This window comes from Comamonas kerstersii, assembly GCF_008801935.1.
GTDB lineage: Bacteria > Pseudomonadota > Gammaproteobacteria > Burkholderiales > Burkholderiaceae_C > Comamonas > Comamonas kerstersii.
The window spans coordinates 1-48,276 of record NZ_VZOT01000017.1 but is presented as its reverse complement, the minus strand read 5'-3'; the positions used below and the strand labels follow the sequence as shown (position 1 = coordinate 48,276).

Sequence of the window (48,276 nt, the reverse complement as noted above, 5' to 3'; positions counted from 1 at the left end):
GTCTGGTGCATCTCTGGATCACGAGATTTGGTGCTGTTTTTGGTTGAGCTGGGCGCTGCAATCAGCGTGGCATCCACGATGGTTCCCGTGCGAAGCAGCAGCTTTTTACGCTCCAGCAAGTCCGTGACGGTCTTCAGGATTTGCTCGGCCAGCTTGTGTGTTTCCAATAGATGACGAAACCGCAGGATAGTGCTCTCATCAGGCGTGGCACTGCCCCATGACAGGCCAACGAATTCCCGAAACAAGGGCATGTCATGCAGCGCTTCTTCCATAGCTGGATCACTGAGGTTGAACCACTGCTGCATAAAGTGAATGCGCAGCAGCATCTCCACAGGAAATGGAGGCCGTCCTTTGCGACCTTCAGGTGCATATGGCGCAATCAAGTCCACCAACTCTTGCCATGGAACGACTTGCTGCATCTGCTCCAGGAATTCGCGTTTACGTGTTTTTTTTGGTGGAAAGGTTCAGGCCAAGATCAAATTGCTGCATAGGCCGGGATGCTGCCGCACCCGGCACGCATGTGCAAGCACATGCGTTGGGGACTTATGCAGAGGCTCCTTAGTGCAGGGATCAGCGTTGCCATGTCTCTCTTTACCCAGCAGTGGTGAACGGCGCTGTGCGTTGAAACGCTGCTGGTTCTCGCCTGTTATGTATCTGTTTGTTGCGAGCTTATAGAGGCTTTTGCTGAGTCTTGGCTGACAGTTGCAAGCTCAATGTAAGCAGCAGGCTGGGGCTGGTTTTGAGTGTTTTTGGCCTCCAGGGCAGATGCATCAAGCGCTGGCAGCTTTTTTTTGATAATCGAAGCACTGCCTGATAAAAGCGACGAACGGTTGCTGCAGGCCTGCATCAGGGCTGTGGGCGGCTATAGTTTTTGTATCTGCATTGCCAGCCACGCAGCATGGGTTGTGTACTGACTTGCCAAGCGCGGAGGCTGGATGCAGGATGCACTGCAGTGTGCGGGGTTGTTTGCCGCTCTTATTGATGAGCAGAAAGGTGCTGAGCCATGTCCGAAACGTCCAAGAATCTGTCCATTCCGATTGCGCATGCGCTGGACCCCCGTCTGTCGCAGGTGCTGGAGTACTGGCTGGGCGCGGAGTTTCCAGACAACGCCTCAGCCCTGACGCGCAAGCGGCTGTGGTTTACCAAGTCGGAAACCACAGATGAGGAAATCCGCAAGCTGTTTGGTGGCCTGCTGCAGGAGGCGCTGATGGGCAAGCTTGACGGTGAGGCCCTGGAGCAGCCGCTGGGCATGCTGGCTGTGCTGATTGTGCTGGACCAGTTCACCCGCAATGCCTACCGTGGCACGGCCAAGAGCTTTGCAGGCGACGAGCGCGCACTGGCGCTGGCGCTCAAGGCGATTGATCTGGGTTGGGACACGGACGAAAGCATTCCCACCGTGGCGCGCATTTTTATGTACCTGCCGCTGGAGCATTCGGAAGACCTGCTGATGCAGGAGCACAGCGTGGTGGCCTTCGAGCAGTTGCACCAGGAAGCTGCCACGCCCGAGCTGCGCGAGTTCTTTGCCACGACACTGGATTACGCCATTCGCCACCGTGAGGTGATTACACAGTTTGGGCGCTTTCCGCACCGCAATGCCATCCTGGAGCGAGAGAGCACGGCGTCAGAGCGGGAGTATCTGAGCCAGCCGGGCGCTGGGTTCTGAGCGCTTCATAGGGGGGACGGAAAAAAGGCTGCTTGATGTTTCAAGCAGCCTTTGTTTTTTTATAGTGTTTTTTGGCTCTAGCGCCCGTGGATCAAGCGCTGATAGCTATAGAAATTATGGATGTTGATCAGTCTGCTGTAATGCCTGCGGCCTGAATCACTTCGCTCCAGCGCTGTACCTCGGCATTCCAGAACTGGGTAAATTCCGCCGGGCCTTTAGGGTCTACGCGAAAGCCGAGTTCGGTGCTTCTGGCCACCACTTCTGGAATCTGCATGATCTGCACTAGCTCTTGGGACAGGGTGTTGACCACAGCATCGGGTGTGGCGGCAGGCACCATTACCGCGGTCCACTGTTCCACATTGAGCTTGGGCATGCCTGCTTCAGCGGTGGTGGGCACTTCTGGCACCTGGGCGTTGCGCTGGTCGGTCGCAATGGCGATGGCGCGCAGTTTGCCAGCCTTGACAAAGGGGATGGACTCAGGGAAGTTGCTGAAGATCACATCCAGCTGACCGGCCATCAGGTCCGACAGCGAGGGTGAGCCACCCTTGTAGGGAATGTGCTGGATGCTGGTGCCATTGAGCTGGTTGAACAGCGCCAGTGACAGGTGTGAGGGCGTACCCAGTCCGCTGGAGCCAGCGTTCAGCGGCTTTTGCTTGGCGCCTTTGACCAGATCCTCCAGGCTGTGAATAGGGCTGTTGGCAGGCACGACCACCAGCACGGGGGAGCCCGCGAGGAAGGCCACGGGCTTGAGGTCTTTGTTCAGATCAAACTTGACGCGGCCCTGAAACAGCGTGGCGTTGACGGAGTGCGTCATGTTCACAGCCAGGATGTTGTAGCCATCGGCAGCTGAACGCACGGCAGCTTCAGCCCCCAGCATGGCTCCTGCGCCGGGCTTGTTGTCGATAAGTGTCGGGTCCCGGACGCTTGTTTTTAAGTAACCAATCGTCCGGGACCCGACAGCTATCAAAAATGCATATCAGGAACGGCGACCTGTGACTGACCAGCCGGCGTGCATATTGTTCTTGTCGTTCTCGTATTCCCAGTTGGTGCCGCAGCGCTCGCACACATAGCGGGTGACGGTGACAGTGCCGGTTTCGCGTTCGCGCTTGTAGTTGCTGCCCTGGGTCAGCTCAACGTGACCGGGTGCTTTGCGCCAGTTGCGCTGAATGCCTGCGCAGGCGTCGCACAGTTCGATTTTCTTGAGTTCGGAGAGACGTTCGTTCAGATCTGGATTCATGGTGTGTGCCGGGCTGTAAGGGGCCAGACTGTACAGAAATTGCCGCGTTCAGGTGTGCATAGGGGTGCTTGCTGCCAGAAGTTACAGACCTGTCGCAGGCGCTGTGCCAGTATGTGAGCAAGCACCAATTCCCCATGGGCGTAAGGCGGCATACAGGCTGCACCGGGAATGACTTGGTAACACCTGTTCCAATCTCCGGTTTGCACAGGCTTGTGCAGGCTCACTGGATGGCGCACGACGGCATGAGGGAGCGGCAAAAAAGCCGGGTGTGCAGGGCATGTGAGCGCTCTTGCTGGGATTTCTTCTGTCCGTGGTGATGGTGGCAAATTGTTTGCGGGTACTGCCTGAGGCAGTGGCTGCAGAGCGGGTGTGAGCAAGGCCCTTTGCCATGACAACACTGGAGGACAGAGAACAATGACTGCAAATACACCCACGCTGGTGACGTTTGCCATTTACCTGATTGGCATGCTGCTGATTGGCTGGATGGGCTACCGCGCGACCAGCAATCTCTCGGACTACATCCTGGGCGGTCGCAGCCTGGGCAGTGTGGTGACAGCGCTGTCAGCCGGTGCTTCGGACATGAGTGGCTGGCTGCTGATGGGCTTGCCGGGGGCGGTGTTTCTGTCCGGACTGTCAGAGGCATGGATTGCCATTGGCCTGTGCATGGGTGCATGGCTGAACTGGCGTTTTGTGGCGGCACGCCTGCGTGTCTATACCGAGAAGGTGGGCAATGCGCTGACGCTGCCCGACTACTTCACCAACCGCTTTGAAGACCGCAGCAGCCTGCTGCGCATTGTGACGGCGGTGGTGATTCTGGTGTTCTTCACGATTTACTGCGCCTCGGGTGTGGTGGCGGGGGCGCGTCTGTTTGAGTCCATGTTCGGTATGGACTACCAGACCGCGCTGTGGGTGGGTGCGATTGCCACCATGGCCTATGTGTTCATCGGCGGCTTTCTGGCTGTGAGCTGGACAGACACCATTCAGGCGGCGCTGATGATTACGGCGCTGATTCTGGCACCGCTGATGGTGATCTACGCCGATGGTGGCGTGGGTGCTTCCATGGACGTAATTGCTACGGCACGTGAGGGTGCGTTTGACATGCTCAAGGGCCATGGCTGGATTGCCATCATCTCGCTGCTGGCCTGGGGTCTGGGTTACTTTGGCCAGCCTCACATTCTGGTGCGTTTCATGGCGGCGGAGTCGGTCAAGACCATTCCCAACGCCCGCCGTATTGGCATGACCTGGATGATTCTGTGCCTGGGTGGCGCGGTAGCCGTGGGCTTTTTTGGCATTGCCTACTTTGGCTCGCGCCCCGAGGTGGCTGGTGCGGTGAATGCGAATGCAGAGACCGTGTTCCTGGAAGTGGCCAAGCTGCTGTTCAACCCCTGGATTGCCGGCGTACTGCTGGCTGCCGTGCTGGCAGCGGTGATGTCTACCTTGTCGTGCCAGCTGCTGGTGTGCTCCAGCGCGTTGACGCAGGACATCTACAAGCAGTTCCTGCACAAGCGTGCCAGCGACAAGGAACTGGTGTGGTTTGGCCGTGCCATGGTGTTTGCGATTGCCGTGATTGCCATCCTGATTGCGCAGGACCCCAACTCCAAGGTGCTGGGCATGGTGAGCTATGCGTGGGCAGGCTTTGGTGCGGCCTTTGGCCCCATCGTGCTGTTCTCGCTGCTGTGGAAGCGCATGACCTGTAACGGCGCGCTGGCTGGCATGCTGGTGGGTGCGATAACGGTGCTGGTGTGGAAGCAGTACGGCTGGCTGAATCTGTATGAAATCGTGCCTGGCTTTGTGTTCTCGTCCATCGCCATTGTGGTGGTGAGCTGGCTGGGCAAGCCACCTTCCGAGCGCGTGCAGCAGGTGTATGCTGAAGTGGAGCAGGAAATCGCTCGCAGCGGCCAGTAAGCCAAAACTGCAGCATTGCCAGAAAAACCGCCGGGAGATCTACCCCGGCGGTTTTTTTATGTCTGCTTGCACTCACATGCCTTGCTACCTGGACGGCAAAAGCCTTGGCTGGCAGCAGCTGGTTCGGCAGCAGGGGCGGCAAAGGTGCAGACCCCAAGGGTGAGTTTCTGAGCGGATGTTTCTTGCGTTATAAGTGCTGTACCAGTGCAGCGGTTCGGCCAAGGCGGTGATCTCTGCATGGCCTGTCTGCATTGTCACGCTCACCAGGAAGCTCATGCCTCACCCCATACAGATCAAAGCCACGGAAAAACTTGCCATCAAAACGGTGCTGCTATCTCTGGTCATCGGCACGCTGGTGGGCTTTGTCGGTATTTTTTTTGAGATGGCCACCAGCTGGGTATTCGGCCAGCGTTCGGTCTGGGTGGACCAGTGGTTTTCCAACACCTATGCCGTGATTGCTGCCACGTTCACCGTGTCTGCGCTGCTGGCGGGTGCTTCCTACTACATCGTCAAGCGTTTTGCGCCAGAGACGGGGGGCTCGGGCATTCCGGAGATTGAAGCCTCCATGCAGGACCTGCGCCCTGTGCGCTGGTGGCGTGTGATTCCGGTGAAGTTTCTGGGTGGCGTGGGCAGCCTGGGCTCTGGCATGGTGCTGGGCCGTGAAGGCCCGACTGTGCAGCTGGGCGCCAATATCGGCCAGATGGTGGCAGATGTCGGGCGCGTCAAAGACAGGGAAACCCGCCACACCCTGCTGGCCGCCGGTTCCGCAGCGGGCTTGACCACGGCCTTTAACGCGCCGCTGGCAGGCATCCTTTTCGTGATCGAAGAGATGCGTTCGGAGTTCAACTACAACCTGATTTCGGTCAAGGCGGTGTTTGTGGGGGCCGTCATGGCGACGATTGCATGCCGTATGGTCAGTGGGCAGTCGCCTATTTTGCTGCTGGGCAGCTATGACATGCCTGCACAGAGCACGCTGTGGCTGTATCTGGTGCTGGGGCTGCTGTTTGGCGTCATCGGTATTGGCTTCAACAAGTTCCTGCTGTGGCTGCAGCAGAAGTTTCTGGACTTCTATCAGGGCAGCATGCTGCGCTTTGTGCTCACGGGGGCTTTTATTGGCGGGTGCTGCGGCCTGTTTGGTCTGTATCTGCCGCAGGCCGTGGGCGGCGGCTTTGATGTGGTGCACCAGGTATCTGCCGGGCAGATTGGTCTGGGCCTGCTGATGCTGGTGTTCGTGCTGCGGTTTCTGACATCCACCATCAGCTTCAGCTCCGGGGCTGCGGGCGGTATTTTCTCGCCCCTGCTGGCGCTGGGGGCCAGCTTTGGTGGCATCTTTGGCTATGTGGCCGACATGATGTTTCCGGAGAGTCAGCTACAGATGGGCTCGTTCGTGATCGCAGGCATGGGGGCGCTGTTCGCCGCCACGGTGCGCGCCCCATTGACCGGGGCAGTGCTGGTACTGGAGATGACGGCCAGCTACACACTGCTGCTGCCTATGATCATCACCTGCCTGGGAGCCACCATCGTGGCGCAGTGGCTGGGCGGCAGGCCGCTGTACACCGTGCTGATGGAAAAAATCCTGGAGCGCAACGGCATTCCTTACGAGCGCAAGGAATAGGCCGCTGCGAGGCGGCAGAGAGAGCTGAGAGGCCGTGTCAGCGCACGCGGCCTACGCTGGCATCAATCTCGCCATAGACGGTGATGCCGCTGGACGAGCCTGCAGAAGTCTCACCGGGCTGGTAGTTGCCAGAAGATGCGCAGCCGCTCAGGGCTGCGGAGATGGCGAGGGCCAGAATGGCCAGATAGCGTGTGTGCATGGAAAAACTCCTTGGCCTGCAGGCTAAACCATATCTGGCGCAGCAGTCGTAAGCAGCTGTCATGCACTCTGGTCCTGCTGCAGTGCTTCAGCCCTGAGGCAGATAGCGCAGCGCTGCTTCCACCAGTTTCATGGTGGCTAGTGGGTCATCGCAGGCAATGGTGTGGCGCTGGGGCATGCTGCGCAGCCAGGTGATCTGGCGCTTGGCCAGCTGGCGCGTGGCGGCAATGCCTTTCTCGCGCACCAGATGCAGGTTGATGTCAGCTGCGCCTTTGCGTTCCTGCCAGTCCAGCTCTTCCCAGACCTGGCGGTAGCCCACGCAGCGCATGCTGGGCAGATCGGGGTTGAGGTCGCCACGTGCGCGCAGGGCTTTGACTTCGTCAATAAAGCCCGCGTTCAGCATGCTCTCATAGCGCTGAGCAATGCGTGCATGCAGCCAGGCACGGTCATTGGGTTCCAAGGAAAAAAGCGTGCAATCGAAGGCTGGTCCTGCCTCAGCAGCTCTCTTTTTTGCCTGATGAAAGCTCGACAGTGGCTGGCCGGAGACATGCCAGACCTCCAGCGCACGCTGAATGCGCTGGCTATCGCCAGGTGCCAGGCGGGCTGCGGTTTCAGGGTCCACCTTGGCCAGTTCTGCATGCATGGCAGGCCAGCCTATTTCAGCCGCCTGTGCATCCAGCTTGGCACGCACTTCAGGATCGGCTGCGGGCATTTCATCAATGCCATCCAGCAGTGCCTTGAAGTACAGCATGGTGCCACCCACCAGCAGCGGGATAGCGCCGCGTGCACGAATCTCGGCGACCAGGCGCTGGGTGTCCTGCACAAACTCTGCTGCGCTGTAGGACTGAAGGGGGTCGATGATGTCAATCAGGTGGTGGGGAACGGCCGCCTGTTCTTCAGGGGTGGGCTTGGCCGTACCAATGTCCATGCCGCGATAGACCAGGGCAGAGTCCACGCTGATGATTTCGCTGGCCTGGCCGCGCTGAGCCAGTACGGCAGCCAGTGCCAGTGCGCCATTGGTTTTGCCGGAGGCAGTCGGGCCTGCAATCGCGATGCAGGGCAGGGGGGAAGTGGAGGCTGTCAAGGTCAAGCAGGAACAAACAAATCAAACCGGGCGACAGCCTGCGTCGAAGGCATCAGTGGCTGCCGGGTTCGCCATGGCGGCGCACCAGCGTCCATGATGCCAAGGCTGCGCACAGGCACCAGAAGCTCAATCCGAAAACCAAGGGGTATACAGTGCCATTGAAGCTGCGGCCCAGCACCTGTCCGGAGGCAAAGGCAAACAGCATCATGATGAAGCCATTGAGTGCAGAAGCCATGCCTGCGGCCTGTGGAAAGGGGCTGATGGCGCCACTTTGCCCGCAGGGCTGCTGAAGGCCGTGGGAGACGGAAAACAGCATGCAGGTGGCTGCATAGGGCAGGCCATGGCGCACATCGCTGAATGCCAGTGCCAGCAAAATGGCGGCACAGGCTACCGCCAGGCAGCCTGCGAAGGCCACGGTCTGGCGCAGGCCAATGCGTTGCAGCAGCTTGCGGCACAAAATGGTGCCACCGATGTAGAGCATGCCGTTGCACGAAAGCAGCCAGCCCACTTGCCCGGGCGTCCAGCCCAGTACCTGGATAAAGACAAAAGGGGATGCTGTGAGAAAGATCACCAGACTGCCATAGGAGCTGGTGGTGGTAGCTGTGTAGGCCAGAAAGGTGCGGTGGCGCAGAATCTGTGACCAGCTGCTCAGCAGCAGCCGTGGCTGCAGTGCCTGCTTGTTGGGCTGCTGCACGCTTTCACGAAAACGCAGCCAGACCATGAGCCAGCCGATGATGCCCACCACGCCCAGTGCGGCCATGGTGGCACGCCAGCCGTACTGGGTGGTCAGCCAGCTGCCAAGGATGGGGCTGGTGCAGGCAATCAGCCCCAGCCCGGTCAGTGCCTTGGACATGACATGTGCACCTTCTACGGGCTGGTACAGGTCGCGCACAATGGCGCGCCCGGCCATGACCACAGCGCCCAGTGCCATGCCCTGTGCACTGCGCATGGTGATCAGCATGTTCATGTCAGGAGCCAGCATGCAGCCAAAGCCAGACAGGGCATACAGCGCAATGCCGGTGAGCAGAATGGGGCGGCGACCAAAGCGGTCAGACAGCGGCCCCCACACCAGCTGTGAGCAGCCAAATGCCAGCACCATGGCGTAGAAGGTGGTCTGGGTCTGGGCCACGGTGGCTTGCAGCTGCTGTGAGATTTGCGGCAGGGCGGGCAGGTACAGGTCCGTGGTCAGTGGTTGAAAGCCCAGCAGCACGGCCAGCAGTACAACGATGAAGACGGGGGACATGACGGCTGGTGCCGCCGCCGCAGTGGCAGGGGTATGAGACACGAAGCAGGAATCCAGTACAAACAAAAGCCGCTGTTGCGCTGCGGCATGCGCAGGCTAGCAGAGTTGTCTGCTGTGTGGTGTCGCTTGGGTCAGACGTTTCAGGTGAAAAATGCCGATAACGCCCATGGAGTGAGCCGATGCAGCTATGGAATTTTCTGAGTATCTGACCTTGGCCTGCCAGAGGGCATCGATTGCATCTATGCTTGTGCGCCGCGGGCAGCAGCACGGCTGCCCCTGCTTGAAAAGGACAATGTGATGATGTTGTTGGGTATTGCTGCCAACCGGCTCCACCACCAAACCGAAGATGCCGCCCTGTTTGCACTGCTGCGCGCGTGCGAGTCCGGCATTCGTGAACTGCACCTGGGCCTGCATGCCGTGGGCCGTACCTATGACGCCATTGCGGCAGCCGACATGCTGCACCGTTACCCTGGTCTGGTGCGCTATCCCTATGGCCGTGAAGGTGGCCTGATGAAGCTGGTGGCCGAGGTGGTGGGCATGGGGGAAGGGCGTACGCTGGACGGTGCGATCTACCTCACGGACCCGGTGGATCCATCGTCTATCTTTCCCGAAGCGCTGGCGCTCAAGCGCCAGTGCGTGATTCACGGCAAGCCTTTTCTGTCTACGGTGGCCAGCGCCCGTGACTGGATAGAAATGGAGCGCATGCATGCAGGTCTGCAGCCCGACCGTAATGCCGACCGCTTTCACGACTACGAAAACCAGACTGTGGCGCTGATTGCCCACGATGCCATGAAGCCCGCCATGCTGGAATTTGCAGAGAAGAACTTTGCATTGCTCTCACGCTTCAAGCGCCGTGTGGGCACAGGCACCACGGGCCAGCGCCTGAATGAAATGGCCTGGAGCAAAGGCTGGCCCGCAGACAAACCCTGGGTGGATCGCTACAACAGCGGCCCGCTGGGTGGCGATGCACAGATTGCCGATCTGGTGCTGGAGCGCCGCTGCCAGCGCGCCATTTTCTTTGAAGACCCGCATGTGGCACGCCAGCATGAGGCCGACATCCAGTTGCTGGAGCGCGCCGTAACCACGGTGACGCACGAGGCTGTGTGCATCACCACACCCAAGGTGGCGCAGCGCTGGTGCGATGCAGCCACCTTGCGCGCAGGTTGACCGCGCAGGCCACAGTTGTCACAAAAACCATGGCTTGCTTGATCCGCATCAAGAAGCCTGTTCAGGCCTGTCAGGAGGTGAGGGCAGACGAGGCATTATGGAAAACCCTAGTACGAGTAATCAGAGATTTCCATGACTCCACGTTCTGTTTCTTCTCCCAAAAAGTTTTTGATTGGCGCTGGTCTTTTCAATCAGGTGGGCGAATACATCGCCGAGCATGGTGATTTCGTCTGCATCATTGCCGACCAGTTCTTCCAGCAGCGCATCGTTGAGCAGACCGTGCCCCAGCTGGCGGCTCAGGGCATTCGTGCCCATGTAGATGTGTTTGGCGGCGAGTGCACCACCGATGAAGTGGCACGCCTGGAAGCTGCCGTGAAAGCGGCGGGTTGCAATGTGCTGCTGGGTGTGGGTGGTGGCAAGGGCCTGGACGTGACCAAGGCCGTAGCCCACAACTGCAAGCTGCCCCAGATTCTGGTGCCCACGATTGCATCGACTGATGCCCCCTGCACGGCCCTGTCTGTGATCTACAAACCCAACGGCGAGTTTGACCACTACCTGTTCATGCCCCACAACCCCGATACCGTGCTGGCTGACACGCAGATCATTGCGCAGGCACCCGCACGCTTTTTCGCAGCGGGCGTGGGCGATGCACTGGCGACCTACTTTGAAGCCCGTGCGGCATGGCGCTGCAATGGCACCAACCTGATTCTCAAGCGTCCCTCGCGCACGGGGCTGGGGCTGGGTGAGATGTGCTATGAAATCCTGCGCAAGAACATTGATGCCGCCATGGACGCTGTGCGCAACAAGGCGGTGACGCCAGCCCTCGAAGAAACCATTGAAGCCACGATCTACCTGAGCGGTGTAGGTGCGGAAGCAGCCGGTGTGGCAGCGGCTCACGCTGTGAACAATGGCATGGCTGTGGTGCCTGCACTGCACAACGCCCAGCACGGTGAGAAAGTGGCCTTTGGCCTGCTGACCCAACTGGTGCTGGAAAACGCGCCTTTGGCAGAGGTGGAGGAAGTGATCCGCATCATCAAGGCTGCGGGCTTGCCCCTGTCGTTGCGCGACTTTGGCCTGACCGAATGGGTGGAGGCTGAGTGGCGTCAGGTAGCCAAGCTGGCCTGCGACAAGAACGACACCATGGGCAATATGGGCCGCGTGATCACCGAGGAAGAGGTGTATGACGCGATGCTGGCGGCCAATTCCCTGGCGGAGCGTTACCACGATTAAGCGCTGCGTACGGGCTGACTGGCTGCATGGCCTGCAGCCAGTGCGCTTCAGGTTTGGTCATGCTTTGCAGGCGCGCTAGGATGGTTGCATCTCCCACAGCAATGGTGGGATGTACGGCATTGAAAGGAAAAGCATGACTGACCATGATTTGCGACCACCCCTGCAGCAAAAACATCGCCCAACGGGCACTAGTAAGTGGCTGGTGGGGGGCGTCGTGATCGCTGTCGCCGCAGCTGTAGCCTGGTACACCAAGGATGACTGGCTGACGCAAGAGACCGTGCCTGTACCGACGCCGCCTGCCATTCCTGCAGCCCCACCAGAGCCAGAGGCGGCTGCGCCTGAACAGGCGGTGCCAGCAGCACCCCTGCAGGAGTTCGCACCGCCAACGGAGCCAGGCCCTCAGCACCCTGTGCCCGAGCAGACGGGGGATGTGCAGCCCGTGGCGGATGCGGCTTCGCTGGACCGCTGGGCTGTCGAATGGCTGGGCAAGCCTGCGCTGAAGTTCCTGATGCTGCCAGGTCTGGCCCACCATGTGGTGGCTACCATCGATAACCTGCCGCGCAGTCATGCAGCGCCGCGCCTGTGGCCGCTGTCGCCCGTGGGCGGCAAGATATTGCTGGAGGAAGGCGCTGAGGGGCAGCAGATCGCACCAGCCAACAGTGCCCGTTATGACGCCGTGGTGGACTTTGTGACTGGCATCGCCCCCACACAGGCGGCAAGCTGGTATCGACAGGCCTACCCCGTGCTGCAGACGACCTATAAAGAGCTGGGCTATCCCGGTAAATATTTCAATGACCGATTGGTGGAAGTCATTGACCATCTGCTGCTCACGCCCGAGCCAGCAGGGCCGCTGGCTGTAACGCTGGTGCAGGTACAGGGCCAGATCGCGCCGCAGCAGCCTTGGCTGCGCTACGAATATGCTGATCCTCAGCTGCAGTCACTGTCTGCAGGGCAGAAGATCTTGCTGCGCCTGGGGGCAGAGCACCGCCAGCGCCTCAAGACTTATTTGCAGGACGTGCGCGCGCAGGTTGCAGGTCACTGATCCAGGCAATGGATCCAGGCATCAGGCTATGCGCCGCGCATGGCCTGATGCAGTGCTTGCAAAGTCAGTGCTGGCCTAGCCAGCCAACGGCTCCAGGGTCACGGGCACAGACTTATAGCAGGGGATGCCGCTGTCTGGGTCGTGGTACTCCATGGGGCACAGGTCGTTGGCCTCAGGAAAGTAGGCAGCAACACTGCCTCTGGCAATGTCATGCGGGACGGCAGTCAGTACCAGTCGTCTGTGGGGCTGGCCGGGCAAGGCTGTCTGCACCACCAGCTGAGCACCTTTTTCGATGCCGCGCTCGGCCATGTCCTGTGCATGCATCAGCAGCACATCGCGCCGGCCAAATACACCGCGATAACGGTCGTCATAGCCGTAAATGGTGGTGTTGTACTGGTCGTGGCTGCGCACGGTGGTCAGCCGCAGCACGTCTGTGAACTCAGGGTCTTCATGCAGGCCGGGAAAGACATGGAATTCGGCTTTCCCGGAAGCTGTTTTCCAGATGCGCTCCGTGGCAGGCAACGGCAGACGGAAGCCGCCGGGGTGGCGAATGCGGGCGTTGTAGTCTTTGAAGTCTGGGTAAACCTGCTCGATCAGGTCTCGAATGCGGTCATAGTCTTCAACCAGATAGGCCCAGTTGACACGGCTTGCTGGCAGTGTGGCCTGGGCGATGCCCGCGATGATGGCTGGCTCTGATCTGAGTTCTGCTGAAGCAGGTGGCAGCGCACCGCGAGATGCATGCACCATGGACATGGAGTCTTCCACCGTTACCGCCTGCGGGCCGCTGGCTTGAACATCACGCTCGGTACGTCCGAGTACAGGCAGGATGATGGATGCCTTGCCAATCAGCAAGTGTGAGCGATTCAGCTTGGTGCTCAGGTGGACGGCCAGCTCCAGGTTGTGCATGGCTTGCTGGCAGCGTGCCTGGTCTGGCATGGCGGCAGCAAAATTGCCCCCCAGGCTGATGAGTACACGGCTGCTACCTTCGCTCATGGCCTGCAGGGCGCTAACCGCATTGTGTCCTGCCTTGTTCGGAGGGCGAAACCCGAAGGTTTGTTCAATGCGGTCAAAGAGCGCGGGATTGAGCAGCTCGGTAATGCCAACCGTGCGGTTGCCTTGTACGTTGGAGTGTCCCCGCAATGGGCAGATGCCAGCACCGGGCTTGCCCATATTGCCGCGCATGAGCAGCAGCGCGGTGATTTGCTGCACATTGTGGGTGCCAGTGATGTGCTGGGTAATACCCATGCCATAGGTGGCAATGACAGCATGCGATGCGGCGTAGATGCTGGCAATCTCATGCATGGCGGCACGGGGCAAGCCACTGGCTGCTTCTATGCTGTCCCAGCTGCTGTTTTGCAGATCAGCGCTGAAAGCCTCAAAGCCCGAGGTGTGCTGGGCAATAAAGGCATGGTCGATCACGCCAGGCTGCTGGGCATCCAGCTCCAGCAGGGCTTTCATGATGCCTTTGAGTGCTGCGGCATCACCGCCGACTTTGAGCTGGTAGTAGGAGGACGCAATACGGCTGGAGCCACCGGTTGCCATTTCCACAGGGCTTTGCGGGTTGGCAAAGCGCTCCAGCGAGCGCTCGCGCAAGGGGGTGAACACCAGAATCGGCACGCCACGCTGTGCGCAGTCATGCAGGTTGCTCATCATGCGTGGGTGGTTGGTGCCTGGGTTGTGCCCGAAGCTCAAGATGAGATCACAGCGGTCAAAGTCATCGAGGGAGACCGATCCCTTGCCCTGGCCAATGGTCTTGGGCAGGCCCACGCTGGTAGGCTCGTGGCACATGTTGGAGCAGTCGGGGAAGTTGTTGCTGCCGTACTCCCGTGCAAAGATGTTGAACAGAAAAGCCGCTTCATTGGAGGCCCGGCCTGAGGTGTAGAACTCCACGCTGCTGGGGTCTGACTGTTGCTGCAGCACTTGGGCAATACGTGCATAGGCCTCTTCCCAGCTGATGGCCTGGTAGGTGTCGCTGCCAGGCTCGTAGGCCATGGGGTGGGTCAGACGCCCTGTGTCTTCCAGATCGTGATCGCTCCAGCTCAGCAGCTCCTTGACCGTGTGCTGCGCAAAAAAATCGGGCGTTGCACGCTTTTTGGTGGCTTCCCATGTGACGGCTTTGGCGCCGTTTTCGCAGAACTGAAAGGTAGAAGTGTGTTCCTTGTCAGGCCATGCACAGCCCGGGCAGTCGAATCCGTCAGGCTTGTTGGTGTGCAGCAGTGTTTCAGCTGCCTGGCAGACATGCATTTCTTCTGCAATAGCCCAGGCAGTGGCCTTGAGTGCACCCCAGCCCCCAGCGGGTGCTGTGTAATTGTGAATACCTTTCAGGTCGTTTTTTTCCATCGTAGAAGCCTTTGTTAGCAAGTATGACAATGGGTAAGCGCTTGTCATGCTAAGCAGATACGGGCCAACGATGCTGTCATCCAATACCCTGTTTCGCCCAGTGGGCAGTGCAGCAGTACATAAAAAAAGCCTGCGTAACGCAGGCTTGAAAGAAGATAACCTTCAGACTCAGGCAGCTGGATTTTCATCCTTGCCCTTGGACTTTTCACCGCCCAGCAGGCGATCCTTGAAGTCCAGTACCCGGGTGACGGCAGCACCCATGCCCATGAGCTGCATGGCAGTTTCAGGCTTGAGGCGCTGGACATCGTCGAACCAAGTCATGAGTTTCTCAATCAGCTCATACATGTCCTGCATGCGCTGCTGGGCATAGCGTTCATCATCGCTGGAAGCTTCTTCCAGCAGTGCAGAGCGCAGCATGGACTGCGTGGGTTCGATCTCGCGGCGGCGACGCTCTTCGGCCAGGCGGCGGAAAATTTCCCAGACGTCTTGTGGTGCTTCAAAGTATTCACGGCGATCACCGGCGTGGTGGCGCAGGTTGACCAGACGCCACGACTGCAGCTCCTTCAGGCCCATGCTGACGTTGGACCGCGAGAACTCCAGGGTCTCGGCAATCTCTTCGGCATTGAGTGCACGTGGTGACAAATACAGCAATGCGTAGATCTGGCCTACGGTGCGGTTGATGCCCCAACGGCTACCCATTTCGCCAAAGTGCGAAACGAATTGCCGTGTCAGTGCAGGAAGTGGGGTGTTTTGTGTCATACCCAGATTGTGCCTAGGAATGGGGAAATTACTGCAATTGCTGAATTTACTGATGCTTACCGGTATGGACTCTCTGCGCAGGATGTGGCGTGCAAGGCACGCCGGTAGCTGCTGTATCAGCGATGCAGTTCGCCAGAGCGCTCTGGCTGGTAGGTGATGGCTTCCACTTTGACGGTGACGACTTTGCCCGTGGGGCTGGGCAGTTCAAAGGTGTCACCGATGCGCAGACCCAGCAGTGCTGTGCCTACGGTGGCAAAGACGGAAACCTTGTCCGGGCTGCCATCGACTTCCTTGGGGTAGACCAGTGTCAGCGTCTGGCTGTTTTCGGTACCTTGCAGGGAGAAGCGGACGGTGGAGTTCATCGTCACCACGTCAGCAGGCATGTCCTGAGGATCGAGTACGTCAGCTCGGTCCAGCTCGGCTTCCAGAGCGTCACGGCCTGGAAAATTCTGGGGCAGCTTGTCCAGCAAAGCTTCCAAACGATCCATGTCCAGCGACGACACGGTGATAGCAGGTTTTTGGGTTGCCATGAAATACTTCCTCGCGGAGGTGCGGTTAAACCGCTGTGAAAGAAGGTCCGGCCCAGTGCATGCAAAGCTGTGGCGACTAGGCTGGAGGATAAGGCGAAAAGGGTGTTACAGCATGACTTCCAGGTTGTAGGACTTGTTCTGCATCTGTGCTGTAACAGAGAAAAGCCCGGGCAACGGTGGTTGTCCGGGCTTGGGGCTTGCACCCTCAGGGTGCAAAACCAATTGTTGGCGGGCCGGCCGACAAATGCAAGCATTTCGCACGGCCACAGTGCGGCAATCAGCAGTAAGTGTTAACCCGCTTTGGCGGCGTCCGCCAGCTTTTGTGCGCAGTGGCTGGCCAGGTCTGCATCACGTGCTTCCACCATCACACGCAGCAATGGCTCTGTGCCGCTGGCACGAATCAGTACGCGGCCGGTATTGCCCAACTGCTGCTCCACTTCCTGCTGGGCCTGGGCCAGGAGCTGGTTCTGCTTCCAGTCCTGCTCAGGGGACAGGCGCACATTGATCAGCGTCTGCGGAAAGAGCGTCAGCGCTGACAGCTGCTCAGCCAGTGTCTTGCCACTGCGTACGCAGCTTTGCAGCACCTGCAGGGCGCTGACCAGACCGTCGCCTGTGGTCTGTTTATCCAGTGCCAGCAGGTGCCCCGAGCCTTCGCCCCCGATGAGCCAGCCCTTGTCGTTCAGGGCTTCCAGCACATAGCGGTCTCCCACCTTGGCGCGGACAAAACCAATGCCCTGCTGCTGCAAGGCAATCTCTACGGCCATATTGGTCATGAGCGTACCGACCACACCTGCGACTTGCTCGCCGCGCTGCAGGCGCTCCTGCACCATGAGGTACAGTAACTCATCGCCGTTATAGATGCGGCCGGAGGCATCCACCATGAGCAGCCGGTCTGCATCGCCATCGAGCGCCACGCCATAGTCGGCGTGGTTGGCACGCACTGCCAAAGCCAGTGCTTCAGGATGGGTTGCACCCACGCCATCGTTGATGTTCAGGCCATTGGGGTCGCAGCCGATGGTGATGACATCGGCACCCAGTTCGTGCAAGACCTTGGGGGCAATGTGATAGGCCGCGCCGTGGGCAGCATCGACCACGATCTTGAGACTGTGCAATGACAGCTGATTGTCAAAGGTGCTCTTGCAGAACTCGATATAGCGGCCTGCGGCATCATCCAGGCGGCGGGTCTTGCCCAATGCTGATGAATCCACCCACTGCGGCGCATCTTCCAGCGCAGCTTCTACGGCTTCTTCCCAGGCATCGTCGAGCTTGCTGCCCTGTGCGCTGAAGAACTTGATGCCGTTGTCGTAGTACGGGTTGTGACTGGCACTGATGACTACGCCCAGGCTGGCGCGCTGGGTGCGGGTGAGGTAGGCCACGCCAGGTGTTGGCAGAGGGCCGAGCAAGATGACATCCACTCCTGCGGCATTGAAGCCGGCCTCCATGGCTGCTTCCAGCATGTAGCCAGAAATACGGGTGTCCTTGCCAATCAGAACAGTGGGGCGCTCTTGCTGCTGTTTGAGCACGCGGCCTACGGCGTGCGCCAGACGCAGGGCGAAGTCGGGGTTGATGACCGATTGCCCCACTCTGCCGCGAATACCGTCAGTGCCAAAATACTTGCGAGCCATTGTCAATTCTCTTGTGATGCGTTGTTGTGTGTCTGGTCGTGCATGGCTTGCCAGACGGACAGTGCAGCCCTGGTTTCAGCCACATCATGTACGCGCACAATGCGTGCGCCGCGTTCTACGGCCAGCAGGGCCGCTGCGACGCTGGGAACCATGCGCTGCTGCACCGGCAGTCCACTGACCTGGCCCAGTGAGCCCTTGCGGGACCATCCGGCGAGCAGGGGAAAGTCTAAATCCAGCAGCTCCGCCTGTCGCGCCAGCAAGGCAAAATTTTGTGGCACGCTTTTTCCAAAGCCGATGCCATAGTCCCAGACGATGCGATTGCGTGCCACGCCACGATCCAGCAATGCCTGGGTTTCGCGCAGCAGAAAGTCGCATACCTGAGGGACAGCATCGCCCTGCATGTGCTGCAGGTGCATGTTCTGCGGCGTCTGGTGCATGTGCATGAGGCAGACACCACAGCTGTGGTGGGCTGCGACCACATCCTGTGCGCCGGGCTGGCGCAGTCCCCAGACGTCATTGATGATGTCCGCTCCCAGATCCAGCACAGCCTGCATGACCTGTGGTTTGTAGGTATCCACAGAAACAGCCACGCCCAGCCGGACTGCTTCCTGTACTACGGGCAGTACGCGTGCCAGTTCTTCCTCCAGGGGGACGGCGGGCGAGCCGGGGCGGGTGGACTCTCCGCCGATATCCAGAATATCCGCACCGTCCTTGATCAGCTGCTCGGCATGTTGCAGGGCACGCTGGCCCTGGTACTTGCCGCCATCCGAAAACGAGTCTGGGGTGTTGTTGACGATGCCCATGATCAGAGGGCGCTTGAGGTCCAGCAGGAAATGGGTGGTTTGCCATTGCGGCATACGTTGATCTCCAATGGGCAAAGAAAAACGGGGCACTATGGCCCCGTCTGATGTGTAGTGCTGTCTCAGGCAGCGCTAGGCGATGGATTGGTGTCTACGGATGTAGCGCCACCGCTGGAGTTGTTGTTGTCGTCCGATGGGTTGGGCGTGCGGGGAACGAAGTCCTTTGGAGGACGGGGCTCCTTGCCAGCAAAGATGTCGTCCAGCTGCTCGGAGTCAATGGTTTCCCACTCCAGCATGGCCTTGGCCATGGCGTGCATCTTGTCCTGGTTGTCTTCGATGAGCTTGCGTGCCAGATTGTACTGCTCATCGATGATGCGGCGCACTTCGTCATCCACCTTCTGCATGGTGGCTTCGGACAGGTTGGCACCACGGCTGAAGGTGCGACCCAGGAAGGGTTCGCCTTCCTGCTCGGAATACACCATGGGGCCAAGTGCATCACTCATGCCGTAGCGGGTCACCATGTCGCGGGCGATCTGGGTAGCGCGCTCAAAGTCGTTCGATGCACCAGTGGTCATCTGGTTCATGAACACTTCTTCTGCGATGCGGCCACCGAACAGCATGGCGATCTGGTTGAGCATGTACTCCTTGTCGTAGGAGTAGCGATCCTTCTCGGGCAGGCTCATGGTCACGCCCAGTGCTCGACCACGAGGGATGATGGTGACCTTGTGCACAGGATCGCACTTGGGCAGCAGGCGGCCGATCAGGGCGTGGCCCGCTTCGTGGTAGGCCGTGTTGCGGCGCTCTTCCTCGGGCATGACCATGGTCTTGCGCTCGGGGCCCATGATGATTTTGTCCTTGGCCTTTTCGAAGTCCTGCATCTCGACAGTGCGCGCGTTACGGCGTGCAGCCATCAGAGCAGCTTCGTTGCACAGGTTGGCCAGATCAGCGCCGGACATGCCGGGCGTGCCACGGGCGATCACGGAAGCGTTCACGTCCTGACCCACAGGGATCTTGCGCATGTGCACGTTCAGGATCTGTTCACGGCCACGGATATCAGGCAGCGTCACATAGACCTGACGGTCAAAACGGCCGGGGCGCAGCAGGGCAGCATCCAGAATGTCGGGGCGGTTGGTTGCAGCCACGACGATCACGCCGAGGTTGGTCTCAAAGCCGTCCATCTCGACCAGCATCTGGTTCAGTGTCTGCTCACGTTCATCGTTGCCACCACCCATGCCGGCACCACGCTGGCGGCCCACAGCATCAATTTCGTCAATGAAGATGATGCAGGGAGCGTTCTTCTTGGCGTTCTCGAACATGTCGCGCACACGGGCAGCGCCCACGCCGACGAACATTTCTACGAAGTCCGAACCGGAGATCGAGAAGAAAGGCACCTTGGCTTCGCCGGCAATCGACTTGGCCAGCAGGGTCTTACCTGTACCAGGAGGGCCGACCAGCAGCAGACCACGGGGAATGCGGCCGCCGAGCTTCTGGAACTTGTTGGGGTCTTTCAGGAAGTCCACGACTTCCTTGACTTCTTCCTTGGCCTCGTCGCAGCCAGCCACGTCAGCAAAGGTCACGCTGTTGCTGTTTTCATCCAGCATACGTGCCTTGGACTTGCCAAAGCTGAAAGCGCCGCCCTTGCCGCCACCTTGCATCTGGCGCATGAAGTAGATCCACACAGCAATCAAGAGGAGCATGGGGCCCCAGCTCACCAGCAGGCTCATGAGCAGAGAACCTTCTTCACGGGGCTTGACGTCGAACTTGACATCGTGGTCGATCAGATCTCCGACCAGGCCGCGATCCAGATAGGTCGCAGTGGTGCGAACACGGCGATCATCGTTTGTGAGTGCAACGATTTCGGTGCCACTGGGGCCTTCCTGGATGGTTGCACTTTTGATGCGGTTGCTACGCACATCTGCCAGGAATTCCGAATAGCCGATTTGGGCAGCACCTGCACTGCCACGGGTATCAAATTGCTTGAATACCGTGAACAGCACCATGGCAATGACCAGCCAGACGGCAATTTTTGAAAACCACTGATTGTTCAAGCGGGGCTCCAGAGGAAAAGAGGAGAAACATTCATATGGGAAAGGGGTGTTTCCCAGATGTGGCTCATTTTAGGTCTTTCAAGCGAGAGCGCCGAGACCCTATTCCCGCCAAGACAACGGGATTCAAGGTTTTTCTGCGCCAGCAAGGGGGCTGCCGTCTTATTTCAGACCGATTCCGATCAGGAAAGTTTCTGCGGACTTGTCACGCGAAGACTTGGGCTTCAGGGGCTTGACCACCTTGAAATGCTCACGGAACAGCTTGACCAGTTCGTCGTAGCCGGGGCCGTGGAACACCTTGGTGACCAGCGCGCCTTCTGGGCGCAGGTGGCGGGTGGCGAAGTCCACGGCCAGCTCGATCAGGTGGGCTACGCGTGCGCCATCGGTGGTGCTGTGGCCGGAGAGATTGGGGGCCATATCCGAAACCACCACATCCACCGGCCGACCCTGAACCACATCTTCCAGTTGAGTGAGTACAGACTCATCGCGGAAGTCGCCCTGGATGTAGTGCACGCCTTCAATCGGCTCCATGGGCAGCAGGTCCAGAGAGATGATAGTGCCGTTGAGTTCACCTGCGGCTGCGCCGGTGGGCGATAGTCTGCGGCGCAGGTACTGGCTCCAGGCGCCGGGGGCGCAGCCCAGGTCGACCACAATCTGGCCGGGCCTGATGAGCTTGAAGGTCTCGTCAATTTCCTTGAGTTTGTAGGCTGCGCGTGCGCGGTAGCCGTCCTTTTGTGCGGCTTGCACATAAGGGTCGTTGATGTGCGCATGCAGCCAATTCTTGTTGACCTTCTTGCTTTTCGTTTTGGTATTCATCGCAAATTTCTTCCTGCCTCGATAATACGGGCATGCCCCAAATTGAATTAACTCCCGCTGAGCGCCGGGAACACCGCGCCAATGCCCACCATCTGGACCCTGTGGTCATGATTGGTGCTGACGGCCTTACACCGGCCGTACAGAAGGAAGTTGACGCCGCTTTGAACGCCCACGGCCTGATCAAGGTTCGTGTGTTCGGTGACGATCGCGCCGCACGTGAGCAGGTTTATCTGCAATTGTGCGACGAACTGAACGCTGCCCCCATCCAGCACATCGGCAAGCTGCTGGTGCTGTGGCGTCCCATTCCTGAGAAGGACAAGGCCTTTGACGAAGACCGTATGCCCGGTCCTCGTGACGTCAAGCTGCTGAAGTTTGGCCGCGCAGGCACCAAGCCTACGGTCAAGCAGATCCGCGTGCTGGGTAACCAGCGCCTCACACAGGGTGGCCTGATCAAGCGTGCCAAGAAGGCCAAGCCCAAGTCGCTCAAAAAAGGTCGTCCTGATTAAAGGCGCACTGCTGCATGACAGTTACTGCTTCCACATCTTCCGAGCGTCACATTCTGTGCATGAAGTGGGGCACCAAGTACGGGCCTGAGTACGTCAACCGCCTGTATGCCATGGTGCGTCGCCATCTCAGTGGTGATTTTCGCTTTGTCTGCCTGACCGACAATTCCGAAGGGATTCGTCCCGAGGTGGAATGTCTGCCGATTCCTTCGCTGGACCTGCCGCCTGGCATTCCCGAGCGCGGCTGGACCAAGCTGACCACCTTCAGCAAGGATTTGCATGGCCTCAAGGGCACGGCGCTGTTTCTGGATGTGGATGTGGTGATTACCGGTCCGCTGGATGACTTTTTCACCTATCCCGGTGAATTCCTCATCATCCACGACCACAAGCGCCCATGGCGCATCACTGGCAATTCTTCCGTCTACCGCTTTGAGCTGGGTGCGCACCCTGATGTGCTCGAGTACTTCCGCGGTCACTTTGAAGCAATCCGCAAGCAGTTCCGTAACGAGCAGGCCTATCTGTCGGATGTGCTGCACAAGCAGGGCAAGCTCAAATACTGGCCTGCTGAATGGTGCCCCAGCTTCAAGTACCACTGCATTCCCTCCTGGCCCACGAATTACTGGAAGCCACCGTTTGTGCCGGATAACGCGCGCATCGTGATCTTCCATGGTGAGTGCAATCCGCCGGATGCACTGGCAGGACGTCGCAACCGGCGTTTCCGCTTTATCAAGCCTGCCACCTGGGTGGCCGAGCACTGGCGCGAATAATTCCGTTTCTTTTTTTATTGCTACATAGACCAAGCCCCTCTGGCCGTGCCTGAGGGGCTTTTTTGTATGCCTGTGCGTTGGCCGCCAGGCATTTTCCGCAGTGCTGAAAAGCGAAAAGGGGCCTTGCGGCCCCTTTCGGTACTTTCAGTGAAACGCCCAGGCGATCAGATCACGCCTTGAGCCAGCATGGCGTCAGCCACCTTCACAAAGCCGGCGATGTTGGCGCCGTCGATGTAGCTCACGGAGCCGTCGTTGCGCTTGCCATACTTCAGGCAGGCGGCGTGGATGCCTTGCATGATCTGCAGCAGGCGTGCGTCCACTTCTTCGGCGGTCCAGCTCAGGCGGCCAGCGTTCTGGGACATTTCCAGACCGGATGTGGCCACGCCGCCCGCGTTCGATGCCTTGCCGGGGGCGTACAGCACGCCAGCGGCTTCGAAGGCCTTGGCCGCTTCGATGGTGGAAGGCATGTTTGCGCCTTCAGCCACGCACAGCACGCCGTTGGCGATGAGCTGCTTGGCATCGGCTTCGTCCAGTTCGTTCTGGGTGGCGCAAGGCAGAGCCACGTCGACCTTGATGCTCCAGGGGCGCTGGCCTGCCAGGAATTCCACGCCGGGCACCTGGGCGGCGTAGTCGCTCACACGGCCGTACTTGTTGTTCTTGATGTCCATCAGGATGGCCAGCTTCTCGGGCGAGAAACCTGCAGGGTCGTACACGGTGCCCGAAGAGTCGGACACGGTCACTACCTTGGCGCCCAGCTGCATGGCCTTTTCCACGGCGTACTGGGCCACATTGCCAGAACCGGAGACGGAGACTGTCATGCCCTGGAAAGACTGGCTGCGGGTCTTGAGCATTTCTTCCGCGAAATACACCGTGCCGTAGCCGGTGGCTTCAGGGCGGATCAGCGAGCCGCCAAAGCTCAGGCCCTTGCCGGTGAATACGCAGGCAGCGCTGTTGGACAGCTTCTTGTACATGCCTGCCATGAAGCCCACTTCACGGCCGCCCACGCCGATGTCGCCCGCAGGTACGTCGGTATCAGGGCCTACGTGGCGGAACAGCTCCTGCACGAAGGCCTGGCAGAAACGCATGACTTCGGCAGGGCTCTTGCCCTTGGGGTCGAAGTCGGAGCCGCCCTTGCCGCCGCCCATGGGCAGGGTAGTCAGTGCGTTCTTGAAGGTCTGCTCGAACGCCAGGAACTTCAGCACGGACTGGTTGACCGAGGGGTGGAAGCGGATACCGCCCTTGTAAGGGCCAATGGCCATGCTGTGCTGGATGCGGTAGCCACGGTTGACTTGCACCTGGCCCTTGTCGTCGGTCCAGCAGACGCGGAACTGAATGATGCGCTCAGCTTCCACCAGACGCTCCAGCAGGGCCTGGTCAGCGTACTTGGGGTTTTGCTCGATGAAGGGCCACAGCGACTCCATCACTTCGGTGACGGCTTGCAGGAATTCAGGCTGGCCGGGGTTGCGATCAGCGACGTTTTGCAGAAATTGGTCGAGGTTGGCGTACTTCATGGAGAGCAGGTCTTTCAAGGCACAAAAATAAAAGCGCCACAGCGCATGCCCAAAATTATGCCAAAAATGTATGCCTTCATGCACCAAAACAGGCATGACATGTATAAGTTTGGTGCATAACTGAACAATGTCAGTGCGTGCATGCACAGTTTTTGGCGCTTGCTGCACAGAGGAAGTGCGGCGGTTGCAGCTGTCTGGCGCTTGATTTTTGATAGCACTCCGGGTGTGCTGTGATGATTGCTCTCTTTTGGATATGTAGGCCATGCCTGATGGCGCATGGTATGCAGCGCTGAGGCTGCTTCAGTTTTACAAGCAGCTAGCGCCCGATTTATGGGTACTTCAAATACAAAAGCGCCTGAAGTCCTTGAACTTCAGGCACTGCAAGCTATAAAAACAATGAATGACTGGCTGTGTGAGCCGTTTCAGATCAGCTCAAACGGAATCGCACCCCACTGGATGGTGTGGGCCGCCAGGCCGTAGGCCAGTGCCTGGGCTGCGCTGGTGTCGGTGAGGTGGCGCACCTCGGGTGCATGCGATGTGGTGTGGCAGCGCAGCAGCCAGTCCGAAGGGGGTGCATGGCTGGCAGTGTCGGTAATGCAGATCAGCTTGGCGCCGAGCTTGCGGGCGCGCTCGCACAGGTCGGCCATGTCGGCACGGATGCCGCCCAGCGCAAACAGCACCACCATGTCGCGCGGTGCAATGCGGGCCAGTACGTCTTCCACGGTTTCCCCCGCGGCCGGTGCGCCGTAGATAGGCTTGTCCAGCCCCGCCATCAGGTGGCCGCGCAGGGAACGCGCCAGCATGTGGTTGTGCTGCAGGCCCACGCAGAAGATGGCCGGAGCCTGGTGCAGGGCCGAGGCCATGGCATCCATGGTGCTGGCAGGAATCTGCGCCAGCGTGGCGGTCAGGTTGTCCTGCAGCTGCTGCCACAGCAAGGCGCAGTTGGGCGTGCTGGGCGAGATGCTGACGTCGGCCGCTGGCAGGGGCAGGCCGCCGGTGCTGGCTTCCAGGCGCGCGGTGCGGCGAGCTTCTTCATAGCTGTCATAGCCCAGGCGGCGGATAAAGCGCGTGACCGTGGCGTTGGATACGCCCGTCAGCTGAGCCAGTTCGCTGGCGCTGTAGCCTGCCAGGTTGATGGGGTAGTCCAGCACCACCTGGGCCAGCTTGCGCTCGGTGGGAGAGAAGGTGTCGAGCGCCGCGCGCACGCGTGCGAAAAAGGGAATGGACATGCGTTGGGAAGAAGAAGTGGTGGGCGTAGCCATGATCAACGGCCTCGCAGAAACAAGGCGTCAAGCTCTTTCATGCTCAGCTGCCGCCAAGTGGGGCGGCCGTGGTTGCATTGGTCAGAGCGCTCGGTGGTTTCCATCTGGCGCAGCAGGGCGTTCATTTCGTCAAGCGTGAGCCTGCGGTTGGCGCGCACCGCACCGTGGCAGGCCATGGTGGCCAGAATTTCATTGCGTGCGCGCTGAATGACGCCGGAGGCTTCATGCTGCTCCAGCTCCGCCAGCACGCTGCGCGCCAGTTCTACGGCATCGCCTTGCGCCAGCGTAGCAGGCACGGCGCGCACGGCCAGCGTCTTGGGCGAAAACGGCGCAATTTCCAGCCCCAGCACGCGCAGTGTCTCTGCATGGGCTTCGGCCGTGGCCACTTCCTGCGGCGTGGCGGCAAAGGTGGCAGGTATCAGCAGGGGCTGGCTGGCAATGGGCTGGTCATTGCCCAGTTGGGCCTTGAGGCGCTCGTAGACGATGCGCTCGTGGGCGGCGTGCATGTCCACAATCACCATGCCTTGCGCGTTCTCGGCCAGGATGTAGACACCATGGATTTGCGCCACAGCACGGCCCAGCGGCCAGTTGCTGGCTGTGGGTGCAGGGTTGGATGCTTCAGATACAGCAGCGGCTTGCGCTGGATTAGCAAGGTTTTCCGTATGTTTTGTATCTGAAATGCTTGTGGATACAGCGCTGGTAGCTTGTAATTCTGTAGCTGTAGCTGTAGCTGTAGCTGTAGCTGTAGCTGCAGGTGCAGATGGGGGGGCAGATGCAGAAGTGGGTACAGATGCGGGGGCGGTGGCAGGTGGCGTATCGGCCTTGGCTTCACGCAGTGGGGCCCACAGCGCCTGCAGGTCGCTGACCTTGTGCCCAGCCTGCTCCTGCAGCGGCATGCTGAACTGCACTTGCGCCTTCATGGTTGGGCGTACAGGTGCGCTCACCTTGGGTTGCCAGAGCGCGCTGGGGTTGGTGGTGGCGGCGACTCCGTCTGACTGTGCGGCAGTGCCTGCGGCGGCTTGCTCCTGCTGGGCCAGCAGTGCCGCGCGGGGGGCGGCCAAGGCGTCTTCCACGGCATGCTTGATGGCCTGGTGCACTTCGCGGCTGTCGCGAAAGCGCACCTCGATCTTGGTGGGGTGTACGTTCACGTCCACGCGGGCGGGATCGATCTCCATGTACAGCGCGTAAATCGGCTGTTTCTGGCCGTGCAGCACGTCTTCATACGCACTTTTGGCGGCGTGGGTGATGACCTTGTCGCGCACAAAGCGGCCGTTGACGTAGCAGTACTGCTGGTCCGGGCGGCTGCGTGCGGCATCGGGCAGGCCTGCGCGGCCATAGACGGTGATGCCGCTGGAAGCCGAGGTGCGCAAAACAGGAATCGTGTTGGCGATGAAATCGTCGCCCAGCACATCGCTCAGACGCCGGGCCAGAGCGTCGGCGCGCTGCTGGCTGTCCTGCGGATCAAAGCTGACGGCACGCCACTGCTCGACCAGCTTGCCTTCGTGCCAGATGGCAAAGCCCACATCGGGGCGCGCGAGGGCATGGCGGCGCACGGACTCGATGCAGTGCGCCAGTTCCGTGGCATCGCTCTTGAGGAATTTGCGGCGTGCGGGCGTGCTGAAAAACAGTTCCTTGACTTCCAGCGTGGTGCCGCGGCTGCGTGCAGCGGGGCGCAGTTCGCCGCTGCGCGCTTCCAGCAGCCAGGCCTGTGGCTCACCGTCCAGGCGCGAGAGGATGGAGGTTTCGGACACCGAGGCAATGGCTGCCAGTGCCTCGCCACGAAAGCCCATGGTGCCTACGTGTTCCAGCTCCTGCAGATCACGGATCTTGCTGGTGGCATGGCGGCGCAGGGCCACGGGCAGCTCTTCACGGGGAATGCCGCAGCCATCGTCTTCTACGGCAATCAGGCGCACACCGCCCGCGAGCAGGCGTACGGTGATCTGGGTGGCACCAGCGTCCAGGGCGTTATCGACCAGCTCACGCACGACAGAGGCAGGGCGTTCGACCACCTCACCTGCCGCAATCTGGCTGATCAGCTCATCGGGCAGGTCCTGGATGGAACGGCGGGTAAGAGGGGGGGTATGAGGGATATCCACCCCGGTGATTCTATGCAGTGTGGCTGTCTGATACAGGCTGTGCGTGGTTTAGGGCTGTAGCCAGGCGTAAAAAAAGCCGCTTCAGGAAGCGGCCAAAGAAGGGGAAAGCGAAAAATATTCAATGGCGTTTTTTGCCGCGGTGTGGCTGGTCGGATTTTTTGCCCACTTCATTGCCAATCAGTGCACCGGCGGCTGCACCGCCCACCGTGCCCAGTGTGGAACCAAAGACGGCATCGCCGAGCAGGCCACCTGCGACTGCGCCAACGCCTGTGCCAATCTGCGCATTGCTGGGGGAATTGGTGGCGCAGCCGGCCATGGCCAAGGTGATAGCCAGTGCGCCGCTGAGGAAGATGGTACGTGTGTTCATGTTCGGCTCCTGTTGAGTAAGCGGGTGCTGCAGTGCCTGCAGCGCATGGACAGTGACTGTGCCAGCAATGTTGCAGCGGTCTTGCAAAGTAGCTGTTATGGCCGCGTGAATTACGTAAACGAATGTTTTTTTGCTGCAAACAAGTGTGATGCCTGTCACGCAAAGTGAGGGCCGCGTCTGCAACGCGGTACAGTGCAGGCCGTGCTCTGCCAGTCAGGCTGACGTCTGGGTGGTGCACTGTTGCAAAGGATATGGATTGTGGAAATCGTTGCTTTTTTGATTGACTTTACCTTGAACGTCGACAAGCACCTGGAGGCGTTTGTGGTGGCCTATGGCCCCTGGGTGTATGCCTTGCTGTTCATCATCGTGTTTGTGGAAACCGGCGTGGTGGTCATGCCGTTTCTGCCCGGGGATTCGCTGCTGTTCATCGTGGGCGCCATGTGTGGTGCAGGCATGATGGACTACTCCATTGCCGTCCCTATCCTGCTGGTGGCTGCGGTGCTGGGCGACCAGTGCAACTACAGCGTCGGGCGTTTTTTCGGCCCCCGGGTGTTTCAGTGGGAAGACTCGCGCTGGTTTAACCGCAAGGCCTTTGACCGTGCGCATGACTTTTATGAGCGCTATGGCGGTGTGACCATCATCCTGGCGCGTTTCATGCCCTTCATCCGTACCTTTGCGCCTTTTGTGGCTGGTGTGGCCCATATGTCGCGCGGCAAGTTCACGATGTTCAATGTCTCGGGGGCCATTTTGTGGGTGGTGGGCATCGTGACGGCAGGCTACTTCTTCGGCAATCTGCCCTGGGTGAAGGAGCACCTGGAGAAAATCATCTGGGCGCTGATTCTGATTCCTGGCCTGATCGCCATCTACGGCGGCTGGAAGGCTGGCCGTCAGGAAAAGCAGACCGCCTGAGCTGTTTTCTGCTGCTCTCCCTCAAACGCTGCCGCTGGCAGCGTTTTTTTATGCCTGATTTTTGAATGATTTACGGCATGGGTGCAGCCGTCGCATCTACAGATATTTTTTTGCATGAATGAAGTGGCCATTTTTTCAGCACTGTCAACGGGCAGATTTACATGGAAAAAATGTGCATGAAAAAACGCATTTTTTACAGGTATGCACATTTTCGGAAGCTTCCTAAACATGCAGATGGGCGCCCTGCCTAGACTTTGCCCTGAAACAGGTTGCCAGCTGCTATGCGCATGAAAGAGCTGTGTGAGGCGGCAGGAAAAAAGTGAGAGGGCGTGCCGTGTTCAGCCGTCAACCCAGCGGGAAAAGATCAAATGCCGGGTGTGAGTAGTTGCTTTTGTATTGCAATGACTGAGGCTGCATGTGTCACCTCAGGTTGAAAAAAGATGGATGAAATAAAAATATTTTGCAGAGATCAAGCACTATGCCGTTATTCCGAATAATGAGCTTTGTGATATTCGCATGGCTTTCTGCGCTGTGGTGTGCGCTGATATTGTTTTACGCTTCCATGGACTGGCAGATGGAGTATCAGCTGGGTAGCGTGGGGGATAAGCGCGCAGCAAGCATTCACGCGGCAGAGGTCGGTGATGGCCGTACTGCCAAGCATGTGCTTGAAACCACGAAGGTCCGGCACGCAGAGCACTAGCTGTCGGGTCCCGGACGATTGGCCACTTAAAAACAAGCGTCCGTTGCTGCATGGCCGAGAGGTACTTCGAGAAGTTCTGGCAACATGGCAAGCCCGTGCCAAGGCGTTGCCATGCTGATCAGTCTTCATAAGAACGCCACGACCACACCTGCCACCCGCCTGGCATTGCAGCAAGCCACTGGTACAGATCGAGAGTTAGCACAGCAATACGGCATTGGCATAGCGACCGTGCGTAAGTGGCGCAGCACAAGCACGGTGCATGACGCCAGCCACACGGCCCATCACCTGCAAACTACGCTCAATGCAGGGCAGCAAGAGCTGGTTATTTATCTGCGCAGCCAGCTGCGGCTACCTCTGGATGACTTGTTGGCGGTGGTGCGAGAGTTTATTGAGCCGGCCATGAGCCGTTCTGCGCTGGATCGCTTGCTGCGCAGACGAGGCTACTCCAGATTGCCCGTACAGCCCAAGCCTGAGAGCGAGCACAAACCCTTCAAGGCGTATGAGCCTGGCTATGTGCATGTAGATGTGAAGTACCTGCCCCAGATGCAAGATGAGGACAAGCGCCGCTATGTCTTTGTTGCCATTGATCGGGCCACACGCTGGGTGTTCATTGATATCAAGCAACACAAGACGGCAGCGTCCGCCAAAGCCTTCTTGGCCGCCGTCCGCAAAGCTGCAGCATTTAGGATTCACACCATCCTCACCGACAACGGCAAAGCGTTCACAGACCGCTTGTTTGGCAGTCGCACTCGCCAGCCCACAGGCGAGCACGAATTCGACCAGCCATGCCAAGCACTGGGGATAGAACATCGGCTCACCAAGCCCAGGACGCCAAAAACCAACGGCATGGTCGAGCGCTTCCATGGCCGCCTGCGTCAAGTACTGCGCTCGCACCACTTCAACAGCGCAGAGGATTTGGAAAAGACGCTGCACAGGTTTGTCTGGCTGTATCACCACCACTTACCGCAAAAGGCACTGGGGCACGAAGCCCCAGTTCAAGCACTCAAAAAATGGAAGATGAAAGCACCTGATTTATTCATCAAGAACGTGCGCCATCATCCGGGACCTGACAACGGCTGCCGGCGCTGGGGTTGTGCTGGCTCAGTCCTTTGTAGGCAGAAACCTGCAGCTCACGCATCTGGTAAACCTGCCACAGCCGCGCCAGCCGCTGGCTACGCTGGTCTTCAGGAAAACGTGCCAGCACATCGGCGCTGAGCTGCTCAGCCTGCTGCCACTCCTGCAGGTCCAGTGCGGTCAGGCCCTGTTCCACTTCCACGCCGTGTGCGCGTGCAGCGCGGCTTCGGCAATTTTGAGTTCCTGCTCTGCCAGCCTGGGCCAGCCACGTATGCGGTACAGCTGTGCCAGGTCGGTGCGCAGATTGTTATTGGCGGGTGCGGTGCGCACCATGTGTTCCAGCCGATGCTGCGCATTGGGCGTGGCATTGGCATACAGGTCCATCAGGGTCGAGGTATGGATGGCGTCGAGGTACGGCGCATTCGGAATTTTTTGTGCATCGCCCTCTACATAGCGCCATGGGGCGTAGTGCTGTGCCAGCACCGGTGCCAGCTGCTGTGCAGTGCCCACAGCGCCCTGGTCGGCATAGGCAAACAGCAGGCCATGATCCTGGTTGCGGCGGATGCCTGCATCCTCACGCAGATAGCTGCGCTGTATGAGCTGCTCATACAGCTGCGCCGCTCGTTCTGGCTGGCGCAGGTACAGATAGGCTGCAGCCACCTAGGCCATGACGTAGTCCGGGATGGACACGCCTTCTGTCTGCAGTGCCTGGAATTCCTGCACCAGCTCTTGCATGGCATAGCACGCATGGAAAGCCTGCAGGCGGTTAAGGCGCACACGCTGGTACAGGGGCTCAGCGCCTGCTCCTGCGTATTGCAACTGTGTCAGCAGTTGCCTGTACTGCTGCAGTGTGCGGTCGGCGATGGCAAAGCGTTCCTCTTCGCTGCGCGTGCTCAGGTCCGCAAAGCGCACGCTGAATGCCAGCGCATCGGCCTGCAGCTCCCAGTGCTGCATGGGGCTGAGCAGCCCGGGGTATTGCTGCGCGATGCGCAGGGCAGCCTCTGGCTGGTGGGCACGCTGCAGTGCCAGCACATACTCGCGGACGACGTAGCTGCGCTCACCGGCCTCGGCCATGGCCCGGTCTACATACTCCAGGCTGGCAAACACCCCGTGCTGGCGCAGCTGGGCATAGGCCATGACTAGCAGTGCATCTACATTGCGTGGCTGTTGCAGCAGCAGATGCTGGGCCATGGTCACGGCCTGCGCTGCAGCGCCGCTGTCTGCCAGCACATAGATTTCGCCCCAGGTGTAGGCCGTTTCTTCGGGATGCTGTCGCTGGCCCTGGCGGTACAGCTTCAGGGCTGCGTCCCAGTCTCTGGCATCACGCAGAGCCTGTGCCTGCTGTAGCAGCGTACTGCTGGCATGGCTGCGCACGGGGCCTGCTATCAGGCATGCACAAAGCAGGCTGAAGCACAGGATGCGTCGGTACGGTCGTGGGTGAACTGTCCCTCGCAGTTCAGGTGTCACTCGATGACAGCGCATGGGGCTTATAAATTATTTGAATTGAGTTGTTTGGTTTTTTGTTTTTATTAATTCTCTGACATCAAAGAGCATGTGTTTGTCAAACAGTGTCAGAAGGCATCGGCATGAGCCACATGCCGTCTTGCATCAAGCCGTGCGGGAGGAGAAAGCATGGATGCAAGATGCAAAAAACCCACGTTTTCAGGCGTGGGTTTTGGGGAGAGCGGTTGCAACGTTCCGTCAGATGGAGCGTGAACGCGGCATGGGTGGGTGCTTGGCAAAGTACTGCAGGATGCCTTTCATGAGTGCATCGGCCAGCTTGGCCTGGTAAGCCGGGCTGCGTAGCTTCTGCTCTTCGCCGGGGTTGCTGATGAAGGCCGTTTCCACCAGCACACTGGGAATGTCTGGCGCCTTGAGCACGGCAAAGCCTGCCTGCTCCACGCGTGGCTTGTGCAGCTTGGCAAAGCTGCCCAGCTGGGTGAGCAGTGCGGTGCCGAGCTTGAGGCTGTGGTTGATCTGGGCGGTGGTGCTCATGTCCAGCAGCATCTGCTGCACGGCAGCATCCTGGCTGCGCACATTGAGGCCACCGACGAGGTCAGCCTGGTTTTCTTTGTTCGCCAGCCAGCGCGCTGCCGTGCTGGTTGCACCTTTCTGGCTCAGGGCAAACACGCTGGCACCGGCGGCAGAGGGCCGGGTGAAGGCGTCTGCGTGGATGCTGATGAACAGGTCCGCCTGCACGCGACGCGCTTTTTGCACGCGTGTGCCCAGGGGCACGAAGTAGTCGCCATCACGTGTCATATAAGCACGCATGGGGTTGCCGCCCACAGAGCTTTTGTTGATGCGATCGCGCAACTGTTTGGCAATTCGGAGCACCACGTCTTTTTCCCGCGTGCCCTTGGGGCCGATGGCACCCGGGTCTTCGCCTCCATGACCAGGGTCCAGCGCAACAATGATGATGCGATCGGTTTTGGTGGCATTGCCTGGTGTCTTCGCAGGCTTTTTGGCTGTGCTTGGCGCTGGGGGCGCAGCAGGGGCGCTGGGCTGGGTTGGTGCGGCCGGAGGCTGAGCAGGCGCGGCGGGGGTGTCCGGGCCGCTGTGCTTGGCAATCAGGTCAGCCAGCGGGTCATCGCTGTCTGCAGGCAATGATGCGCTGGGGGCAGGCGCAGTTGGGTCTGCTGCATCGCGCAGGCGGTCCTGAATCAGGGCCTCCAGCGGGTCTACTGGCGTGGCGGGATACAGGTCGAACACCAGGCGGTGCTTGTAGCTGGCCACAGGCTTGAGCGAAAACACTTGCGGCACGGCCTTTTGCTTGAGGTCTATCACCAGGCGCACCACGGTGGGCGAGTTCTGGCCGACGCGGATGGCCGCAATATTCGGATCGTCAGGCTGGACTTTGGCGACCAGCTCCTTGAGTTCGCCGTTCAGTTGCAGGCCTTCGATGTCTACGGCCAGACGTGGCGGGTCATCCACCAGCGTCTGTTTGGCAGACAGCGGCACATCGGACTCCAGCGTCACGCGGGAGTAGTCTTCGGCCGGCCATACGCGAACGGCCACAATGGTGGCTCCAAAGGCCAGGTGCTGTTTGCCGGCCAGCAGCAGGGCCAGGCTGCCAGCTTGCAGCAGGGTGCGTCGGTTAGGTCGGTAAGCGGTAAATAGGGGGTGCGCGGCGTCTTCGCTCATTGTGACCAGTGCTGCAGCATGTGCCGTCCACGCTCTGTGCTGGTGCGCAAAGTGACACGGCGTTGTGTTTCGTCAATTGCTTCAATATAGATAGCTAGATCCGCTGGTGGAGTCAGCGAAGCAGCTTTTTCCGGCCATTCTGCCAGTTTCAGTCCTTCACTGGCGAAGATATCTCTAAAACCCGCATCTTCCCATTCGCGTGGGTCGTCAAAGCGGTAGAAGTCAAAGTGCCAGATGTTCAGCTGCGGCGTTTCGTGTGGCTCCACCACGGCATAGGTCGGGCTCTTGATGCGGCCCTGCACCCCCAGGCTGCGCAGCAGGTGGCGCACCAGCGTGGTCTTGCCTGCGCCCAGGTCACCGTGCAGCGTGATGTAGGCATTGCGCACCTCGGGCATGGCAGCCAGTTCGGCCGCAAAAGCCGCAGTGGCTGTCTCGTCTTGCCAGGTCAGTACGCGCTCGTCTTGCATGGTGCTTTCTACAATCGGTGGGTTATGGTTTGCAGCAGTCAATTGATTCCTTTGATGCAGGACTGGGCCCGCGAGCTGGGATTTTCCCAAATTGGCGTTTCCGGCGTGGATTTGTCGTCTTGTGAGGACGGGCTGCTGCAATGGCTGGCCGCAGGTTTTCACGGCAGTATGGATTACATGGCCGCCCATGGCCTCAAGCGTGCCCGTCCGGCGGAGCTGGTGCCGGGCACGGTGAGTGTGATTACCGCCCGCATGGACTACCTGCCGCGCGACACGCTGGATGACTGGCAGACCGTGGAATGGGCGCGCCAGCACAGGCCGCAGGAAGCGATTGTTTCGGTCTATGCCCGTGGGCGGGATTACCACAAGGTGCTGCGCAGCCGCCTGCAGAAGCTGGCCGAGCGCATTGCGCAGGAGCTGGGCCCCATGGGCCACCGCGCCTTTACGGATTCCGCCCCGGTCATGGAGGCCGAACTGGCCCGGCGCAGCGGCCAGGGCTGGCGCGGCAAGCACACCCTGGTGCTCAGCCGCGATGCGGGCTCCATGTTTTTCCTGGGCGAGATCTATGTGGACATGGCGCTGCCGGAAACTGCCCCCGTCACAGCGCACTGCGGCAGCTGCAGCAGCTGTATGGACGCCTGCCCTACGGGAGCCATCGTCGCGCCGCATCGCGTGGATGCGCGGCGCTGCATTTCCTATCTGACCATTGAGCATGACGGTCCCATCCCGCTGGAGTTGCGGCCGCTGCTGGCCAATCGCATCTACGGCTGTGATGACTGCCAGCTGGCCTGCCCCTGGAACAAGTTTGCCCAGCGCGCCAGCCTGCCGGACTTTGATGTGCGTGGTGGCATGGTGGGCAGCACCCTGGTGCAGCTGTTCAGCTGGGATGAGGCCACCTTTTTGCGCTGCACCGAGGGCAGCCCGATTCGCCGCATTGGCCATGTGCGCTGGCTGCGCAATATTGCCGTGGCCATGGGCAATGCGTTGACTACGGCGCTGTCTGCCGATGACCGGGCAGCCATCCAGACCGCATTGCAGCAACGTGCCAGCCATGACAGCGAGATCGTGCGCGAGCATGTGCAATGGGCGCTGGCGCAGGCAAACCAATAAAAACAAGAGCGGCTTGCGCTTGATTCTGTTTGCTTTCAGAGTCTTTTGATTCTGAATTGCTTTGTTGGCAAGCGCTGGTAGCTATTGTTTTTGAATTGCACAGACAAAAAAAGGCCTGCATGGTGCAGGCCTGGTCTCCTCCGCTCTGATGAGTCTCAGAGCGTTTCCTCTGTTGTTCCTACCAGCTTGCAAGCATGTGAAATGCACTTGGAAGTGCAGGGCTTGTTTGCGAGTTGATGGCAGGATTGTAGGAAGGATTTGCGACTGTGTGCGGGAAATTTTTATTTCATAAAAGATGTCTTATAGAAGACTTGTTCTGGTTGAATTTTCTAAGCCGGCAGGTGAGGGTGAATCTTGTTTAATACATTGTTTTTAATGATTATTTATTGATTTTAGTAATTACTGAAATAAAAAAGTTTTCTGAAGTTTTTCTGAAAGTCTGAGAGCTTTGATGGGTTTTTAAGGGTTTTCGCTCAGTGGGTGGTGTGCTTTCGCACGCGAACGATGAGGTCATAGCCGACGACTTCCAGGTCCGATGGCAGGGAGGGAATATGCGGCAGCGAAAGTTCGCTGGCATCGAGGTCCTGCACTATGCCTGTGTCCTCATGGTAGATGTGCGAGTGGGCCTCGACGCGGGAGTCATAAATCATGCGCTCTGCATCCATGCGCAGTGCGCGCAGCAGACCGCCTTGCACCATCACGGGCAGGGTGTTGTAGACAGTGGCGCGTGAGAGCGTGGGCAAGATCTTGCGCGCGGCCAGCAGCACCTCGTCAGCACACATGTGCACGGGCTGCTGCAGCAGCACTTGCGCAATCGCCAGTCGCTGGCGCGTGGGCAGAATGCCAGCGGCGCGCAGGCGCTCTGGCAGAGAAAGTGGTGCTGGTGTGGAATGCATGGTGTTTTTTTCCCTTGGTGAAAGCAGAGGGCATGCTGAAGGCTGGGCAGCAGCGGGCGCTTACCGCTTGGCATGCGCTCCCGTCTGAATAGGCATGTGGCCCGGGAAAACAATGGCCGCAAAAGCATGTGGTGCACAGCTTTTGCGGCTTTGTCATAGCGTCTCAGACACCAGGCGCAAGGCCTGGTGAATAGGCTGCCTTACTTCTTGGCGAAAGGCTCAGGACGAGGTGTCTTGTCGCTCGAAGGAGGCAGGATAGGCATGGTCAACTGAGGCTGATCGCCAGTCAGTGTTTTCAGGAAGGCCACGATCTTGGCGTTTTCTTCGGGCGTGAACTTCTTGCCCAGCTGGATGCGGCCCATGGTGTCCACAGCTTCGCTCAGGGTGTCAGCTGCACCATCGTGGAAGTAGGGGTAGGTCAGCTCCACGTTGCGCAGGGTGGGTACCTTGAAGTTGAAGCGGTCGGCATCGGCACCAGTCACAGCCACGCGGCCTTCAGCGGGGTTGTCGGTCTTGTAGGGTTCCACCAGACCCATGCGCTGGAAGGAGTTGCCGCCCACGGCCACGCCGTTGTGGCAGGCTACGCAGCCGCTGTCGCGGAACAGCACATAGCCTTCGAGTTCATCCTTGGTCAGCGCGGTCTGGTCACCCTTGAGCCACTTGTCAAAGCGGGAGTTGGGGGTCACCAGGGTTTCTTCAAAGGCGGCGATGGCATCGGTCACCTGGTCGATGTCGATCTTGTCCTTGTTGAATACCTGCTTGAATTCCGCCTGGTAGCCGGGGATGGAGTTCAGCATGTCCACGGCCAGCTCGTGCGTGAAGGCCATTTCCATGGGGTTGGCGATGGGGCCACCGGCCTGCTCTTTCAGACTGCCAGCACGGCCATCCCAGAACTGGGCCACGTTCATGCTGGAGTTGAGCACCGTGGGCGAGTTGATGGGGCCTTCCGCCCAGTTGTGGCCGATGGAGGTCTTGAGGTTGTCACTGCCACCCATGGACAGGTTGTGGCAGGAGTTGCAGGAGATGAAGCCAGACTTGGACAGTCGAGGATCAAACCACAGCTTCTTGCCCAGCTCGACCAGGGCAGGGTTGGTCACCTTGGCGGGTTCAATGGGGGAGATGGGCTCGTTGTTAGGCTGCAGTGCCCAGCTGGGGGCAGCAGCAAAACCTACAACCACCATGGCGGCAGCAACGAGAGGTCGGAGTTTCAGTTTCATGTGTGGCTCCAAAGCGCTTGTACTTTTTTGAGGGCATGTCCTGTTGAGCACTGCAAGCACCACGCTTGATACCTCGTTGCAAAGCCATTGGCTTTACCCCTCGTCTCAAATCTCAAGTGCAAACCTGGCGGCCTGCCCAGTGGTGTAAGCGGCGCCTGTGTAAACAGGGCACGACCACCTGTACCGAGTTCATGCGTGGCCCTGAAGGTATCGCACTACACGGCCTGCTTTAGAACCAGTCCAGATGGTGATCCCATTTCACTCGATGCTGTAACGACTGGTATTGCGACATATCAACAGAAAGAGGTAGCACCAGCGGGTATTTGCGGATGTTGTTCAGCGGCCGCATTAGGGAAAGTATGGGGGACTCATCGAGATGGGTTTTCATCATCCAGAAAACACACAGGAGAACAGGGAGATGACAAGCAAATACGAGCAGAATCTGGACCGCAACGCGGCTAACTTTGCCGCACTGACCCCACTGAGCTTTATCGAGCGCACGGCCAGCGTCTACCCCGAGCGGCTGGCCATCGTACATGGCGATCTGCGCCAGACCTGGGGCCAGACCTATGCGCGTTGCCGCCAGCTGGCCAGCAGCCTGCGCAAGGCAGGCATTGGCAAGAACGACACCGTAGCCGTGATCCTGCCCAACACGCCGCCCATGGTGGAAGCCCACTTCGGCGTGCCCATGGCTGGTGCCGTGCTCAACACGCTCAACACCCGTCTGGATGCCGAGGCACTGGCTTTCATGCTGGACCATGGCGAAGCCAAGGCGCTGATCGTAGACCCCGAGTTCACCGGTGTGATTGCCAAGGCGCTGAAGCTGCGCACCTGCACCGAGCCGCTGCTGGTGATTCAGGTGGACGATGCACTCTACGGCCCTGCTGCCACGCAGGTGGGCAGCATCAGCTACGAAGACTTTGTGGCCCAGGGTGACGCCGACTTTGCCTGGGAAATGCCGGAAGACGAGTGGGACGCCATTGCGCTGAACTACACCAGCGGCACCATGGGCAACCCCAAGGGCGTGGTCTATCACCACCGCGGCGCGGCCATCAATGCCATCAGCAATGTGCTGGAGTGGGACATGCCCAAGCACAGCGTCTATCTGTGGACGCTGCCCATGTTCCACTGCAATGGCTGGTGCTTTCCCTGGACCGTGGCAGCGCGTGCGGGTGTGAACGTCTGCCTGCGCCGCGTGGAAGCCAAGGCGATTTTTGATGCCATCCGCGACCATGGCGTGACCCACTACTGCGGCGCGCCCATCGTGCAGTCGCTGCTGGTGAATGCACCGGCCGAACTCAAGGTAGGCATTCCTGCAGGCGTGAAGGCCATGGTGGCCGGCGCTGCGCCACCGGCTTCGATGATCGAAGGCATGGAAGCCATGGGCTTTGATCTGACCCATGTGTATGGCCTGACCGAAACCTATGGCCCCGCCACGGTCTGCGCCAAGCACGAAGCCTGGCAGCAGCTGGACATTGGCGAGCGCGCGCGGCTGAACGCCCGTCAAGGCGTGCGCTACCACCTGCAGCGTGAAGTGCGCGTGATGGACCCCGAAACCCTGCAGCCTGTGCCCATGGATGGCGAAACCATGGGCGAGATCATGTTCCGCGGCAACATCACCATGAAGGGCTACCTCAAGAACCCCAAGGCGACGGACGATGCTTTTCGTGGCGGCTGGTTCCACAGCGGAGACCTGGCCGTGCAGTACCCCGATGGCTATATCCAGATCAAGGACCGCAGCAAGGACATCATCATCTCGGGCGGTGAAAACATCTCTTCGATTGAGGTGGAAGACGTGCTCTACCGCCACCCCGCTGTGCTGGCAGCTGCAGTGGTGGCCAAGCCGGATGAAAAGTGGGGCGAGACACCCTGCGCTTTCCTCGAAATCAAGCCTGGCACGGAGGTGACGGAGCAGGATATCATTGCCCACTGCAAGCAGCATCTGGCAGGCTACAAGGTGCCGCGTGCCGTGGTGTTTGGTGAGCTGCCCAAGACCAGCACGGGCAAGATCCAGAAGTTTGAGCTGCGCAAGCAGGTCGGCTCGGCCAAGGCGATTGCGGCCTGAAGCCGGAACTTCTAAAAAGAGAGCATCTAGCGCTGGTGTGGCAATGGTTTGAGATATAAAAATATCTGAAATCAAGCATTTATCAGCGCAGGCAGCTATAAAAAATGCAGACACCCGGTCTGCATTTTTTTGTGGTTTGAAGCGTTCAGTTCACTTCCAGTACTGGCACTTGCTTTCTTCCTTGGTGGTCCAGACTTCCTCGGCAGGCAGGGTCTTGACCCGCTTGTAGTAGTCCCAGGTGCCCTTGGATTCGGCGGGGGACTTCACCTCCATCAGGTACATGTCGTGGGCATAGCGGCCATCGGGGCGGATGCGGCCCTTGCCAAAGAAGTCGTTGATCTCCATGTCCTTCCACGCAGCCATGACCTTGTCGGCTTCCAGCGTGCCCGCTTTTTCTACGGCCTTGAGGTAGTTCATGGTGGCCGAGTAGTCGGCGGCCTGGATTTCGCTGGGGCGGCGCTTGGTCTTGGCCATGAACTTGTCGGCAAACTTGCGGCTTTCGTCATTCATGTCCCAGTACCAGCTGGTGGTGAACTGCAGACCCGCGGTGTTCTTCACGCCCAGACTGTGGATGTCGGAGAAGAAGATCAGCAGCCCCACGGGCTTCATCGCCTTGTCAATGCCAAACTCCTTGGCAGCCTTGATGGAGTTGACTGTGTCGCCCCCTGCATTGGCCAGGCCGAGGATCTGGGCCTTGGAGTTCTGGGCCTGGAGCATGAAGCTGGAGAAGTCGCTGGCGTTCAGCGGCGTCTTGACCGCACCCAGCACCTTGCCGCCATTGGCTTCGACGATCTTGGTGGTGTCTGCTTCCAGCGCATGGCCAAAGGCGTAGTCGGCCGTCAGAAAGAACCAGGTCTTGCCACCGTTTTCCACCACGGCCTTGCCCGTGCCCTTGGCCAGGGCCACGGTGTCAAAGGCGTAGTGCACGATGTAGGGGCTGCACTGCTCATTGGTCAGCACGGAAGTGCCCGCGCCGTTGTCCACGAAGACGCGTTTTTTCTCGGTCGCTACCTGGGCCATGGCCAGTGCCGTGGCGCTGTTGGTGCCGCCAAAGACCAGGCTGATGTTCTGCTGGTCAATCCATTCACGGGCCTTGCTGGCGGCAATATCGGCCTTGTTCTGGTGGTCGGCCGTCAGTAGTTCGATGGGCTTGCCCAGTACTTTGCCGCCAAAGTCATCAATGGCCATCTGTATGGCCGTGGCACCGTGCCTGCCTTCCACGTCAGCGTAGAGGCTGGACATATCGGTGATAAAGCCAATCTTGACGACGTCTGGCTCCTTGAACTGGGCGTGGGCGGCGCTGCCCAGCAGACCCAGTGCGCAGAAGGCGAGTGACAAGGGGGAAAGTTTCCAGCGTTGCATGCCTGTCTCCGTGAGGTGAGTGAAGACATACAGCGTGCGTATTTCAGGCCTGGCTTGCTACTAGGAGCATCCCCCGCAGGGATTGCACGCCTTGTGCAGGTTGATCCGCTTGCGCAAGTGCGCAAGCTGTCATTGCGCATGAAGGCATCACGAATGCTCGCGGATGGTGATGCGGCCCACGGGGCTGTCAGCACTGGTGGGGTTCATGGGGCTCACAGGACTTTCCGCCTGTGGTGCCATGACGGGCAGCACAATGCCGGGCACGCTGCCCTGGCGTGCAGCGGCGACTTCTTCGCCCAGATCGTGCACGGCGGCTGCGTAGTAGCTCGACCAGTTGTAGCGCGTGATGGCGTAGAAGTTCTGTGTGCCCACGATGTAGCTGGGCGCATCTTCGCCGTTTTTCAGCTCAATCAGGGCCAGCAGTCCTTCATGCCCCATGCCGCCTTCAGGCTGTACGCCCAGACGCAGCATCTGCGCAGGGGTAAAGCTGGGCAGGATGTCGGGTGCCAGCAGGGTCGGCAAATCGAGCTGCTCTGCCTGAAAGCGCGCGGGGTACCACACGGGCATGCCGGGTACCCAGCCATGGGCCTTGAAGTAGTTGGCCACGGAGCCAATCGCATCGGCCGGGCTGTTGAACAGGTCAATACGGCCATCGCCATCAAAGTCCACCGCCCACTGTGCCCAGCTGCTGGGCATGAACTGGCCCAGCCCCATGGCCCCGGCGTAGCTGCCGCGCGGGCCGGTGGTGGGCGTGCCTGCCTGGTGCATCATCAGCAGAAACTGCTCCAGCTCGCCGCGGAAGTAGCGCTGGCGCTCGGCCGCACGCGGGTGGGCCTGTGGGAAGTCAAAGGCCAGGGTGCTCAGGCTGTCGAGCACGCGCAGATTGCCCATGTGGCGGCCGTAAATGGTTTCCACACCAATGATGCCGACGATCATGGACGCAGGCACACCGTATTGAGCCTCGGCACGTGCCAGGGTGTCGGCGTTTTCGTTCCAGAAGCGCACACCGGCCTGAATGCGTACGGGGTCGATAAAGCGGCGGCGGTAGTCGCCCCAGTCGCGCGCCGTGGTGCGGGTCTTGGGCGCTGGCGTCATCAGCTTGGGCACTTGCGGCAGAAAGCGCGCCTGTGCCAGCTGTGCCTTGACCCATGCGGGGTCCAGCCCATGGCGCTGCGCCATGTCTTCAGCCCACTGCTGTGCATCCGCCCGCTGGCCATAGGGCGTTTGCATGCTGGTGCGCTTGGTGGCGCTGTTTTGCGAGAAAGCCGGAATGTGAAAGCTACAGCATGCGGCAAGGGCCAGGAGAAGCGAATGGGAAAGCAGGCGTTTCATGAAGTGCGGGGCCAGATCAATGCGCGGTAATGGCGCTGCAATGTGCGCAGACTGGGTGTCTGCGCATCATGTGGTGCGTAGCGCCATTGTTCCATCTGTTGCAGCCACTGTTGCAGTGGGCGCGAATCATCCCCCCATTGTGCTTGGACTGCGCGTGCCAGCGCCTGCAGGCCCAGACTGTCAGCATGGGCAATGCCCGCCTGCGCCAGCCTGCGGCGTGCGCGGTGCATCAGGCGCTGCCAGGGATCGGCGATGTAGTGCTGGCGCCAGCGCTGCAGGCCCAGCCATGCCAGCAACAGGGCCATGCCACATCCCAGTGCGGTGGCCAGGGTTGCTACAAGGTTCTGGCTGAGCCGCAGGCGCTGCAGCAGCTGTGCCTGATCGCCGCGCGTGTAGTTCAGTACCCAGTCATTCCAGCGGTGGTTGATGGCTTCCCACTGTGCACGCAGCTGCTGCATGGCGTCCCAGCCCATGACCCGGCCCGCCGCACCGGTCCAGGCACTCGCCGGTGGGCTCAGGCGCTGCAGCTGCTCGGTGCGGGAGGGGGCCACGGCCGTGGTGGGGTCGATGCGCAGCCAGCCTTCATTGGGGAGCCAGATTTCGGTCCAGGCATGGGCATCGCTCTGGCGCACCGTCCACAGGCCATCGACCGGGTTGCGCTCTCCGCCCTGATAGCCCGTGACCAGTCGTGCAGGAATGCCCGCAGCGCGCATCAGCACGGCAAAGGCAGAGCTGATGTGTTCACAGAAGCCATCGCGCGTATCGAACCAGAAGGCATCGGCCGTGTGCGGGCTGCTGACCACGGTGGGGCTGAGTGTGTAGGTGTAGCCCCCCTGGCGCAGCTGCGTGAGCGCGGCCTGGATGATGGCCATGTCGTCCGCACCGTGCTGTGCGCGCAGCTGCTGTGCCCAGGCCAGGGTGCGCGGGTTGAGGTCTGCAGGCAGCTGCAGGTAGGGCTTGCGCTGCCAGGCAGACAGCTGCTGGCCATAGACAAAATGCAGATGGGCCTGGGCCTGGTAGCGCAGCACATCGGTGATGGGGCGCCAGGCCAGCCATTGCAGATCACTGGTCTGCAGCATGCGCCGCCGTGGCATGTCTGGCTGCTGCAGCGTGGCGTCCAGCGTCAGCAGCCAGCGCTGGTGGTGCGGTTCCAGCGTCAGCTCATAGGGCACGGCCTGGCCCAGACCGGTGGCCTGCTGGCTGGGGCGCATGGGGGCTTCGTCACTGCCTGTCTGCCACTGGCGGCCATCAAAATGGCTGAGCACAGGGCCGCGAAAGTACAGCAGGTGCTGCGGGGGCGTCTGCCCATCGGGCAGTGCAAAGCGCACGCGCAGGGCCACGCTGAAGTCCTGCGCCAGCTCTGCCACCTGCCCGACGGTGATCTGATTGCCCAGCCCGGTTCTGGCCTTGCTTTCCTGCGCAGGCAGGCCCCACAGCGGCCCAAAGCGCGGGAAGCTCAGAAACAGCACCAGCATGACAGGGGCGCCCAGCAGCATCAGCAGCCCGGAGGTGCGCAGCAGCTGCCCCAGGCTCGGGTAGCCCGCAGGCATATGGGCGTTGACCAGCGCGGCCAGCAGCCCCCAGGCCGCCAGCAGCATGGCGCAGGCCATCAGCAGCGATTGCGACTGCAGAAACAGCGTCAGCAGCGTGAAAAAGCCCAGAAAGAAGATCACCATGGCGTCGCGCCGCGCACGGACCTCCAGCGTCTTGAGCACGAGCAGCAGCAAAATCAGCACCACGCCGGCTTCAGGCCCGACGATGGTGCGGTACTGCAGAGCGGTGGCTGCGACGGCCAGCACCAGCAGCGTGTTGAGCAGCCATTTGCGTGGCAGAGCCTGCCCCCGCAGTACCGTGCCCAGCCGCCATGTCAGGATGAGCAGCGCCAGCGCACTGACCCACCACGGCAGAAAAGCCAGATGGGGCAGCAGCACCAGTATCACCACGCCCAGCACCAGCAGGGTGTCACGGGTTTCGCGTGGCATGGTGGTGAGGTATCGCTTCATGATCTATAGCTATCAGGGCAGGTGTATCAAGCGTTGGCGTGGTTTTTTGTTCATATTTTTCTGGTTGTGGCAGCGTGCGTGCCATCCACCGCCAGCGCGGCCAGACAGGTGTGCAAATGTGCGCTGCCTCCGGCGGGTGCAATGCGTTGCCCACTGGGCAGCACCAGTCCCCATGACCATTGCTGCGCATGGGCAAACAGCACCCAGGCAGTGAGCCTTGCAATCTGTGCCTCCGGGTCGCGCAGGCCGGTGGCGCGTGCATCCAGCCACAGCGTGTGGGTGGAGGTGCGGGCGCTGTCGCGCACGACCAGTTCTCCGCTGCCAGAGGCCAGTGCCGTGGCGGCTTTTTTCCAGACCACCTGGCGCATGGCATCGCCGCGCTGGTAGCTGCGTACGCCGTCGAACTCACTGCTGCCGCTGTGCTGCATGGGGGCGCAGCCATGCGCATTGGCTTGCCCAAAGCGAACCGGGGGCATGGGCGTTTCGGGGGCGGGGTAGACCAGCACTCGGTCATCGGGTTGCCAGTAGCTCCACAGCCGGAAGACGCCCAGTGGAAAACGGCTTTCCAGCAGAATCCGGGGCACCTGGTGCCAGCCGCGCAGGTGGGGCACGGAGCCCAGTTCTACGCGCGCAGTCTGACCGGGTGCGACATCGGTATGCGCCCAGGCCAGAGGCCCGTGCAGCCGGTCCAGCGCCAGAGACAGGCCATGGCGCGCCCGCTGTCCTTGGTGGATATGCAGCAGCACGGGAATGTGGGCGCGCTCGCCCTGAAAGACGGGCTGCAGGCTGTCCAGCCGCAGCTGCAGGCCGCGCAGATTGCGGTGCCCCATCCAGAGGCTGGCCAGTGCGCTGCCTGCTATCAGAAAGGTGAGGGCATAGCCCAGATTGAGCTGAAAGTTGATGCTGGCCACCAGCAGCACCATCAGTGTGGCAGCCAGTGCCCAGCCTGCCGCAGAGGGCATCACATAGATATTGCGCTGCTGCAGCGTGTGCAGAGGGTGGGGGCGCTGGCGGCGTGCTGCCCAGTCATGCAGGGTCTGCCGCCAGCGGCTGCGTGTGGGGTGTGGGGCGTGTGGCATCACGGAATGGCGATGGCCTGCAGCATGGCACGCACTTGCTCTACCGTGCCTCGCCCGGCGTTGGCCACGGCATGCAGGCGGTGGGCCATGGTCTGTACAAAGATAGCCTGTACATCGTCGGGCGAGACATAGTCGCGCCCCAGCACCAGCGCATGTGCCTTGGCAGCACGCAGCAGGGCAATGCCTGCACGTGGCGACAGGCCCTGCACAAACCATTGGCCGCTGCGCGAAGCGTCGAGCAGATCCTGGATGTAATGCAGCAGTGCAGGCGCTGCATGGATGTGCAGCACAGCTTGCTGCAGGCTGCGCAGCTCATCGAGTGTGACTTGTGCAGGCAGCGCATCCACCATGCTGCGGTGGCCGTGGTTGGCCAGCAGCTGCAGCTCGGCCTGGCGATCGGGGTAGCCAAGTTTGATGCGCATCAAAAAACGGTCCAGCTGGCTCTCGGGTAGCGGGTAGGTCCCGAGTTGCTCCAGCGGATTCTGTGTCGCAATCACAAAAAACGGCTGAGGCAGGGTGTGGGTCTTGCCTTCGACGGAGACCTGCTTTTCTTCCATGGCTTCCAGCAGCGCACTCTGCGTCTTGGGGCTGGCGCGGTTGATTTCATCGGCCAGCAGCACCTGGGTGAACAGCGGGCCTGGATGAAAGACAAAGCCTTCGCTGCCCCGGTCGTAGACGGACACGCCAGTCAGGTCGCTGGGCATGAGGTCGGAGGTGAATTGCACCCGCGCAAACTGCAGGCCAAAGCTGTGCGCCAGGGCATGTGCCAGCGTGGTTTTTCCCACGCCAGGCAAGTCTTCAATGAGCAGGTGACCGCCTGCCAATAGGCATACGACACAGTCTTGTACTTGCTGTGTTTTGCCAACGAGGACCGTGTTAAGCTGGTTCAGAAGCGAGCGAATGTGGTGCGAATGCATAGACAAAACGTAGACGCTGATAAGCGCTGTGCACTGGATGAATGACGGCGGGTGATGAGCCACGCGGCATCGACAGCAGTGTGAGCGACACCTAAAAAAACAGGGGACAAGAAACGTGGGGAAGACAGGCTATTTTTCTCACCGTGCGTGCTGGCGGCATGAAATGGGACCGGGGCATCCCGAGAGCCCCGAGCGTCTGGACGCCATTGAAGATCGTCTGCTGATGACGGGGGTGTTTGATGGTGTGGAACGCATGGAAGCACCTCAGGCTGCGATAGGGGATGTGGAACTGGCGCACGACCGCATGCATGTGGCAGCGCTGCGTGGGCTCACGGACCGGCTGGTGGAAGAGCAGGCGGCAGGTGGCCCTGAATATACGCAGATCGATACCGATACCGCCATCAATGCACACACGCTGACTGCTGCGCTGCATGCGGCCGGTGCAGCCGTGGCAGCGACCGATGCAGTGCTCGATGGCACGCTGGAAAATGCTTTCTGCGCCATTCGCCCCCCCGGTCACCATGCCACGCGCAACAAGGCCATGGGATTTTGTTTTTTCAACAACGTTGCCATTGCTGCCCTGCATGCGCTGCAGCGCCGCCATCTTAAGCGCGTGGCGATTGTGGACTTTGACGTACACCATGGCAATGGCACGGAAGACATTCTGGCCGGTGACGACCGCGTGCTGATGGTGAGCTTTTTTCAGCACCCCTTCTACCCATTCAGCGGAGACAAGGACCCGGCTTCCAACATGCTCAATACTCCGGTGTCGGCCTATACCAAGGGTATGGACATCCGTGAGCTGGTCGAGATGCTGTGGATTCCGCGACTGGAAGCCTTCAAGCCCGAGATGATTTTCATCAGCGCCGGTTTTGATGCCCACCGCGATGACGACATGGGGCAGCTCAACCTGACCGAGAACGACTATATCTGGCTGACCGAGCGCATCAAGGATGTGGCGCGTCGCTTCTGTCACGGACGTGTCGTGTCCTGTCTGGAAGGCGGCTACATGATGGGGCCTCTGTCGCGCAGTGTGGAGGCACATCTTCGCGTACTTGCTGATCTGTAAATCATGAGTGACATCTTGCTGCAAAGCCGTGACGCACGTGGTGTGGTCACGCTGACCCTGAATGATCCCGCCCGCTTTAACGCGCTGGGGCAGGAGATGCTGCAGGCCCTGCAGCATGCGCTGGACACCCTGGCGCTGGATGAGCAGCTGCGTGCGGTGGTGCTGGCTGCCCATGGCAAGGCCTTCTGTGCCGGGCACAACCTCAAGGACATGGCTGCACACCCCGAACTGAGCTACTACCAGCAACTGTTTGCACAGTGCTCGCGCATGATGCTGAGCATTACGCGCCTGCCCGTGCCGGTGATTGCGCGTGTGCAGGGCATTGCCACGGCAGCAGGCTGCCAGCTGGTGGCGCAGTGCGATCTGGCGGTGGCCAGTACCGAGGCACGTTTTGCCACCAGTGGCATCAACTATGGCCTTTTCTGTGCGACGCCCAGCGTGCCGCTGGTGCGCAACGTGCCCTTCAAGCACGCCATGGAGATGCTGCTCACGGGCGACTTCATCGGTGCACCAGAAGCGCAGGCACGTGGCTTGATCAACCGTGACGTGCCGCCAGAGCAGCTCGATGCGCAGGTGGAACAGCTGCTGCAGTCCATCGTGCAAAAGCCAGCAACGGCTGTGCGCATGGGTAAGGCCTTGATGTACCGCCAGCGTGAACTGGGGCTGGATGCAGCTTATGCGCTGGCTGGTGAAACCATGGCCTGCAACATGATGGATGCCGATGCCCAGGAAGGTGCACAGGCTTTTGCGCAAAAGCGTCAGCCGCACTGGCGCGGTGCAATCTGATGACTAGGGAATCTACCTAGTTCGCGTGAAATAACTCTGTTTGCAAGACGATGCGTGCATAAAATGGCACGATCGTTCTTTTTTGAGTTGCTGCATTGGTTCGCACTGTACAGTTTTTTGTTGCAGTGCCACATAGAATGCATGCCAATTTACGTCAACGTCAATTTCAACCATTTGCAATCTCACCGATTCCCAAGGAGCTGCAGCATGAAGGTACTGGTCCCAGTCAAGCGCGTGGTGGACTACAACGTCAAAGTCCGCGTGAAGTCCGACGGCACAGGCGTGGACATCGCCAACGTCAAGATGAGCATGAACCCCTTTGACGAGATTGCCGTCGAAGAAGC

At 60.0% G+C, this 48,276-nt stretch carries 40 protein-coding genes and 3 pseudogenes; 15 read left to right on the top strand and 28 right to left on the bottom strand.

Translation table 11 applies throughout. From position 1 onward, the window contains the following. Positions 1-489, bottom strand: a pseudogene (locus tag F7P80_RS15395) (IS5 family transposase); the annotation flags it as partial. 514 nt (positions 490-1,003) lie between these two features. Between F7P80_RS15395 and F7P80_RS15390 the strand changes: the two are divergent. Further along, the gene (locus F7P80_RS15390; RefSeq protein ID WP_151045913.1) at positions 1,004-1,663 is read left to right on the top strand and encodes a DUF924 family protein; all 660 of its coding nucleotides are present in this window, start codon (positions 1,004-1,006) and stop codon (positions 1,661-1,663) included. A gap of 127 nt (positions 1,664-1,790) precedes the next feature. Here the strand turns inward: F7P80_RS15390 and F7P80_RS15385 are convergent, their stop codons facing one another. Next, positions 1,791-2,630 carry a Bug family tripartite tricarboxylate transporter substrate binding protein gene (locus tag F7P80_RS15385; protein WP_282959037.1) on the bottom strand — a complete coding sequence of 280 codons (840 nt, stop codon included), beginning with the start codon at positions 2,628-2,630 and terminating at the stop codon, positions 1,791-1,793. A 9-nt stretch (positions 2,631-2,639) separates the two neighbouring features. Continuing rightward, the gene (locus F7P80_RS15380; RefSeq protein WP_151045911.1) at positions 2,640-2,900 is read right to left on the bottom strand and encodes a hypothetical protein; all 261 of its coding nucleotides are present in this window, start codon (positions 2,898-2,900) and stop codon (positions 2,640-2,642) included. 414 nt (positions 2,901-3,314) lie between these two features. Between F7P80_RS15380 and putP the strand changes: the two genes are divergently transcribed. Further along, on the top strand, positions 3,315-4,805 hold the full coding sequence (putP, locus tag F7P80_RS15375; protein ID WP_151045909.1) for a sodium/proline symporter PutP: 1,491 nt from the start codon (positions 3,315-3,317) through the stop codon (positions 4,803-4,805). Positions 4,806-5,079: 274 nt separating this feature from the next. Then, entirely contained in the window at positions 5,080-6,420 is a 1,341-nt protein-coding gene (gene clcA / locus F7P80_RS15370; protein ID WP_151045907.1) for a H(+)/Cl(-) exchange transporter ClcA, read from the top strand. Positions 6,421-6,457: 37 nt separating this feature from the next. Here clcA and F7P80_RS16840 read toward each other — a convergent pair whose 3' ends face one another. The 3 genes from F7P80_RS16840 to F7P80_RS15360 form a co-directional block, all read right to left on the bottom strand. Further along, the gene (locus F7P80_RS16840) at positions 6,458-6,619 is read right to left on the bottom strand and encodes a hypothetical protein (protein WP_170265400.1); all 162 of its coding nucleotides are present in this window, start codon (positions 6,617-6,619) and stop codon (positions 6,458-6,460) included. 87 nt (positions 6,620-6,706) lie between these two features. Continuing rightward, positions 6,707-7,702 (bottom strand): tRNA (adenosine(37)-N6)-dimethylallyltransferase MiaA, encoded by a 996-nt coding sequence (miaA, locus tag F7P80_RS15365; RefSeq protein WP_151045917.1) that lies wholly within the window; start codon positions 7,700-7,702, stop codon positions 6,707-6,709. Positions 7,703-7,754: 52 nt separating this feature from the next. After that, the gene (locus F7P80_RS15360) at positions 7,755-8,987 is read right to left on the bottom strand and encodes a multidrug effflux MFS transporter (protein WP_054065523.1); all 1,233 of its coding nucleotides are present in this window, start codon (positions 8,985-8,987) and stop codon (positions 7,755-7,757) included. Between the two features lie 258 nt (positions 8,988-9,245). Between F7P80_RS15360 and F7P80_RS15355 the strand changes: the two genes are divergently transcribed. The 3 genes from F7P80_RS15355 (at position 9,246) to F7P80_RS15345 (ending at position 12,384) form a co-directional block, all read left to right on the top strand. After that, positions 9,246-10,112, top strand: a complete 867-nt coding sequence (locus tag F7P80_RS15355) for a methylglyoxal synthase (protein ID WP_054065522.1) — start codon at positions 9,246-9,248, stop codon at positions 10,110-10,112. Positions 10,113-10,244: 132 nt separating this feature from the next. Beyond that, entirely contained in the window at positions 10,245-11,342 is a 1,098-nt protein-coding gene (locus F7P80_RS15350) for a glycerol dehydrogenase (RefSeq protein WP_151045905.1), read from the top strand. A 133-nt stretch (positions 11,343-11,475) separates the two neighbouring features. After that, on the top strand, positions 11,476-12,384 hold the full coding sequence (locus F7P80_RS15345; protein ID WP_151045903.1) for a DUF3014 domain-containing protein: 909 nt from the start codon (positions 11,476-11,478) through the stop codon (positions 12,382-12,384). Between the two features lie 75 nt (positions 12,385-12,459). Here F7P80_RS15345 and F7P80_RS15340 read toward each other — a convergent pair whose 3' ends face one another. From F7P80_RS15340 to F7P80_RS15310, 7 genes are all read right to left on the bottom strand, one after another. Continuing rightward, positions 12,460-14,724: an FdhF/YdeP family oxidoreductase gene (locus F7P80_RS15340; protein ID WP_151045902.1), complete on the bottom strand. Its 2,265-nt coding sequence runs from the start codon at positions 14,722-14,724 to the stop codon at positions 12,460-12,462. A gap of 168 nt (positions 14,725-14,892) precedes the next feature. Further along, positions 14,893-15,483, bottom strand: coding sequence for a GbsR/MarR family transcriptional regulator (locus F7P80_RS15335; RefSeq protein WP_054065511.1), 591 nt, complete (start codon positions 15,481-15,483; stop codon positions 14,893-14,895). A gap of 116 nt (positions 15,484-15,599) precedes the next feature. Further along, positions 15,600-16,013: a nucleoside diphosphate kinase regulator gene (gene rnk / locus F7P80_RS15330; RefSeq protein WP_054065510.1), complete on the bottom strand. Its 414-nt coding sequence runs from the start codon at positions 16,011-16,013 to the stop codon at positions 15,600-15,602. A gap of 290 nt (positions 16,014-16,303) precedes the next feature. Next, on the bottom strand, positions 16,304-17,638 hold the full coding sequence (glmM, locus tag F7P80_RS15325; RefSeq protein WP_151045900.1) for a phosphoglucosamine mutase: 1,335 nt from the start codon (positions 17,636-17,638) through the stop codon (positions 16,304-16,306). Positions 17,639-17,640: 2 nt separating this feature from the next. Further along, complete coding sequence (gene folP / locus F7P80_RS15320) at positions 17,641-18,495, bottom strand: dihydropteroate synthase (protein ID WP_151045898.1); 855 nt, start codon at positions 18,493-18,495, stop codon at positions 17,641-17,643. 65 nt (positions 18,496-18,560) lie between these two features. Next, positions 18,561-20,486 carry an ATP-dependent zinc metalloprotease FtsH gene (gene ftsH / locus F7P80_RS15315; RefSeq protein WP_054065507.1) on the bottom strand — a complete coding sequence of 642 codons (1,926 nt, stop codon included), beginning with the start codon at positions 20,484-20,486 and terminating at the stop codon, positions 18,561-18,563. A gap of 159 nt (positions 20,487-20,645) precedes the next feature. Further along, the gene (locus F7P80_RS15310) at positions 20,646-21,299 is read right to left on the bottom strand and encodes an RlmE family RNA methyltransferase (protein ID WP_054065506.1); all 654 of its coding nucleotides are present in this window, start codon (positions 21,297-21,299) and stop codon (positions 20,646-20,648) included. Between the two features lie 32 nt (positions 21,300-21,331). Here F7P80_RS15310 and F7P80_RS15305 point away from each other — a divergent pair, with 32 nt between their 5' ends. Both F7P80_RS15305 and F7P80_RS15300 read left to right on the top strand, forming a co-directional pair. Beyond that, positions 21,332-21,805 carry a YhbY family RNA-binding protein gene (locus F7P80_RS15305; protein ID WP_054065505.1) on the top strand — a complete coding sequence of 158 codons (474 nt, stop codon included), beginning with the start codon at positions 21,332-21,334 and terminating at the stop codon, positions 21,803-21,805. A gap of 14 nt (positions 21,806-21,819) precedes the next feature. Beyond that, on the top strand, positions 21,820-22,569 hold the full coding sequence (locus F7P80_RS15300) for a glycosyl transferase (protein WP_054065504.1): 750 nt from the start codon (positions 21,820-21,822) through the stop codon (positions 22,567-22,569). Between the two features lie 164 nt (positions 22,570-22,733). On the opposite strand, the gene gdhA is transcribed toward F7P80_RS15300, so the two are convergent. From gdhA to F7P80_RS15280, 4 genes are all read right to left on the bottom strand, one after another. After that, the gene (gene gdhA, locus F7P80_RS15295; RefSeq protein WP_151045896.1) at positions 22,734-24,080 is read right to left on the bottom strand and encodes an NADP-specific glutamate dehydrogenase; all 1,347 of its coding nucleotides are present in this window, start codon (positions 24,078-24,080) and stop codon (positions 22,734-22,736) included. Positions 24,081-24,502: 422 nt separating this feature from the next. Then, on the bottom strand, positions 24,503-25,342 hold the full coding sequence (locus tag F7P80_RS15290) for a MurR/RpiR family transcriptional regulator (protein WP_077344823.1): 840 nt from the start codon (positions 25,340-25,342) through the stop codon (positions 24,503-24,505). A 2-nt stretch (positions 25,343-25,344) separates the two neighbouring features. After that, on the bottom strand, positions 25,345-27,432 hold the full coding sequence (gene mutL, locus F7P80_RS15285; RefSeq protein ID WP_428840873.1) for a DNA mismatch repair endonuclease MutL: 2,088 nt from the start codon (positions 27,430-27,432) through the stop codon (positions 25,345-25,347). Between the two features lie 124 nt (positions 27,433-27,556). Next, positions 27,557-27,805, bottom strand: coding sequence for a YMGG-like glycine zipper-containing protein (locus F7P80_RS15280; protein ID WP_054065519.1), 249 nt, complete (start codon positions 27,803-27,805; stop codon positions 27,557-27,559). Between the two features lie 258 nt (positions 27,806-28,063). Between F7P80_RS15280 and F7P80_RS15275 the strand changes: the two genes are divergently transcribed. Next, positions 28,064-28,714, top strand: coding sequence for a DedA family protein (locus F7P80_RS15275; RefSeq protein WP_151045892.1), 651 nt, complete (start codon positions 28,064-28,066; stop codon positions 28,712-28,714). Between the two features lie 811 nt (positions 28,715-29,525). Then, positions 29,526-30,485: pseudogene (locus tag F7P80_RS15270) on the top strand (IS481 family transposase); the annotation flags it as partial. Between the two features lie 183 nt (positions 30,486-30,668). On the opposite strand, the gene F7P80_RS15265 reads toward F7P80_RS15270, so the two are convergent. The 4 genes from F7P80_RS15265 to tsaE form a co-directional block, all read right to left on the bottom strand. Continuing rightward, on the bottom strand, positions 30,669-31,148 hold the full coding sequence (locus F7P80_RS15265; RefSeq protein ID WP_151045890.1) for a hypothetical protein: 480 nt from the start codon (positions 31,146-31,148) through the stop codon (positions 30,669-30,671). Further along, a complete protein-coding gene (locus tag F7P80_RS15260; protein ID WP_151045888.1) occupies positions 31,149-31,862 on the bottom strand; it encodes a hypothetical protein in 714 nt (237 codons plus the stop codon). It lies immediately after the preceding gene. Positions 31,863-32,189: 327 nt separating this feature from the next. Continuing rightward, the gene (locus F7P80_RS15255) at positions 32,190-33,629 is read right to left on the bottom strand and encodes an N-acetylmuramoyl-L-alanine amidase (RefSeq protein WP_054066714.1); all 1,440 of its coding nucleotides are present in this window, start codon (positions 33,627-33,629) and stop codon (positions 32,190-32,192) included. Beyond that, entirely contained in the window at positions 33,626-34,138 is a 513-nt protein-coding gene (gene tsaE, locus F7P80_RS15250; protein WP_054066713.1) for a tRNA (adenosine(37)-N6)-threonylcarbamoyltransferase complex ATPase subunit type 1 TsaE, read from the bottom strand. The genes F7P80_RS15255 and tsaE overlap by 4 nt, the downstream gene beginning before the upstream one ends. Before the next feature lie 12 nt (positions 34,139-34,150). On the opposite strand from tsaE, the gene queG reads away from it, so the two are divergent. Then, entirely contained in the window at positions 34,151-35,206 is a 1,056-nt protein-coding gene (gene queG / locus F7P80_RS15245; RefSeq protein ID WP_054066718.1) for a tRNA epoxyqueuosine(34) reductase QueG, read from the top strand. A 473-nt stretch (positions 35,207-35,679) separates the two neighbouring features. Here queG and F7P80_RS15240 read toward each other — a convergent pair whose 3' ends face one another. Both F7P80_RS15240 and F7P80_RS15235 read right to left on the bottom strand, forming a co-directional pair. Beyond that, positions 35,680-36,102, bottom strand: coding sequence for a Fur family transcriptional regulator (locus F7P80_RS15240; protein WP_151045885.1), 423 nt, complete (start codon positions 36,100-36,102; stop codon positions 35,680-35,682). Between the two features lie 200 nt (positions 36,103-36,302). After that, entirely contained in the window at positions 36,303-37,319 is a 1,017-nt protein-coding gene (locus F7P80_RS15235; RefSeq protein ID WP_151045882.1) for a cytochrome-c peroxidase, read from the bottom strand. 418 nt (positions 37,320-37,737) lie between these two features. On the opposite strand from F7P80_RS15235, the gene F7P80_RS15230 reads away from it, so the two are divergent. Then, positions 37,738-39,384, top strand: a complete 1,647-nt coding sequence (locus tag F7P80_RS15230; RefSeq protein WP_151045880.1) for an acyl-CoA synthetase — start codon at positions 37,738-37,740, stop codon at positions 39,382-39,384. Between the two features lie 150 nt (positions 39,385-39,534). On the opposite strand, the gene F7P80_RS15225 is transcribed toward F7P80_RS15230, so the two are convergent. From F7P80_RS15225 to F7P80_RS15205, 5 genes are all read right to left on the bottom strand, one after another. Continuing rightward, positions 39,535-40,746 carry an ABC transporter substrate-binding protein gene (locus F7P80_RS15225; RefSeq protein ID WP_151045878.1) on the bottom strand — a complete coding sequence of 404 codons (1,212 nt, stop codon included), beginning with the start codon at positions 40,744-40,746 and terminating at the stop codon, positions 39,535-39,537. Positions 40,747-40,893: 147 nt separating this feature from the next. Beyond that, positions 40,894-42,078: a lytic murein transglycosylase B gene (gene mltB / locus F7P80_RS15220; protein WP_077344722.1), complete on the bottom strand. Its 1,185-nt coding sequence runs from the start codon at positions 42,076-42,078 to the stop codon at positions 40,894-40,896. Further along, positions 42,075-44,081: a transglutaminase TgpA family protein gene (locus tag F7P80_RS15215; protein ID WP_151045876.1), complete on the bottom strand. Its 2,007-nt coding sequence runs from the start codon at positions 44,079-44,081 to the stop codon at positions 42,075-42,077. The genes mltB and F7P80_RS15215 overlap by 4 nt, the downstream gene beginning before the upstream one ends. A gap of 50 nt (positions 44,082-44,131) precedes the next feature. Beyond that, positions 44,132-45,160 (bottom strand): DUF58 domain-containing protein, encoded by a 1,029-nt coding sequence (locus F7P80_RS15210; RefSeq protein WP_151045874.1) that lies wholly within the window; start codon positions 45,158-45,160, stop codon positions 44,132-44,134. Further along, a complete protein-coding gene (locus F7P80_RS15205; RefSeq protein ID WP_151045872.1) occupies positions 45,160-46,077 on the bottom strand; it encodes an AAA family ATPase in 918 nt (305 codons plus the stop codon). Before F7P80_RS15205 ends, F7P80_RS15210 begins: the two co-directional genes overlap by 1 nt. Before the next feature lie 115 nt (positions 46,078-46,192). Between F7P80_RS15205 and F7P80_RS15200 the strand changes: the two genes are divergently transcribed. From F7P80_RS15200 to F7P80_RS15190, 3 genes and pseudogenes are all read left to right on the top strand, one after another. Next, the gene (locus F7P80_RS15200) at positions 46,193-47,146 is read left to right on the top strand and encodes a histone deacetylase family protein (RefSeq protein ID WP_249041500.1); all 954 of its coding nucleotides are present in this window, start codon (positions 46,193-46,195) and stop codon (positions 47,144-47,146) included. A gap of 3 nt (positions 47,147-47,149) precedes the next feature. Further along, the gene (locus F7P80_RS15195) at positions 47,150-47,932 is read left to right on the top strand and encodes an enoyl-CoA hydratase (RefSeq protein WP_151045868.1); all 783 of its coding nucleotides are present in this window, start codon (positions 47,150-47,152) and stop codon (positions 47,930-47,932) included. Positions 47,933-48,139: 207 nt separating this feature from the next. Next, positions 48,140-48,276 (top strand): annotated as a pseudogene (locus tag F7P80_RS15190) (electron transfer flavoprotein subunit beta/FixA family protein); the annotation flags it as partial.

Coding starts and splice junctions, on each gene's coding strand:
- F7P80_RS15390 (WP_151045913.1), top strand. CDS start 1,004: ATGTCCGAAACGTCCAAGAATCTGTCCATTCCGATTGCGCATGCGCTG.
- F7P80_RS15380 (WP_151045911.1), bottom strand. CDS start 2,900: ATGAATCCAGATCTGAACGAACGTCTCTCCGAACTCAAGAAAATCGAA.
- putP (WP_151045909.1), top strand. CDS start 3,315: ATGACTGCAAATACACCCACGCTGGTGACGTTTGCCATTTACCTGATT.
- clcA (WP_151045907.1), top strand. CDS start 5,080: ATGCCTCACCCCATACAGATCAAAGCCACGGAAAAACTTGCCATCAAA.
- F7P80_RS16840 (WP_170265400.1), bottom strand. CDS start 6,619: ATGCACACACGCTATCTGGCCATTCTGGCCCTCGCCATCTCCGCAGCC.
- F7P80_RS15355 (WP_054065522.1), top strand. CDS start 9,246: ATGTTGTTGGGTATTGCTGCCAACCGGCTCCACCACCAAACCGAAGAT.
- F7P80_RS15350 (WP_151045905.1), top strand. CDS start 10,245: ATGACTCCACGTTCTGTTTCTTCTCCCAAAAAGTTTTTGATTGGCGCT.
- F7P80_RS15345 (WP_151045903.1), top strand. CDS start 11,476: ATGACTGACCATGATTTGCGACCACCCCTGCAGCAAAAACATCGCCCA.
- F7P80_RS15340 (WP_151045902.1), bottom strand. CDS start 14,724: ATGGAAAAAAACGACCTGAAAGGTATTCACAATTACACAGCACCCGCT.
- F7P80_RS15335 (WP_054065511.1), bottom strand. CDS start 15,483: ATGACACAAAACACCCCACTTCCTGCACTGACACGGCAATTCGTTTCG.
- rnk (WP_054065510.1), bottom strand. CDS start 16,013: ATGGCAACCCAAAAACCTGCTATCACCGTGTCGTCGCTGGACATGGAT.
- glmM (WP_151045900.1), bottom strand. CDS start 17,638: ATGGCTCGCAAGTATTTTGGCACTGACGGTATTCGCGGCAGAGTGGGG.
- folP (WP_151045898.1), bottom strand. CDS start 18,495: ATGCCGCAATGGCAAACCACCCATTTCCTGCTGGACCTCAAGCGCCCT.
- F7P80_RS15310 (WP_054065506.1), bottom strand. CDS start 21,299: ATGAATACCAAAACGAAAAGCAAGAAGGTCAACAAGAATTGGCTGCAT.
- F7P80_RS15305 (WP_054065505.1), top strand. CDS start 21,332: ATGCCCCAAATTGAATTAACTCCCGCTGAGCGCCGGGAACACCGCGCC.
- F7P80_RS15300 (WP_054065504.1), top strand. CDS start 21,820: ATGACAGTTACTGCTTCCACATCTTCCGAGCGTCACATTCTGTGCATG.
- gdhA (WP_151045896.1), bottom strand. CDS start 24,080: ATGAAGTACGCCAACCTCGACCAATTTCTGCAAAACGTCGCTGATCGC.
- F7P80_RS15290 (WP_077344823.1), bottom strand. CDS start 25,342: ATGGCTACGCCCACCACTTCTTCTTCCCAACGCATGTCCATTCCCTTT.
- F7P80_RS15280 (WP_054065519.1), bottom strand. CDS start 27,805: ATGAACACACGTACCATCTTCCTCAGCGGCGCACTGGCTATCACCTTG.
- F7P80_RS15255 (WP_054066714.1), bottom strand. CDS start 33,629: ATGAGCGAAGACGCCGCGCACCCCCTATTTACCGCTTACCGACCTAAC.
- queG (WP_054066718.1), top strand. CDS start 34,151: ATGCAGGACTGGGCCCGCGAGCTGGGATTTTCCCAAATTGGCGTTTCC.
- F7P80_RS15240 (WP_151045885.1), bottom strand. CDS start 36,102: ATGCATTCCACACCAGCACCACTTTCTCTGCCAGAGCGCCTGCGCGCC.
- F7P80_RS15235 (WP_151045882.1), bottom strand. CDS start 37,319: ATGAAACTGAAACTCCGACCTCTCGTTGCTGCCGCCATGGTGGTTGTA.
- F7P80_RS15230 (WP_151045880.1), top strand. CDS start 37,738: ATGACAAGCAAATACGAGCAGAATCTGGACCGCAACGCGGCTAACTTT.
- F7P80_RS15225 (WP_151045878.1), bottom strand. CDS start 40,746: ATGCAACGCTGGAAACTTTCCCCCTTGTCACTCGCCTTCTGCGCACTG.
- mltB (WP_077344722.1), bottom strand. CDS start 42,078: ATGAAACGCCTGCTTTCCCATTCGCTTCTCCTGGCCCTTGCCGCATGC.
- F7P80_RS15215 (WP_151045876.1), bottom strand. CDS start 44,081: ATGAAGCGATACCTCACCACCATGCCACGCGAAACCCGTGACACCCTG.
- F7P80_RS15210 (WP_151045874.1), bottom strand. CDS start 45,160: ATGCCACACGCCCCACACCCCACACGCAGCCGCTGGCGGCAGACCCTG.
- F7P80_RS15205 (WP_151045872.1), bottom strand. CDS start 46,077: ATGCATTCGCACCACATTCGCTCGCTTCTGAACCAGCTTAACACGGTC.
- F7P80_RS15195 (WP_151045868.1), top strand. CDS start 47,150: ATGAGTGACATCTTGCTGCAAAGCCGTGACGCACGTGGTGTGGTCACG.